The 43,825-nt window shown below is 57.8% G+C and carries 46 protein-coding genes and 1 rRNA gene (1 of these 47 cut by a window edge); 45 read left to right on the top strand and 2 right to left on the bottom strand.

All coding sequences use genetic code 11. From position 1 onward, the window contains the following. From selD to KJB29_RS07220, 31 genes are all read left to right on the top strand, one after another. A protein-coding gene (selD, locus tag KJB29_RS07070) for a selenide, water dikinase SelD (RefSeq protein WP_215733980.1) crosses the window boundary here: on the top strand, positions 1–380 show its final stretch. 652 nt of this gene lie to the left of the window's left edge; the window shows 380 of its 1,032 coding nt (coding positions 653–1,032); its start codon lies beyond the left edge, outside the window; it ends in the stop codon at positions 378–380. Then, positions 367–1,635, top strand: coding sequence for an ASKHA domain-containing protein (locus tag KJB29_RS07075; protein WP_425514112.1), 1,269 nt, complete (start codon positions 367–369; stop codon positions 1,633–1,635). Before selD ends, KJB29_RS07075 begins: the two co-directional genes overlap by 14 nt. Before the next feature lie 33 nt (positions 1,636–1,668). Further along, positions 1,669–3,234 (top strand): bifunctional phosphoribosylaminoimidazolecarboxamide formyltransferase/IMP cyclohydrolase, encoded by a 1,566-nt coding sequence (purH, locus tag KJB29_RS07080; RefSeq protein WP_215733982.1) that lies wholly within the window; start codon positions 1,669–1,671, stop codon positions 3,232–3,234. Positions 3,235–3,270: 36 nt separating this feature from the next. Beyond that, complete coding sequence (gene purD, locus KJB29_RS07085; RefSeq protein ID WP_215733983.1) at positions 3,271–4,542, top strand: phosphoribosylamine--glycine ligase; 1,272 nt, start codon at positions 3,271–3,273, stop codon at positions 4,540–4,542. A 40-nt stretch (positions 4,543–4,582) separates the two neighbouring features. Next, positions 4,583–5,092 carry a 5-(carboxyamino)imidazole ribonucleotide mutase gene (gene purE, locus KJB29_RS07090; protein WP_215733984.1) on the top strand — a complete coding sequence of 170 codons (510 nt, stop codon included), beginning with the start codon at positions 4,583–4,585 and terminating at the stop codon, positions 5,090–5,092. 140 nt (positions 5,093–5,232) lie between these two features. Further along, complete coding sequence (locus KJB29_RS07095; protein ID WP_004512838.1) at positions 5,233–5,505, top strand: cytochrome c7; 273 nt, start codon at positions 5,233–5,235, stop codon at positions 5,503–5,505. Positions 5,506–5,703: 198 nt separating this feature from the next. After that, positions 5,704–7,062, top strand: a complete 1,359-nt coding sequence (gene resB / locus KJB29_RS07100) for a cytochrome c biogenesis protein ResB (protein ID WP_215733985.1) — start codon at positions 5,704–5,706, stop codon at positions 7,060–7,062. A 19-nt stretch (positions 7,063–7,081) separates the two neighbouring features. After that, positions 7,082–7,936 carry a c-type cytochrome biogenesis protein CcsB gene (ccsB, locus tag KJB29_RS07105; protein ID WP_215733986.1) on the top strand — a complete coding sequence of 285 codons (855 nt, stop codon included), beginning with the start codon at positions 7,082–7,084 and terminating at the stop codon, positions 7,934–7,936. Between the two features lie 177 nt (positions 7,937–8,113). Further along, the gene (locus KJB29_RS07110) at positions 8,114–9,124 is read left to right on the top strand and encodes a cytochrome c3 family protein (RefSeq protein ID WP_215733987.1); all 1,011 of its coding nucleotides are present in this window, start codon (positions 8,114–8,116) and stop codon (positions 9,122–9,124) included. Positions 9,125–9,135: 11 nt separating this feature from the next. Beyond that, entirely contained in the window at positions 9,136–10,128 is a 993-nt protein-coding gene (locus KJB29_RS07115; RefSeq protein WP_215733988.1) for a cytochrome c3 family protein, read from the top strand. A 78-nt stretch (positions 10,129–10,206) separates the two neighbouring features. Then, complete coding sequence (locus tag KJB29_RS07120; RefSeq protein ID WP_215733989.1) at positions 10,207–11,298, top strand: 6-bladed beta-propeller; 1,092 nt, start codon at positions 10,207–10,209, stop codon at positions 11,296–11,298. Positions 11,299–11,773: 475 nt separating this feature from the next. Continuing rightward, a complete protein-coding gene (locus KJB29_RS07125) occupies positions 11,774–12,499 on the top strand; it encodes a cytochrome c3 family protein (protein ID WP_215733990.1) in 726 nt (241 codons plus the stop codon). 129 nt (positions 12,500–12,628) lie between these two features. Continuing rightward, positions 12,629–14,821, top strand: a complete 2,193-nt coding sequence (locus KJB29_RS07130; RefSeq protein WP_215733991.1) for a hypothetical protein — start codon at positions 12,629–12,631, stop codon at positions 14,819–14,821. An 80-nt stretch (positions 14,822–14,901) separates the two neighbouring features. After that, entirely contained in the window at positions 14,902–15,915 is a 1,014-nt protein-coding gene (locus KJB29_RS07135) for a glycosyltransferase family 2 protein (RefSeq protein ID WP_215733992.1), read from the top strand. Beyond that, on the top strand, positions 15,912–17,417 hold the full coding sequence (locus KJB29_RS07140) for a tetratricopeptide repeat protein (protein ID WP_215733993.1): 1,506 nt from the start codon (positions 15,912–15,914) through the stop codon (positions 17,415–17,417). The genes KJB29_RS07135 and KJB29_RS07140 overlap by 4 nt, the downstream gene beginning before the upstream one ends. Before the next feature lie 8 nt (positions 17,418–17,425). Then, entirely contained in the window at positions 17,426–18,415 is a 990-nt protein-coding gene (locus KJB29_RS07145; protein ID WP_215733994.1) for a glycosyltransferase family 2 protein, read from the top strand. Between the two features lie 15 nt (positions 18,416–18,430). Next, positions 18,431–18,796 carry a four helix bundle protein gene (locus KJB29_RS07150; RefSeq protein ID WP_215733995.1) on the top strand — a complete coding sequence of 122 codons (366 nt, stop codon included), beginning with the start codon at positions 18,431–18,433 and terminating at the stop codon, positions 18,794–18,796. Next, positions 18,789–20,018 carry a glycosyltransferase family 4 protein gene (locus KJB29_RS07155; protein ID WP_004512826.1) on the top strand — a complete coding sequence of 410 codons (1,230 nt, stop codon included), beginning with the start codon at positions 18,789–18,791 and terminating at the stop codon, positions 20,016–20,018. Before KJB29_RS07150 ends, KJB29_RS07155 begins: the two co-directional genes overlap by 8 nt. A 65-nt stretch (positions 20,019–20,083) precedes the next feature. Then, positions 20,084–20,692: a winged helix-turn-helix transcriptional regulator gene (locus KJB29_RS07160; RefSeq protein ID WP_215733996.1), complete on the top strand. Its 609-nt coding sequence runs from the start codon at positions 20,084–20,086 to the stop codon at positions 20,690–20,692. Continuing rightward, positions 20,655–22,178, top strand: a complete 1,524-nt coding sequence (locus KJB29_RS07165; protein WP_215733997.1) for an oligosaccharide flippase family protein — start codon at positions 20,655–20,657, stop codon at positions 22,176–22,178. The genes KJB29_RS07160 and KJB29_RS07165 overlap by 38 nt, the downstream gene beginning before the upstream one ends. Further along, positions 22,172–22,885: a class I SAM-dependent methyltransferase gene (locus KJB29_RS07170; RefSeq protein WP_215733998.1), complete on the top strand. Its 714-nt coding sequence runs from the start codon at positions 22,172–22,174 to the stop codon at positions 22,883–22,885. The genes KJB29_RS07165 and KJB29_RS07170 overlap by 7 nt, the downstream gene beginning before the upstream one ends. Next, positions 22,875–23,675: a class I SAM-dependent methyltransferase gene (locus KJB29_RS07175; RefSeq protein ID WP_215733999.1), complete on the top strand. Its 801-nt coding sequence runs from the start codon at positions 22,875–22,877 to the stop codon at positions 23,673–23,675. The genes KJB29_RS07170 and KJB29_RS07175 overlap by 11 nt, the downstream gene beginning before the upstream one ends. Then, complete coding sequence (locus tag KJB29_RS07180) at positions 23,672–24,535, top strand: glycosyltransferase family 2 protein (protein WP_215734000.1); 864 nt, start codon at positions 23,672–23,674, stop codon at positions 24,533–24,535. Before KJB29_RS07175 ends, KJB29_RS07180 begins: the two co-directional genes overlap by 4 nt. Continuing rightward, entirely contained in the window at positions 24,532–25,428 is an 897-nt protein-coding gene (locus KJB29_RS07185; protein WP_215734001.1) for a glycosyltransferase family 2 protein, read from the top strand. The genes KJB29_RS07180 and KJB29_RS07185 overlap by 4 nt, the downstream gene beginning before the upstream one ends. Positions 25,429–25,502: 74 nt before the next feature. Beyond that, positions 25,503–26,174 (top strand): class I SAM-dependent methyltransferase, encoded by a 672-nt coding sequence (locus KJB29_RS07190; protein ID WP_215734002.1) that lies wholly within the window; start codon positions 25,503–25,505, stop codon positions 26,172–26,174. Positions 26,175–26,188: 14 nt separating this feature from the next. After that, positions 26,189–27,301 (top strand): glycosyltransferase family 9 protein, encoded by a 1,113-nt coding sequence (locus KJB29_RS07195; RefSeq protein ID WP_215734003.1) that lies wholly within the window; start codon positions 26,189–26,191, stop codon positions 27,299–27,301. After that, positions 27,298–28,473, top strand: a complete 1,176-nt coding sequence (locus KJB29_RS07200) for a glycosyltransferase (protein WP_215734004.1) — start codon at positions 27,298–27,300, stop codon at positions 28,471–28,473. Before KJB29_RS07195 ends, KJB29_RS07200 begins: the two co-directional genes overlap by 4 nt. After that, entirely contained in the window at positions 28,470–29,456 is a 987-nt protein-coding gene (locus tag KJB29_RS07205; protein WP_215734005.1) for a glycosyltransferase family 2 protein, read from the top strand. The genes KJB29_RS07200 and KJB29_RS07205 overlap by 4 nt, the downstream gene beginning before the upstream one ends. A 73-nt stretch (positions 29,457–29,529) precedes the next feature. Beyond that, positions 29,530–30,657, top strand: a complete 1,128-nt coding sequence (locus tag KJB29_RS07210; RefSeq protein WP_246560657.1) for a glycosyltransferase family 4 protein — start codon at positions 29,530–29,532, stop codon at positions 30,655–30,657. A gap of 60 nt (positions 30,658–30,717) precedes the next feature. Beyond that, the gene (locus KJB29_RS07215; RefSeq protein WP_215734007.1) at positions 30,718–33,177 is read left to right on the top strand and encodes a YfhO family protein; all 2,460 of its coding nucleotides are present in this window, start codon (positions 30,718–30,720) and stop codon (positions 33,175–33,177) included. Beyond that, positions 33,167–33,934, top strand: coding sequence for a tRNA1(Val) (adenine(37)-N6)-methyltransferase (locus KJB29_RS07220; RefSeq protein ID WP_215734008.1), 768 nt, complete (start codon positions 33,167–33,169; stop codon positions 33,932–33,934). The genes KJB29_RS07215 and KJB29_RS07220 overlap by 11 nt, the downstream gene beginning before the upstream one ends. A gap of 5 nt (positions 33,935–33,939) precedes the next feature. Here KJB29_RS07220 and KJB29_RS07225 read toward each other — a convergent pair whose 3' ends face one another. Next, entirely contained in the window at positions 33,940–34,428 is a 489-nt protein-coding gene (locus tag KJB29_RS07225; RefSeq protein ID WP_215734009.1) for a DciA family protein, read from the bottom strand. After that, positions 34,421–34,678, bottom strand: a complete 258-nt coding sequence (locus KJB29_RS07230) for a hypothetical protein (protein ID WP_215734010.1) — start codon at positions 34,676–34,678, stop codon at positions 34,421–34,423. The genes KJB29_RS07225 and KJB29_RS07230 overlap by 8 nt, the downstream gene beginning before the upstream one ends. Positions 34,679–34,795: 117 nt before the next feature. Here KJB29_RS07230 and KJB29_RS07235 point away from each other — a divergent pair, with 117 nt between their 5' ends. The 14 genes from KJB29_RS07235 to KJB29_RS07300 form a co-directional block, all read left to right on the top strand. Further along, positions 34,796–35,050, top strand: a complete 255-nt coding sequence (locus KJB29_RS07235; protein WP_215734031.1) for a putative Se/S carrier protein — start codon at positions 34,796–34,798, stop codon at positions 35,048–35,050. 154 nt (positions 35,051–35,204) lie between these two features. Further along, entirely contained in the window at positions 35,205–36,563 is a 1,359-nt protein-coding gene (gene ffh / locus KJB29_RS07240; RefSeq protein WP_215734011.1) for a signal recognition particle protein, read from the top strand. A 103-nt stretch (positions 36,564–36,666) separates the two neighbouring features. Next, positions 36,667–36,933: a 30S ribosomal protein S16 gene (gene rpsP, locus KJB29_RS07245; protein ID WP_004514602.1), complete on the top strand. Its 267-nt coding sequence runs from the start codon at positions 36,667–36,669 to the stop codon at positions 36,931–36,933. 65 nt (positions 36,934–36,998) lie between these two features. Next, positions 36,999–37,229, top strand: a complete 231-nt coding sequence (locus KJB29_RS07250; protein ID WP_004514601.1) for a KH domain-containing protein — start codon at positions 36,999–37,001, stop codon at positions 37,227–37,229. After that, positions 37,229–37,750, top strand: coding sequence for a ribosome maturation factor RimM (rimM, locus tag KJB29_RS07255; RefSeq protein WP_215734012.1), 522 nt, complete (start codon positions 37,229–37,231; stop codon positions 37,748–37,750). Before KJB29_RS07250 ends, rimM begins: the two co-directional genes overlap by 1 nt. Then, the gene (trmD, locus tag KJB29_RS07260; RefSeq protein WP_215734013.1) at positions 37,747–38,484 is read left to right on the top strand and encodes a tRNA (guanosine(37)-N1)-methyltransferase TrmD; all 738 of its coding nucleotides are present in this window, start codon (positions 37,747–37,749) and stop codon (positions 38,482–38,484) included. Before rimM ends, trmD begins: the two co-directional genes overlap by 4 nt. Next, positions 38,481–39,062, top strand: a complete 582-nt coding sequence (locus KJB29_RS07265; RefSeq protein WP_215734014.1) for an RNA methyltransferase — start codon at positions 38,481–38,483, stop codon at positions 39,060–39,062. The genes trmD and KJB29_RS07265 overlap by 4 nt, the downstream gene beginning before the upstream one ends. A gap of 64 nt (positions 39,063–39,126) precedes the next feature. After that, positions 39,127–39,483, top strand: a complete 357-nt coding sequence (rplS, locus tag KJB29_RS07270) for a 50S ribosomal protein L19 (protein ID WP_004514597.1) — start codon at positions 39,127–39,129, stop codon at positions 39,481–39,483. A 46-nt stretch (positions 39,484–39,529) separates the two neighbouring features. Beyond that, positions 39,530–40,171: a ribonuclease HII gene (locus KJB29_RS07275; protein ID WP_215734015.1), complete on the top strand. Its 642-nt coding sequence runs from the start codon at positions 39,530–39,532 to the stop codon at positions 40,169–40,171. Then, positions 40,158–40,526, top strand: a complete 369-nt coding sequence (locus KJB29_RS07280) for a YraN family protein (protein WP_215734016.1) — start codon at positions 40,158–40,160, stop codon at positions 40,524–40,526. The genes KJB29_RS07275 and KJB29_RS07280 overlap by 14 nt, the downstream gene beginning before the upstream one ends. A gap of 68 nt (positions 40,527–40,594) precedes the next feature. Then, positions 40,595–41,446: a nitrilase-related carbon-nitrogen hydrolase gene (locus tag KJB29_RS07285; RefSeq protein ID WP_215734017.1), complete on the top strand. Its 852-nt coding sequence runs from the start codon at positions 40,595–40,597 to the stop codon at positions 41,444–41,446. After that, positions 41,446–42,261 carry an NAD+ synthase gene (locus KJB29_RS07290; protein WP_215734018.1) on the top strand — a complete coding sequence of 272 codons (816 nt, stop codon included), beginning with the start codon at positions 41,446–41,448 and terminating at the stop codon, positions 42,259–42,261. The genes KJB29_RS07285 and KJB29_RS07290 overlap by 1 nt, the downstream gene beginning before the upstream one ends. After that, positions 42,258–43,106 carry a 16S rRNA (cytidine(1402)-2'-O)-methyltransferase gene (gene rsmI / locus KJB29_RS07295; RefSeq protein ID WP_215734019.1) on the top strand — a complete coding sequence of 283 codons (849 nt, stop codon included), beginning with the start codon at positions 42,258–42,260 and terminating at the stop codon, positions 43,104–43,106. Before KJB29_RS07290 ends, rsmI begins: the two co-directional genes overlap by 4 nt. A 322-nt stretch (positions 43,107–43,428) precedes the next feature. Further along, positions 43,429–43,825 (top strand): 16S ribosomal RNA (locus KJB29_RS07300); the annotation flags it as partial.

Consider the following 43,825-nt stretch of genomic DNA (forward strand, 5'->3'; position numbering starts at 1 on the left):
CTTCCGCCTGCACCGATGTCACCGGTTTCGGCCTTCTGGGGCACGCCTGCGAGATGGCCCGGGGAGCCGGCATGACCCTCGAAATTGCCCTTGACGCCGTTCCCGTCATGGGAGGGATCATGGATCTGGTGGCCGACGGCCTCGTTCCGGCCGGCTGCTACCGCAACCGTGATCACTATACCCCCTTAGTCTCCGTTTCCGCCGGAGCGGGAGACCGGCTCATCCCCCTCTTCGACCCCCAGACCTCCGGGGGGCTCCTCATCACCCTTTCGCCGAAATCCGCCGACTCCTTCCTCTCCATGGCCCGGGACCGGGGGTTCTTTGCCGTCGCCGTGGGTGGGGTTCTCCCTCCCCGGGAGCATGCCGTTGTCATCGACTGATCGGCTTGCCATTGCCGTTGACCTTGGCACCACGACCCTGGCTGCCTCCCTTCTCGATACGGCCACCGGCGAGCGGTTGGCCGTTGCCGGCAGCCTGAACCCCCAGCGTGAATTCGGTGGCGATGTCATTGCGCGCCTCGATGCTGCCTGCCGTTCCGAAGAGGCCCGACACCGGATGGCGGAGTTGGTCCGCGGGGCGATTGGCCGCCTGGCGGGGGAGCTTCTGGAGAGCGTCGGGAGATCTCCGGAGCACCTCGTCACTATGGCGGTGGCCGGCAATCCCGCCATGGAGCATCTTCTGCTGGACCTTCCGGTTGATGCCCTCGCGTTCCCCCCGTACCGTCCCCTCTTCACCGCCGGCAAAACCGTTCCCGCTGCCGGGCTCGGCTGGGACCTTCCGGCGGAAGTTTTCCTCTTTCCCCTCCCCGGCGGCTTTGTCGGCGGCGATACCGTGGCGTTCCTCCATGGTGTCCCCGGTCCCCCGTCCCCGGTCCCCGGTCCCCGCCTCTACCTCGATCTGGGAACCAACGGCGAGATGGCCCTGGCGGCCGGCGGAAAGCTCCTTGCCACCTCAGCCGCTGCTGGGCCCGCCTTCGAGGGGGGGAACTTGGCATGCGGCATGGCGGCGCTTCCCGGCGCCATCAGCGGGGTGGCTCTTGAAGGGGATCGCCTCTTTCTCACCACCGTCGGGGGGAAGCCGGCCTCGGGCATCTGCGGTTCAGGTGTCATCGCAACGATTGCACTCCTTCTGGAGCAGGGGATCATCGACACAACGGGGCGACTCCTGCCGCCGGAGGAGATCCCGTCGAGCATCGGCAACCGGGTTACGACCATGGGGGATGAGCGGGCCTTCGTGCTCCATCGGGACGCCACGAGGGCGGTCTGGATCTCCCAGGAGGACATCCGCCAGGTCCAACTGGCCAAGGGGGCGATCCGGGCCGGGATGGAGGTCCTCTTCGACCGGGCGGACATCGGGAGCGGGGGGGTGGCGAGCGTGGTTCTGACCGGTTCCTTCGGCGCCGTTCTCGACCCGCATAGCCTAAAAAGCCTTGGAGTCTTCACGGAAAACATGGTACAAACGACGAGTTTCGTCCGGGAAGGGGCGCTTCGCGGCGTTGAGCACGCGCTCCTTACCTCCGGGGGGCTTGCGGCGGTTGACCATCTTGCCGGAACGATCCGCGTCATACCACTTTCCGGCACCCCCGCCTTCGAGAAGCACTTTCTGCAGCATATCAACTTCCCGCATACAATCTGACAAACCCAATCTATTCTTTTCAAGGAGTGACCCATGGCAAAGATTACCCGTGCGCTTATCAGCCTTTCCGACAAGACCGGCATCGTAGAGTTCGCCAAGGAACTGGCCGGCTACGACGTCGAGATCCTCTCCACCGGCGGCACCGCAAAGCTCCTGCGGGATGCCGGCTTGGCGGTGAAGGACGTGTCCGAGCATACCGGCTTCCCCGAGATGCTCGACGGTAGGGTGAAGACCCTCCACCCGAAGGTCCATGGGGGACTCCTGGGGATGCGGTCCAATCCGGAGCACGTGGCTACCATGAAGGAACATGGCATCCTCCCCATCGACATGGTGGTGGTGAACCTCTACCCCTTCGAGGCCACTGTGGCCAACCCCGCTTGCACCCTTGAGGACGCCATCGAGAACATCGACATAGGCGGCCCCACCATGCTCCGCTCCGCGGCCAAGAACAACGCCGACGTGACGGTCATCGTGGATCCGGCTGACTACCGGACGGTCCTTGACGAGATGCGGGCATCGGGCGGCTCCGTTGCCAAGGAAACCAACTTCCGCCTGGCGGTGAAGGTCTACCAGCACACCGCCGCCTACGACGGCGCCATCTCCAACTGGCTCGGTGCCCGGACCGGCGAGGGGGTCGCCGCCTATTCCGACACCATTACCCTCCAGTTCAAGAAGGCCCAGGAGATGCGCTACGGCGAAAACCCCCACCAGTCGGCCGCCTTCTACGTGGAGCGACAGGTGCAGGAGGCGTCGGTGGCCACGGCCCGCCAGCTCCAGGGGAAGGAGCTCTCCTATAACAACATCGGCGACACCGACGCGGCCCTGGAGTGCGTGAAACAGTTCAGCGAAGGGCCCGCCTGCGTCATCGTCAAGCACGCGAACCCCTGCGGCGTGGCCATCGGAAAAAACCTCCTGGAGGCCTACGACCGGGCCTACGCCACCGACCCCGAATCGGCCTTCGGCGGCATCATCGCCTTCAACGGCGAGCTGGATGCCGAGACGGCCAAGGCCATCTGCGACCGCCAGTTCGTGGAGGTGATCATCGCCCCGGCGGTTTCCCAAGCGGCCGTGGAGGTGGTGGCGGCCAAGAAGAACGTCCGGCTCCTGGAGTGCGGCATATGGCCGGCCCAGCCGGCGCAGCGCCTCGATTTCAAGCGGGTGAACGGCGGACTCCTGGTTCAGGACACGGATCTCTCCCTCTCGGCCGAGCTGAAGGTGGTGTCGAAGCGCCAGCCCACGGCGCAGGAGATGATCGACCTCCAGTTCGCCTGGCGGGTGGCCAAGTTCGTGAAGTCCAACGCCATCGTCTACGGCAAGGACGGCATGACCATCGGCGTGGGGGCCGGCCAGATGAGCCGGGTCAACTCGGCCCGTATCGCCGCCATCAAGGCGGAGCACGCGGGGCTCCAGGTGCAGGGGGCGGTCATGGCCTCCGATGCCTTCTTCCCCTTCCGCGACGGCATCGACAATGCCGCCGCCGTGGGGATCACGGCGGTCATCCAGCCCGGGGGAAGCATGCGCGACGCCGAGGTGATCGCCGCCGCCGACGAGCACGGCATGGCCATGGTATTCACGGGGATGAGACATTTCAGGCACTAAGACGAATATTACGAAAATCCACCACGGAGATTTTTTATGAAAGTACTCGTTGTCGGCGGCGGCGGGCGGGAGCACGCCCTTGTCTGGAAGATTGCCCAGTCCCCCCTGGTTGAAAAGGTCTACTGTGCCCCGGGTAACCCCGGCATCGGTGCCCTTGCCGAGAATGTCCCCCTGGCGGTGGACGACCTCCCCGGCCTCCTGGCCTTTGCCAAGGGAAAGGAAATCGGCCTTACGGTGGTGGGGCCGGAGTTGCCGCTCTCCCTCGGCATTGTCGATCTCTTTGAGGAGCATGGCCTTCTGGTCTTTGGCGCCCGGAGGAACGCGGCCATCATCGAGGCGAGCAAGGCGTTCTCCAAGGATCTCATGAAAAAGTACGGCGTCCCCACGGCCGCCTATGACGTCTTCACCGAGGTGGACCCGGCTGTCGCCTTCATCGACAAGGTCGGGGTTCCCATCGTCATCAAGGCCGACGGCCTGGCCGCAGGCAAGGGGGTCATCATCGCCCAGAGCCGCGACGAGGCAGTGGCAACGGTGAACGATATGCTCTCCGGCAACGCCTTCGGCTCGGCCGGCTCCCGGGTGGTGATCGAGGAGTTCCTCGTGGGAGAGGAGGCGTCGTTCCTCGCCTTCACCGACGGGAAGACTATCATTCCCCTGGCCAGCGCCCAGGACCACAAGGCGGTCTTCGACGGCGACCAGGGACCCAACACCGGGGGGATGGGGGCCTATTCCCCCGCGCCGGTGGTTACCCAAGCCATCCACGACTTCGCCATGGCCGAGGTGATGCGCCGGACCGTGGACGGTATGGCCGCTGAGGGGCGCCCCTACCGGGGGGTCCTCTATGCGGGGCTTATGATCAACGGCAGCGACGTGAAGGTTCTGGAGTTCAACGCCCGTTTCGGCGACCCCGAGTGCCAGCCGCTTCTCATGCGGATGAAGTCGGACATCGTGCCGGTGCTCCTCGGCGTGGCCAGGGGGGACCTGTCTGGGGTTGCCATCGAGTGGCACGACAAGGCGGCCGTCTGCGTTGTCATGGCAGCCGGGGGATATCCCGCCGACTACCGGAAGGGGGACGAGATCCGCGGGCTCGACGAGGCTGCCGCCATCGATGACCTCTACGTCTTCCACGCCGGCACTGCTGCCGGGGACGGGAAGATTGTCACTGCCGGAGGGCGGGTGTTGGGGGTTACCGGCCTCGGCGCCACCGTGAGGGACGCCATCGATCGGGCCTACCAGGGGGTCGGGAAGATCTGCTGGGAAGGGGTCCATTTCAGGAAGGATATCGGGGCAAAGGCGCTGAAGCGGTAACCGGCGCACGGAATCGAGACTGCATACACAAGGGGTACGTATGGGTAATCCACAGGTTCTTATTGTCATGGGGAGCGATTCGGACCTCTCTATCATGGAGGAGGCCGCGAAGGTTCTCGACGAGTTCGGTGTGGCGTGGGAGATGCGCGTCGCCTCGGCCCACCGTTCGCCGAAGAAGGCTGCGGCACTGGCTGCAGGCGCTGCGGGAAGGGGGGTCAAGGCGATCATCGCTGGTGCCGGCATGGCTGCCCACCTGGCAGGGGTCATCGCCGCCGATACCGTTCTGCCGGTGATCGCCGTGCCGATCCCCGGCGGAGCCCTTAACGGCGTTGATGCCCTCTACGCCATGGTCCAGATGCCGGGCGGAATTCCCGTGGCCACCATGGCCATCGGCAAGGCTGGGGCCAAAAACGCAGGACTTCTTGCGGTACAGATCATTGCCCTCAGCGACCCGGCGCTCACCGCGGAGCTTATTGCCCACAAGCAGGCCATGGCTGATGAGGTGGAGGCGAAAGACAGCGCTCTCCAGGAGCGATTGCACAGATCCTAACCTGTTGTGTTGATTGTGTGTAATTCAATCGGAATGAACAACTTTTTGACTTGCAGGGTTACTCTTGACAAACAAAATTGCTCGGGTATAAGTTTCTGACGGTTTTTTACCAAACGCTTCAAGCAAAAGGGGGTACAACAATGAAAAGAATCATCGCATCTCTTGCCCTGTCCGTCTTCTGCGCCGGCCTTGCCTTCGCCGCTGACGAGCTTACCTTCAAGGCAAAGAACGGTGACGTCAAGTTCCCGCACAAAAAGCACCAGCAAGTGGTGGGCAACTGCAAGAAGTGCCACGAGAAGGGCCCGGGCAAGATCGAGGGCTTTGGCAAGGATTGGGCTCACAAGACTTGCAAAGGCTGCCACGAAGAAATGAAGAAGGGCCCGACCAAGTGCGGCGATTGCCACAAGAAGTAATGGTGTAGCAATCCGACAGAGCATGCGGTAGTGGAAGAGGGGATAACAGGCGCCTGTTATCCCCTCTTCTGTTTATTGACTGGTTTTGTATGAGAAAAAATTAAATATTTGTTTTTTGACGCGAACTTTGCTTATAATGAGTCCCGTCCGCGAGGACATTTTTTTTGACTAAATCCATAGGAACCTGGGAGCGTTACGTTGACAACCAGCAATCGCGGCTTTTTGGAAACCCTCTGGGATTTCTTCTGCTCTCTCAAGCTTGCCATATCCCTTCTTATCCTGTTGGCAGCCACATCGATCATCGGCACGATCATCCCCCAAGGGCCTCCCCCCCCCGAGTATCTTCAGACGATCAGCGAGGGGAAACACAAGTTCTACCAGGCACTCGGCTTTTTCGACATGTACCACTCCTGGTGGTTCATCCTCCTTCTCTATCTCTTTACGGTCAATATTGTTGCCTGTTCCATCAAGCGTCTGCCGCGGGTCTGGAAGGCCATTTCCGAGCCTACCCTGGTCATGGATGACAAATTTGAAAAAACACTGAGCCTGACCCACGACTTCAAGATGAATGGCGATGCAGCATCGCTTCGGGACAAGATGGTAGCCTTCCTCAAGGGTGAATTTGCCGCACCGGTGGTGACCGAGCGGGACGGAGAGTACCACCTCTTCGCCCAAAAGACTCCCTACAGCCGGCTTGGGGTCTATGTGGTCCACCTGAGCATTATCGTCATCTTTATTGGTGCCCTCATCGGCTCATTCTTCGGGTACAAGGCCTACGTCGAAATCGCCGAGGGTACCAGCACGTCGGTCGTTCACAACCGTGCGGACATGAAGCCGATTGATCTCGGCTTCACCGTCCGGTGCGATAAATTCACGGTTTCATACTACGATACCGGCGCTCCGAAGGAGTTCAAGAGCCTCCTGACCGTCATCGACGGCGGCAAGGTGGTGTTCGACAAGCGGCCGGTCATCGTCAACGATCCGCTTACCTACAAGGGGATTACCTTCTACCAGGCGAGCTACAGGCCGGCCGAGGGGGCGGGGCTCTACTTCTTCACGGTACGTGAACGCAAAGGTGGCGCGCCGGCAAAGATTTCGATCCAGCAGGGTGAGCGGAAAGTCCTTTCCGACGGCTCAACCATGCAGGTTCTCGAAGTTGCCCAGGAGGTGAGCAAGTTCATTCCCCAGTTCCAGGGACCGGCCGCGAGAATCGAAGTGACCCCCAAGGGAGGCGGCGCCCCCCAGGTCTTCATTGTCTTTCAAAATTACCCCGAGTTCGATGCCCAACGTGGCGGCGATCTGATCTTCAGTTATGACGGCTCCGAAGAAAAGATGTTTACCGGGCTCCAGGTGGCCAAAGATCCTGGGGTGTGGGTCGTCTGGGCCGGTTGTTTCCTCATGGTTGCCGGCTGCTGCATGGCGTTCTTCATGTCCCACAGGCGTATCTGGATTCGGGTGCGCAAGGGGGAGGTCACCCTTGGCGGCAGCGCTAACAAGAACCAACCGGGCTTCCAGCTTGCTTTTGACGCGCTGGTCGACAAACTGAAACAACAGTAACAGGGCGGAGGACCATTCAATGACCAGTTCCATGCTGTTCAATATCGCAACTTTTTCCTACCTGGTATCAATGCTCGCCTTCTTCACATTTCTGGCGGTGAAGAGCAAGCACGTGGGACTTGCCGGAAGCCTTGCGGCATACTTTGGCTTCATCGTCCACTCCGCCGCGATTCTATTTCGCTGGAAGGAGTCCTATGACATCGGGATGGGCCATGCCCCCCTCTCGAACCTCTACGAGTCGGTCGTCTTTTTCGCCTGGACCATCATCCTTATCTTCGGAATTATTGATCTCAAGTACAAATACCGGGTCGTGGGCGCCTTCGTGGTTCCCTTCGCGCTCCTCGGGATGGCCTGGGCCCAGTTGGGGATGGACAGCGGCATCCAGCCGCTGGTGCCGGCGCTGCAGAGCAACTGGCTCCTCTACCACGTCATCACCTGCTTCCTGGGGTATGCCGCTTTCGCGGTGGCCTGCGGCATCTCCATCATGTACCTGATCAAGGCGGGCAAGGATGAGTCGGCGGGGAGCACCCAGTCCGGCGGAATAATCGCCATGTTTCCCTCCATCAAGATTCTCGATGACCTTAACTATAAGGCGATCATCATCGGCTTTCCGCTCCTTACGCTCGGCATCATAACCGGCGCCGCCTGGGCCAACTACGCCTGGGGTACCTACTGGAGCTGGGACCCGAAGGAAACCTGGTCCCTCATCGTCTGGTTCATCTACGCTGCCTTCCTCCATGCCCGCTTCACCCGCGGGTGGGTCGGCAAGAAGGCGGCCATCCTTTCCATTGTCGGATTTGCCGCAACAATTTTCTGCTATCTCGGGGTTAACCTTTTCCTTTCCGGGCTCCACAGCTACGGTGGAGGAGGGTAGCCTTCTCAAAGGGAATCACCTCTCCATGCCCGGCCTGCGATATTTCACAGGCCGGGTTTTTTGTGTCGCGCCTCGGGACGGCAGCCATTTTGCATTAAGAGCTACGGCGGGGTGTGGCCCACGTAAACTCCAATGGCACATCCCCTAAATTACTCCCCGGAGCCAAGCATTCGTCCCATGACAGCATCCTCCCTCTTTCTTTCCGTGAGCGCGGCCGCATTCTGGCTGCTGTTGACGGGCGGCGTTGCTGCTGCCACTTCTCTGCCCGGAGTGCCTGACGGCTGCGGTACCCGCTGCCATAAGAGCAAGGTGCGGGAGGCTTTTGTGCATGGCCCCGTGGGGTCCGACGACTGTATCTCCTGCCATAACCCCACCGGCCTGGAGCATCCGAAACAGCGCGGGGCGTTTCGGCTTGTTGCCGAGGGGGCGAAGCTGTGCTCCGTCTGCCACGAAGGAAAGGCGGACAAGAAGGTGGTTCACCCGCCTGTAGCCAAGGGGGCATGTCTCGATTGCCACGATGTGCACCAGTCCCCCTACCGGATGCAGCTCAAGGCGGACGGGGCAGCACTTTGCTTCGGCTGCCATGATGCGGAAAAATTCAAGGCATCGCATCGGCATGCGCCGGTGGCTGAGGGCTCATGCCTCGGGTGCCACGATCCTCATCAGTCCGATAATCGTGCGCTCCTCAAGGGGAGTGGCGCCGGGCTCTGTTTTATCTGCCATGACAAAAAAATGGCGGAGGGGGTGTCAATTCATGGTCCGGTAGCCGAAGGCGGGTGTACCGACTGCCACGCCCCTCACGGTTCGCCCTTTTACAAGATTCTGAAAAACGCTTTTCCCGAACAGTTCTACCTCCCCTATGCCCAGGAAAACTTCGCCCTCTGCTTCGACTGTCACACAAAGGATCTTGCCCAGGACAAGCGCACCGATACCATCACCGGATTCCGTAACGGCGATCGCAACCTGCACAATCTTCACATCAACAAGCCCGACAAAGGACGTTCGTGCAAGACCTGCCACGATCCCCATGCGGCATTGCAGCCGCGGCTCATCAAGGAGAGGATTCCCGGTTTCGGCACGTGGGAGATTCCCATCCGTTATACGAAAACCGACACCGGGGGCACCTGTGTGGCAGGGTGTCACAAGCCCAAGTCATACGACCGGCTTCGGGCAGTGAGAAATCCCTAGATGGAGGAACCATGTCCCGGAGAGGGATAACAGGAGTCGTGACAGCGGTGTTTCTCGGGTGGGCAGCCGTGGCGTTCGGGGGGGTCTCCTTTATCTATCCCGCGCCGAATGCCTGGGTCGAGCACTCCGATCATCTGATTCTCAAGCTGAACAGTACCGAGGTCACCGGCGTCCGGATCGGGGTGAACGGGCTTGTCAGCGATCTCCTCGTGGTCGGCTCGCCGGAGTATCGGCGGACTTTCCAGGATTTCCTTATTGTGCAGCCGGTGTGGGACCGTGGCCGCAACGAAGTGACGGTGGAAACCTTTATCGGCAACAACCGCGCGGAAACGGCCCAGGCCTCGGTTTACTTCGCTCCTGGCGCCAAAGCGTCCGATATTCCCCCGGAATTCAAGGCGAATTCGTTTCACCAGCCGGATTTGGAGGCCCGGTGCGTCGGATGTCACGACATGGCCCCCTCATCCGACAAGTCCTTGAGTACCCTGGCCAAGGAAAACCCCTGCATCGGCTGCCACCGGAAAATGCTCGACGTGAAATTCGTCCATGGCCCCGCCGGCACTTACTCCTGCGGTTATTGCCACAAGGAAAAGGCGACGCCCAAGTACGTGGTGACCAAGCGGGAGGCGGCCCTGTGCAACGAGTGCCACGGCGACAAGGCCGCCGAGTTCGCCAAGCGGAAGTATATCCACGGCCCCATTGCCGGCGGGATGTGCGAGGTCTGCCACGATTCCCATGGCAGCGCCAATTATGGGCAGCTCAAGGCTCCCATCAACGAGCTCTGCCTGTCGTGCCACGAGTCCATCAAGAAGACTCCCCACGTGGTGCGCACCACCACCGGCGCGGGGCATCCGGTGAGCGGTGCCAAGGATCCGTCGGCCCCCAAGACCGGCCGGGAGATGTCGTGCATCTCATGCCACAACCCCCATGCGGGCGATGCGCGGTATTTCTTCGTCAATAACTCCGAGGACCGGTTGCTGCTCTGCCAGATGTGTCATAATAAGTGAGGCCGGGACTGGGGATTGGGGACCAGGGACCGGGAAAGCCAGTACTACTCAGTAAATCTCATGGAGTGAGGGGAAAATATGAAAACAATACGAATCATCGGTAGATTTGTTGTGCTGGCGGCCATGGCGGCGCTCTTTGCCGGGTGTGCCGGGCAGCAGGTGAAGAGTGAGCAGCGCTTTTTCTGGCCGCCTCTGCCCGAGCGGCCCCGGATCGAGTGGCTGAATGCCTACAGCAGTCAGAACGATTTTCCGAAGAGTGCCACTGAGAAGTTCTTGACGACTATTATTGGTGAAGAAGAAGGGATATCACTCTCAAAGCCGATCACCGTCCGTTCCGATGGCCGGGGCAAGGTCTACGTGGGTGACCCTGGGGCGCCGGGAGTCTATGTGTTCGATTTTGTAAACAATATCATGCGACCCTTTGGCAAGGCCGAGGCCGAGGCACGCATTGAGCAGCCGGTCGGAATTGCCATCGACGAAAACGGACGTATTTATGTCTCCGACACGAAGAAGGCTGCCATCATGGTGTTCCATCAGGATGAAACCCCGGCAGCGCTTATCAATTTGAAGGGAACGGTCGAAAAGATAGGGGACATTGCCTATGACCGGGTCGGGAAACACCTCCTGGCGTTGGACGTGCGCGGGCATAAGGTGCTGGTGTTGTCCCTGAGAGGAGAGCTTCTTTCAAGCTTCGGCTCCCGCGGCACCAAGGCCGGGGAATTCAACTTCCCCAGCGCGCTGGCCGTTAACAACAAAGGCGAGATCATCGTGGCGGATGCCATGAATGCGCGCATCGAGATCTTTTCCGGCGATGGCAAATTTCTCAGGATGTTCGGCCAGCGGGGGGATTCGCCCGGGACCCTGCAACTGATCAAGGGGGTTGCGGTTGATTCCGACGACAACATCTACGTAACCGACGGCAAGGGGCATAAGTTCGAGATCTTCAGCACCACGGGCGATTATCTGCTGACGGTTGGGGGGGCCTTCTCGGCGCTTACCACCGGCAAGACCGCGCCCGGCGGATTTGTCATACCCCAGGGGATCGACATCGACAAGGACAACATGATTTATGTGGTTGATCAACTCAACCGCCGCTTTCAGGTATTCCGCTATATTTCCGATTCCTATCTGAAGGCGAATCCCATCCCCGGCTACACCCCTTCTCCCTGATGGCGGAAGCGGCCCTCCACCAGGTTTCTCTGGATGGAGGGCCGCATCGTGCCGCTCAAATCTCTCTTCTCCACCTTTCCAGCCTGCCGGATCCTGTGTCTCCATTCCATACCTGCTGTCGTCTTTCGCCAAACTTCCACGTCTCGGTGTCCGCCTCATCTCCGTAAATTTTACGCGAAATAGCTGAACAGGGGCCATCTGATTGACTGTTTCGGGGGAAGGTTTTGTCCGCAATCGTGGGGCGGTCAAGAAAAGGGTAAGTGCGGGAATCCCGGGCGTGGGGCTCGCAGATGGTGTATTTCAGACACTGGATGCGGTCGCCGGGGTGCGAAGGGTTCTTGTTGGAGCTTGTCGACGTTTCAGTGCTGAGGTTGGCATTGTTGTTGCTGTGGTTGTGGTAACACAAGAGATCCGTCGGGATACGGACAGCAGAGGATAGTGCTCGACAACCCACAATAACGAGGAGGAAGGAACAATGAAACGAAGGATTCTTATGGCAATGGCAGCGCTCGCACTGATGGGGATGGCTTCGTCCTCGGGTGCGGCACCCTCTGGATCGGTAAAAGGGATTAAGGGATCACCGCATGACCTGAGTTTTACCACTCCCGGTGCGAACCAGACCGACCAGGTCTGCGTCTTCTGCCATACCCCCCACAATGCGGTCCAGGCGGTCCCCCTGTGGAACCGTAACGCGTCGACAAACACCGCCGGCAGCTTCCAACTCTACACCTCATCCCAGACCTTTGACATGAAGCCGAATCCCTCCCGTAACGGATTCACCTCCGACAGTATCTCCCTCTTCTGCATGAGCTGCCATGACGGCAGCGCACTTGGCGGCAGCATGATCGGCGCCGAGCCGGCGGGGGTTACCAATGCTGCGCTTATACCGAATTTCGGTGCATCTCCGACTGCTGCGACGGGCATAGGTGCCAAAAGCACAAACTTCAGTACCGACCTGACCAAGTCGCATCCGGTCAACTTCGTGTACGATTCGACCAAGGACGCCGGTATCGTTGCCAACGCCACGCTACTTGCCGGTAAAAAATTCCCCCTGTTTAAGGCACTCGGCGTGGCCAATAACCTGGAGTGCGCCTCGTGCCATGCGGTCCATGGGCAGACAAACACTACCTATAACTATCCCAAGTTCCTCCGTTCCACCATGGCAGGGAGCGCCCTCTGCCTCGGGTGCCATATCAAGTAGGTTGTGACGAGCCGATGGAGAAGGCAAGCCCGTCTCCATCGGTTCTGTCAAACGGTCGTTTCCGGCCCGGCGTCCCCTCAGTGCCGGGCCGTTTTCCCCCTTGTCCCCGTTTCGGTGCCTGGTAGAGTCATGATTCGTCGCTCGCTCCTCATAACGTTTCTGCTGATGTCTGCGGTGCTGCTGCAGGCGTCCCGCGCGTCGGCGCGGCTGCGGGGCGATATCGAGCTGAACTATGTCTCCTACGAGGCGCAGGAAAAGGGGACGACGGTAACCGACGCCCATACCTTCAGCCAGCGCTATTCAGTGCTGTACGAAAAGAGCGGCGAACTGTACAGCGACCGCTTCGGTTTTTACAACGGCGCCCTCGGCTACGAGTGGGCCTCCTTCGATTCACGGGTCTACACCGCGGCGGACAGCGCCACGTGGAAACCTTCGACGAGCGCCGGCAAGATCCTGTTCAACGGTGAACTGGTGCTGGATCCGGCCGAGCTTCCCCTGAAGCTCAAGGTTTACTCCCGCGACATGACCACCTCGACGTTCACCATGGATTCTCTGCTGACCGAGGGGAGGAGTGGGCGGATTTTCGAGCCGAACATCATTACCTCACTGAACGGCACCGGGACCAACACCCTCACCGGGGCAACGATGGTATTGGGTGTCAAAAACGGCCTCACCAACGGCTATAACGCCATTTTTCGTCACATCCCCATGGTGCTCCTGGATTATCGGGATGAGCGGCACGAGGATTCGAGAAGCATCACGCCGGTCGACACCCGGTTGCGCAAGCTTGCCTTTGTCAGCCTCAACAAGCGCGACAACTGGTTCCACTACCGGACCACCCGCTTCGATGACTACATCAACCCGGGCCAGAGCTACCAGGAGAGCCAGGTGCAGTTGGGGACCGTGGACCACACGCTCCAGCGCCGCTGGATCGACCTCACCAACTGGCTCAAGATCTCCACTGATTTCCAGTACACCAAGCGGTCTGCCAGTCATAACGATGCCTATGACGTGAACTTTTTTGCCATGGCCCAGCGCAAGAACTGGGACGCCAGGAGTTTTCTCTCCTTCTCCCGGGAGCGCGAGGGCAACGAGATCCGTCTGGAGAGAAACATCCCCCTCTACCTGTCGGGGGCGTTCGGCATGGATTCCAGCTGGAATGCGTCGGTTACCCGGCGCGACCGCGAGGTAAAGCAGAACCGCCTGACAACGACGATCGACAACAACACCAGTGCCATGTTCCGGCTGGAGAGCTTCAAACGGTCTCCCTTTACCCTTTCCCAACGGTATACGGTCGAGGATGCCGAATCCAACGGGACAAAGACCCTGGGACTGGAAGCCCTGCTGGAGACCATGAGCACAAGACGCTTTTCCGACCAATTTACCGTGGGGGGGGGCTACAATATCCGCTATCTCGGTTCCGAGAGGGAGGGAGCGTCCAGCTATCTCTTCCAGAACGCCAGGGGAAGGCTCGGTTACCGGGTAAACCCGCAACTGACCTTGAACCTCGATGAATCCGTGACCGCGGTGCGGGGCAACAGCGCGGCACTGGCTGACAGCTACTCAATCACTACCCAGACCAACTTCGGCAACTCAAACGATGTGTTCCGCCGTGAGGAGCAGCCCAATGACTATTACCGCTCCGTCACCACTGCCGGCCTCTCCTGGCTCCCGCTTTCGCGGTTAACCGTCTCCCTGACTGCCACCGAAGATGTTCTCGTGAGTTCACAGGCCACTACGGACTACCTGACCACGGTGAACAACCGGGTTGACTACACCCTTGACAACCTGCGCTTGAACATGGAAAATCGCGTCTCTCTGCGCAGCAATGCCGATGGCCGCTCAACCGATCTGCAGCACACCGGCAGTGCCCAGTATACGCCGAACCGCTCCCTTGACGCCCTGGTGCGCTATATGATTTACAAACGGGACGAAAAGGGAAACAACTCCACCTATGTGGATCTGATGCAGAGGCTTACCTATTCGTTTTATCAGTTGGGCGGCCAGCAGCGTAAACTTCTGGAGCTGACCGAAGAGTTCACCATATCCCAGAGCGACACGATTTCGTCAACGTCAACGACCACGGGGAGGAAGCGCTTCCTGCTCGGCGCCCGGTATTATCCGCTCCGAAACCTGTACCTTGGCGGCAATGTCGCTTATTCGCTCTTGCTGCCAAGAAACGCCCCTGAATTCATCTACAACGGTTATGTGGGGCTCAATTTCCGCAAGTTTCAGTTCAATATCGACTACAGTTACGGAAAACGCAAGGATGATGAACGGGTCGAGAAGCGCCTGATGGCCTCCATGAAAAAGTCGTTCTAACCGGCTGCCGGACAGACCATTTCGCATCAAACGTCATGACCGGGATCTCCCGGTTTTTGTGTTTTTCAAGGCATTCAAGGATGAATGATAATCAGCCGGTTTCGATCATAATTCCCGTCCGCCCGGGGGGCGAGGTTCGGGCCATGGAGCGGCTCCGCACGGTTAACTACCCGGCCGGGAGCATTGAGGTGCTCGTCGCCGAAGGGTGTTCGCCGAGCCGCCAGCGGAACCGGGCAGCTGCCATGGCCAAGGGGAAGCTGGTATATTTCCTCGATGACGACTCGCTGGTTGATCCCGCCTTTTTGCAGCGTGCGGCCGAGCGCTTCGTTGAGCCGCGTGTGGCGGCAGTGGGGGGACCGTCCCTTACTCCGGCAACCGACACCTTCTTCCAGCGGGCTGTGGGGCTCGTTATTTCCTCTCCCTTCGGTGGCGGCGGGGCGCGCAACCGCTACCGCCGGACCGGCGCCGCACGTCCCTCAAGCGAGCGGGAGCTGATCCTCTGCAATCTGGCCTTCCGCCGGGAACTCTTCCTTGCCTTTGGAGGGCTCGATGAACGCCTCTACCCGAACGAAGAAAACGAGCTTATGGATCGCCTCCTGACCGATGGATGGCTCTTGGTCCACGACCCGGACCTGGCGATTTATCGGAGCCAGCGGCCAAGCTTTCGGGCTTTTATGCGCCAGTTTTTCGGCTACGGGACCGGGCGGGGAGAGCAGACGCGCATTGCCGGCCTCCGCCACGGGATCGATTTCGCGCCGGCGTTTTTTCTCGCCTATCTTCTGCTGCTCCCCTGGGCACCGACGCTGTTGTGGTTTATCCCCTTGATCTGTTACGGCGCGTTACTTATTGCAGCTGCCGTTGCCGCAGCATGGCAGGGAAGGGCTCCGGCTGCAATCCCTTTGCTGTTTATACTCTTTCCAACCCTCCATCTGTCGTACGGGGCGGGGTTGCTTAAGGGGGTGCTCCGACCCCGTTTCGCACAGTCTCAGACAGAGCCGCCGGCGGTGGCGGTGCGGGTGATTAAGGAGTTGGGGATGCCGTGGGCTGCCGCCGGCGTTGCGCGCGCCGACAATGACGGACGGTTGACGCCGTGACCGGGTGTTTGACAGGGATCAGGAAGAGAACGGTCCTGCTGTTCTTCCTTGCGACGACCGTGGTGGTGTACGGGAATACCTTTCTCAACGACTGGACCTATGACGATGTGCCGGTCATTGTGCAAAACCCCGACGCCCATTCCCTTAAAGGCTTTGTTGAGAATAGCCGCCCCGGTCGTCCCCTGCGGGAACTGACCTATATCCCGGAGTATCACCTGTTCGGTGAAAAGCCGGCGGGGTACCGGGTTCAGCAGCTCGCCTGGCACGGGATGAACGGTTTTCTTCTGGTGCTGGTCTTTGGACTGCTCGGGGTCGAACTCCCGTACGCCCTGTTGGGTGCTCTTTTCTTCCTCGTACACCCCCTCCAGTCCGAATCGGTTGCGAATCTTTCGCACCGCAAGGAACTCCTGGCGCTCTTCTTCTCCTTGGTCTCGCTCTTCGGGTATCTGAAGGCTGCCGCTTTGGCCGGTGGACGGCGGGTGGCGTTTATGGCCGTTGCCGTTGCAGGCTATGTCGTTGCGCTCCTTGCCAACGAGACGGCGATTACCCTTCCCCTGCTCGTCATTCTCGTGGAGCGTTACGGGATGCCACGGGAACGGCGAATTCTCCTCCGTCGTCCCCTGCTTCTTGCCGTGGCCGGAGCCATGGCCGCGGCGTATCTGCTGTACACGTTCCGAGGGTTCATCCGGCCCGAGCAGCTCTTGACCGTTTACTCCAAGAACAGTTTCATGGCTTCCCGAAGCTACCTTCCCCTTTTTATGGGGTCGATGACAGCATTCGGGTTCTATCTCTGGAAGATCGTCCTCCCCGTGGGGCTTGCCCCTGAATACACGTTCCGCCTGGCAGAGAGTTTCCTGCAACCGTGGGCGCTTCTTTCCGGCACACTCCTTGTCGTGCTGGTGACCGTGATGGTGCGGGCGGCCCGCCGCCTTCCCCTCCTGTCGCTGGGGATCGGCTGGTTTTTCGTGTTCTGGCTGCCGGTGTCAAACCTCTTGCCGGTTGCCTATTTGGCTGCCGACAGGTATATGTATCTCTGCCTTCCCGGTGTCGGCCTCGCCCTAGCCGTGCTGCTCCAGAGACTAAGAAGCCCGAAGGTTGAGGTAGGCTTTTGTGCCGTTTTGCTCGTCCTCGCCGTTCTCACCGCCATTCAGAACGGATACTGGCGCACCGAGCATACCCTCTGGCGCCATGCTGTCGCGGTGAATCCAGATTCGACCTGGGTTCAGGAGACGGTTGCCCTGAGCTATCTCCTGACGGACGAAACCGACAAGGCCGTTGCCCATGCACGGGAGGCAATACGGCTGAACCGCCTCAATACCCGAGCGTATCTGACGCTGGCAAAGGCGGAGGAACGTCGGGGCAATCTGGCTGAGGCGGTGAAAAACTACGAATTCTTTGCTGCGTACGGCGGCATGGAATACCCTAGCGAGGCCGCGGATGTTCAGGCATCTCTTCCGGTCCTGCGTGAGCGGCTTGCCTTGCAGAAGAAGAATCTCCAGTGAGGTCCTTGGTGAAACTGAGTATCGTTATACCGATTTACAACGAAGAAGAGAACATTCCCCCTCTTCATGGACGGGTTACCGAAGCACTGGCCGGGACGGGCATCGACTATGAGCTGATCCTGGTGGACGACGGTTCCAGCGACGGTTCCTTTGAATGTCTGCGGGATATCGCCAACAGTGATTCGCGGGTGAAGGTGGTCCGCTTCCGCCGGAACTTCGGCCAGACCGCGGCCATGGCTGCCGGATTCGATGCCGCCAGCGGAGAGGTTATTGTGCCCATGGATGGCGACCTCCAGAACGATCCCGCCGACATCCCGATGCTTCTGGCGAAGATCGCCGAGGGGTACGACGTGGTCTCCGGATGGCGCAAAGACCGCCAGGACACCTTCATCAACCGCCGCCTCCCCTCCGTCATCGCCAACGGCCTCATCTCGCGCATGACCGGGGTCCATCTCCATGACTACGGCTGCACCCTCAAGGCCTACCGACGTGAGGTTCTCGACGGCGTGAACCTCTACGGCGAAATGCACCGCTTCGTGCCGGCCCTGGCATCCCAGGTGGGAGCACGGGTGACGGAGTTGCCGGTGCGGCACCACCCCCGGCTCCACGGTACGAGCAAGTATGGCATCTCCCGCACCATGCGGGTGGTCCTCGACCTCATGACGGTGAAATTTCTCCTCGCCTACTCCACCAAGCCGATCCAGCTCTTCGGCAAGTGGGGGATTTATACCTTGTTTGCGGGCTTTCTCAGCGGGGGAGCAACCCTCTATTTCAAGTTTTTCGAGCATATCAACATGAATCGCAACCCTCTCCTCATCCTCACCGCGTTCCTGCTCTTTATGGGGGTGCAGTTCATCGTTCTCGGCCTTCTCGGCGAGCTTAACGCCCGCACCTATTACGAAGCGCAGGGGAAACCGATTTACGTGATTCGCGAGCGAATCAACGTAGGGGACCGGGGACCGGGGACCGGGGACCGGGAAAATCGCAAAGACTTATGACCGTCAGGAGGATTTGTGCGGGATCATAAGGAGTTGGATGTTTGGAAAACGGGTGTTGAGCTGGTGACGTCGGTTTATGTTGCGACTCAGTCGTTTCCGAAAGAACAACTGTATGGTTTGACAAACCAGTTGCGGCGGGCGGCAGTCTCAATACCGTCGAATATTGCGGAAGGGGCCGCGAGGCAGACGAACAGGGAGTTTGTGCAGTTTCTCTATATCGCTCTTGGTTCGGTTGCCGAAGTTGAAACTCAGTTGATCATCGCTGATAAGTTAAACTACATTGCGGACGTTACGTCTGTTCTCAACCGCATAGCGTCACTCCGCAAAATGCTCCACGGCCTGATTCGCCACTACCGGACCAAGGAGACACAAGGTGACTAGTTTTTCCCCGGTCCCCGGTCCCCGGTCCCCGGTCCCGAGGACGCTCCGCGTCCTGATGGTGGCTCCAACCCCTTTCTTCGCCGACCGGGGGTGCCACGTCAGGATTTACGAGGAGGCCCGGGCGCTCATGGCCTGCGGGCACGAGGTTCGGATCGCCACCTATCACCTGGGGCGCGACATGCCCGGCATTGCCACGGACCGCACCGTGCGCATCCCCTGGTACCGGAAACTGTCTGCCGGTCCCTCCTGGCACAAGCCCTACCTGGACATCCTTCTCTTCGTTACCGCCCTGCGAGCCGCCCGGCGAATGCGCCCCGATCTGATCCACGCCCACCTCCACGAGGGGGCCTTCCTTGGCGTTTTCCTGAAGAGACTCGTCGGTGTTCCCCTCCTTTTCGACTGCCAGGGGAGCCTCACGGGAGAGCTGGCCGACCACGGCTTTGCGCGGCAAGGGTCGCTTCTCTGCCGCTTCTTCGCCCGGCTTGAGGGATGGATCAACCGCAACGCCGATGCCATCATCACCAGCTCCGGCGCCGGCCGGGACGATCTCGTCGGTAAGTGGGGCGTCCCGGCCCGCAAGGTGACGGCCTTCATGGATGGGGTGGATACGGCGGTGTTTCGCCCCTATCCCAGGGACGAGGTTCGCCGCAAGCTCGGCATCGCGTCTCACGCGCCGCTGGTGGTCTTTCTGGGGGTCCTGAACCGCTACCAGGGGATCGATCTCCTCCTTTCTGCCATGGTTATCCTCAAGGCCAAAGGGAGCCCGGTCCGCTTTCTGGTCATGGGGTTTCCTGAAGGGGGCTATCGCGAAAAGGCCCGAGAGTTGGGCGTTGACGACATGGTGACCTTCCCCGGACGTATCGACTATGCCAAGGCGCCGCTCTACCTCTCGGCAGGGGATTTGGCCGTGTCGCCGAAGGTTTCCCTCACCGAGGCCAACGGCAAGCTCTTCAACTATATGGCCTGCGGGCTGCCCACGGTGGTGTTCGACACCCCCATCAACCGGGAGATCCTCGGTGATGCCGGGGTGTATGCACGGTTTGGCGATGCCGTTGATCTGGCGGCGAGGATTGACTCTCTGGCTGGCGATGTCGAGGAACGGGCTCGACTCAGTCAATTGGGTCGCGAGCACGCTGAAAACAATCACTCGTGGCACGCCAGGGGGATGGAGCTGTCCGAGGTCTACCGGCATCTTGTGATCCTGCTCGCTGCACGTCGATGATGACGGTGTTCATAGTTTGAACATTCCTGTTGCTATTTCCCTTTGATTTCAGTAGTGTTCATTGTATGAACGATAAGACCGATAAGGCGTTAGATTCCTACCGTTCCTTTCTCCTCCTCTCGGAAATCGCCGGCGAGGAGCCCCTTTCCCAGCGGGAACTCTCCCGCCGGGCCGGCATTGCCGTCGGACTAGTGAACTCCTACCTAAAAAACCTCGTGGCCAAGGGGTACGTCCGCGTCAAGAACTTCCCCCGCAACCGCTACGCTTACCTTCTTACCCCCACGGGGATCGCCGAAAAGAGCCGACTTGCCTACCAGCATCTCAGTTATTTTACCAATCTCTACACCGTTGCTCGGCAGGACTATCTGGCGTTGTTTCAGTCTCTCAAGGCAGAGGGGGTGACGGAGGTTGTGTTCTGCGGGGTTGACGAGGTGGCGGAGATTGCGTACCTCTCACTGCGGGAAGCGGGGTTGGAGTTGGTCGCGGTTTTGGATGATCAAGGCCATGGGAATAGTTTTTTTGGGGTCAGGGTCATGCCCTTGATTGTATGGGAGCAGCGGGGCAACGAGCCGATAGTTGTTACGTCACTGAAGCGCGGGGATGAACTGATTGAGGGACTAAAAAAGGTCGGTGTTAATGATCGGCGGTTCATTGTCGCTCCACGTGGGTGTTGAGGTGACCGACCGCACGACTGACAATCAGCAGCAGGAGTTTCAAGAACTGAAGAAAAAATCGCTTTCAGGGATGACGGCGCTCTTTATCCGCCAGGTCTTGGTGAAGCTGATTTTTTTCGGGGGCAACATCGTCCTTGCCCGGCTCCTGGCGCCGCAGGTCTTTGGAATCTACGCTATCGTCAACTTCGTCGTCACCTTTTTCTCTACCTTTGGCGATGTGGGGATAGGTGCGGCTCTGATCCAGAAGAAAGGAGAGTTGAGTCGGGAAGAGCTCTCCACTACCTTCTGGCTGCAGCAGATGCTGGTCTGGAGTGTGGTGGCGGTGGCGGTGCTGGCGGCGCCGTTGGCGCTGAAGGTCTATCCGACGCTTCCGCCGGTGGGGGTGTGGCTCATTCGGGCTATGGCGCTCAGTTTCTTCTTTTCTTCGCTGAAAACAATCCCGGCAATCCTGATGGAACGGGAGATCGACTTCAACCGGATTGCCTGGGTTGATGTTACCGAGAACCTGGCATTCCAAGGCGTAGCCATCACTGGCGCCTTCCTTGGCTGGGAGGCGTGGAGCTTCGTGGCGGCGGCGGTGACGCGAGGGCTTCTTGGCGCGCTGCTGATCTACTCCCTGTCGTCGTGGCGGCCGAGCCTGCACTACCGGTTCGAGTCGGTGAAGGGGTTGGTGCGGTTCGGCCTGCCGTACCAGGGGAACCAGATTCTCAGCTTCATCAAGGATGCTGTGACGCCATTGTTTGTCGGGGCGTATGCCGGGGCGGCGGCGGTGGGATATCTCAACTGGGCGAGGAACTTTGCTTTCGTCCCTCTAGTTATCTCAGAAACCTTTGGCCGTGTGGCCTTCCCGGCGTTTTCCCAACTCCAAGACGATCGGGAGCTTTTGGGGCACACCATCGAGAACTCGATCCGCATGATGACCTTTGTCATGCTCCCTGTCACCGGGATTTTTATCGCGCTTGGGCCGGAGATAACGCACTATTTTTATACGGACAAATGGTTTCCCGCGATCAACGCGTTCTATCTCTTTTCGTGGGCGCCACTGATGATGGGTGTCACCCTGCCGATGTTCAGCGGGATATTGAGCATCGGGAAATCAAAAATTATCCTAGCAATGAGCTTGGCGCTTATCGGGATTGAGTGGGGAATTGGCGCCCCGCTGGTGACACGAATCGGGTTCACCGGAGTCGCTGTTACCCAGCCAATCTCCTACATAATCTTTACAGTGGTTTACAAGTATGTGCTTCGCCGTCAGCGGGTCAGGGTCAACGTCGTCAGGAACGCGTACCTTAACCTACTTATTGCTGCCTTGATGGCTGCAATTGTTTGGTATGCGAAGGGGGGGCTTGTTACATCTCTGCCGGCGCTGGTGGCCTTTGCTGGGATGGGACTTGTCGTGTATCTCTTGTTATCGTTCATGTTAAATCGGGGGACACTAAAGGAGTCCCTCCGTTACTTTCGCAAACTGAGAGAGCCAACATGCTAAACGCACTCAAAAACAGGCTCCGCGTCTGGTACGACCCGGAGATGAAGGCGATTGCCAGGATCATCCGGGAGATGAACTCTAAGGGTGGAGACGACCCTGTGGTAACCGAGTGCAACAAAGTGTTTGTTGATCGGCTTAGGGTTTTCCCGATCGCACTTAAAATGGATTTTTGGGAACACCATTTTGAGCTAGAAGGGTTCAGTGATTTTCCTGAAATTGGTGGGGATATTTTAGACTTTGGGTGTGGGTCTGGGCATCTGGACGTTTATCTTGCGCGGAGAGGTTTTACTGTGACTGGCGTGGATCTAAGCCCTGTCGGGATTGCCATCGCTTCCTTTATAAGAGAGAATGAGGCTGCTGATGTCAAAAAGCGACTTTTGTTTTTCGTTGCCGATGTCACTGCGGACCTTCCGCCTCGGCAATTTGATGCCGCATGGTCTGCGCATGTTTTTGAGCATATAAAGAATCCTGGTCCTGTCTTGGCTGGACTAAAAAATTGGATAAAGCCTGGGGGATCGCTTCTTATTTCTGTCCCATTTGGTCGCGCTTACGATGATCCAGGACATGTAAACCATTTTTATAGCGAAGCTGATTTGCAGCATTATCTTGGTGGCCATATCTCTGTTGAGCGCATAAAAATTTATAGAGATCATCAAGTTATTCGTGCCTTATGTAAAAATGATGGAGATGGGAAGAATGATAGATAATTGTTTGTATTGCGGTTCCGCAACGCTCTTGTCAATCATCCACCTTGCTAACGGTAAAAATGCGGTGACGTGCGGTAAGTGTGGGCTTACAAGGACTATCCCTGTGCCATCTGCAGAATACTCGGAAGTTGCCGAGTATTTTGAGAACTATCTCTTGAAAGAGAAGTTGTTTCGGGCGTTTTCCCGCAAACTTCTCGATTTCGTACTATCGGTTGTCCAGAATGGAAGGCTGCTTGAGGTCGGTTGTAGTGTCGGTTTTTTTTTAGAGGAAGCCAAGCGCGCTGGTTTTTCTGTCAATGGTGTTGAATTGAACGAAAAGGCTGCGACTTTGTCCAAGGGAAAAGACTTTGATGTACGGAACTGTATGCTGCGTGAAGCAGGCTTTCCTTCACACGAGTTTGATGTCGTCGTGATGAGTCATGTGTTGGAGCATATTCAGGATCTTCGCGAGTTCCTCGCTGATATCAAGGTACTGCTGAGACCAGGCGGGAAGGTCATCGTTTCACAACCTACCCCAGACGGGATTGTCCCGAAGATGCAAAAAAAGAAATGGTATGGGTGGGTTCCGAATGAGCATGTCTGGCATTTTACTCCCAAAACATTGTCTTTAGTGTTTGCGGAAAATGGGTTTGATGTCGTAAAGGTGGAAAGAAATTCAATGTACTACTCTCTTTGGCCATCGTCCCCCCGCGCGGTTCTCGTTGCACTGGTTGCGCGGACTGCTGCTGTACTTGGTTTGGGTGATCAGTTCTACTTAGCCGCGACTGTGTCTGAAAAGGATAGTCTATGACTACGATATCAGCAGTATTGATTGTTAGGAATGAAGAGTTGAATATCCGTTCATGCCTACAGACGTTATGTTGGTGCGACGAGATCGTAGTGGTAGACATGGAGAGTGAGGATCGCACTGTAGCATTGGCTAGGCAGTTTACAAATAAAATATACTCGCATGAAAAAGTCATGGCATTCGATATTGCACGTGACTTCGCAGTCAAACAAGCTACCTGTGATTGGATTTTTATGATTGACGCAGATGAGCTTGTCACGAATACATTGAAATCTGCAGTTGTTTCTGTTGTCGATGAAAATGATTATGATGTGGTTTACTTTCCGAGAATTAATTTCATCTTTGGTAAATGGATTCAGAATGCTGGTTGGTGGCCTGATTATCAGGCAAGGCTTTTTAGGAACGGGGCTATGTCCTTTTCTGGACGAGTTCATAACTTTATCGAAATTGCTCACGGGTCTCGAATAAAATATCTTGATTTAGCAGAAGATAATGCAATTATACATTTTAATTACGAACACTCTCATCAATTTATCTCCAAGCTTAATCATTATACTTCAATTGAGGCACGTGATCTTAAGGCGGCAGGACATAGATTTTCAAAGAAGGTTTTTTTTGTAGAGGTGTTACGGGAGTTTTATAATAGGTATTTTAAGACCAAGGGTTATCGTGAGGGAATGCATGGTCTGTTCCTCGGCCTTTTGATGATGTTTTACCGAATTTCGGTTTTTATCAAACTGTGGGAATGCCATGAGCATGAGAAGAGAAGTGTCAGCGAGATGTATAATGCGATGAAGCAGGAGATTACGGCGCAGCATCTAACAGGTTCAACAAAGGATGAGAACCCACCGGTCGCAAGATGAGATTGTCTGCAACAATTGCTATCATCCTTCTCAACTGGAACGGCTGGCGCGACACCGTCGACTGCGTCGAGTCCTGCCGGAAGCTGGATTATCCGAATTTCCGGATTCTCATCGTTGATAACGGCTCCACTGACGGTTCAGAAGCAATTCTGCGGGAGCGCTTCCCCGACGTGGAACTGATCCAGACTGGTGCCAACCTCGGCTTCGCCGGGGGAAACAACGCTGGCATACGGCACGCTCTTGTCCGTGGCGCCGACTACGTCTGGCTCTTGAACAACGACACTGTGGTGGAGCCCGGCGCCCTCGGGGCGTTGGTCCGGGTTGCGGAGAGCGACCCGCGGGTCGGGATGGTGGGGAGCAAAATCGTCTACTTCGACGACCCGTGGCTGCTCTGGTTCGCCGGGGCGGTGATCGACCCAGAGAGACCACACCGGCCGTTTCACCGGGGGCTGTACGAGCGGGACACCGGCCAGTACGACCGTGTGGCCGAGACCGGCTACGTCACCGGATGCAGCCTCTTGGCCCGGCGGGAGATGATGGCGGAGGTGGGAATGCTGGACGATGACCTCTTCCTCTACTTCGAGGACGCAGACTGGAGCGCTCGGGCTGCCCGGGCTGGCTGGAAGCTCCTCTATGTGCCGGACTCGGTGGTCCGGCATAAGGAGTCGGTCAGTTCCGGCGGTGCTGCCTCGCCGCGGTTAGTCTACTACACGGCGCGCAACCGGCTCTACTTTGTGCGTCGCAACTTCCCGGCGAAACTAGCGGCGGCCCTCTGCTACGACCTCTTCGAACACGTCCTAGTGAACGTGAAGAAGGGTCGATTTCCCCTAGCGGTAGCGGGGTGCAGAGGAATCAGGGATTTCCTTGCCGGAAAGATTGGCCAGATGCCCTAACTGGTGTCAGTTGCGCCTCCTCTAGGAGGACATTCTTTCATGTATATTAATCAGCAACCGGAATTGGAGGAGTTATGTGGCGGGATTGGCTGTCTCTCCAGGGATTGAGGGTTGCAATCAAGGACCCTAAGTACAAGGTCCTCCACGGCCGTTTTGCCAAGTCCGGTTTTGACCTCCTTGATGTCGGCTGCGGGAACCATTCTGCTGGTTTGACGAAAAGGTTATTCCCGAAAGTTAGGTACAGTGGAGTTGACAGAGACGTCTACAACAATAGTGACGAAGACTTCAAGTCTATGGAACGGTATTACCGGATCGATCTCATGGACGGCGACCTACGAGAAATTCCGGACCGGGGATTTGATGCCGTCTGGGTGAACCATGTGATCGAGCATATTCCGAACGGGATAGAAGTTGTTGTAGCGCTTACCGGAAAGCTCAGAGAAAAGGGACTTATTTACATTGAATTTCCTTCGGTTCGATCACTGTCTCTTCCCAGTTGGGAAGGGACCCTCAACTTCTGTGACGACGAATCGCACGTTCGGGTCTACGATGTGAAAGAGATTTCAAACGCCTTGCTGATGTCGGGGTGTAGGATCGTAAGGGCGGGTCAACGGCAGGACAAGATCCTTATTGTGTGCAATTTTGTCAGATGGATATTCTTGAAAATAACAGGGAGAAAAGTGCCAGCCTCTATGTTATGGGACTTCTTCGGCTTTGCCGACTATGTCCTTGCAGTGAAAAATTGAATTAGGATACCGACATGACGCAGAGAAACGTACGCACCGACTGCATCCATCTTGATGGCTATAAGCCGTGCCCTCCCCACAAGAGGAGCGGCGTCGTATGCGATTACTGTGCCGAGTACCGTCCGTCCCACTTCCGGATCCTCATCCTGAAGGTGGGGGCTGCCGGTGAGGTGATCCGGAACACCCCGATCCTTCACCGGCTGCGAGCCCTCTACCCCGGTGCCGAGATCATCTGGATGACCGACTACCCTGATTTCATTCCCCGTTCCTTAGTCCAGAAGGTGCTGAAGTACGACTGGAAGAACGCCCTGCTGGTTCAGGAGCAGGAGTACGACCTGCTCCTGAGTCTCGACAAGGACACCCAGGTCTGCGCCGTGGCGAATCGGGTCCGGGCGGCGGTGAAGAAGGGGTTCCTCCTGGACCCGCTGGGGAAGATCGTCCCCGCCGACGACGATGCCCGCCGCAAGTGGCTGACCGGGATCTTCGACGACCTGATGAAGGAGAACACCCGGCACTATGTGGAGGAGACCTTCGAGATCTGCGGTTGGGAGTGGGCGGGGGAGCGCTACATCCTGGAGAACGTCCCCCGGGTCCCACTTTCGTTCCCCCGGACGGAGGGGCGGCCGCTGATTGGCCTCAACACTGGCGCCGGCAGCATCTGGCCGACCCGCATCTGGCCCGAGGATAGTTGGCGGGATCTGGCAGCGGCGTTGCAGACGCGGGGGTACGACGTCCTTCTTCTCGGCGGCCCCGATGAACACGAAAAGAATCTGCGGCTTGCGCGGGAGAGTGGAGCCCGCTACGAAGGGCTGAAGAACTTCCTGGAGTTCTCGGGGTTGGTCGGCTGCTGTGACCTGGTGGTAACCGCCGTCACCATGGCGCTCCACATCGCCATCGCCCTGGAGCGCCGGATCGTGCTGCTGAACAACATCTTTAACGCTTCCGAGTTTTATCTCTACGGGCTCGGCTCCATTGTGCAACCGGAGCTCGACTGTCTCGCCTGCTACAAGCGCGCCTTCGACGGGGGCTGCCCGGTGGAGGACTGCATGGAGCTGATCAGCGTGGCGGATGTGGCGGCGGCGGTGGAAACAAACCTATCCGCACAGGAGCCGGTTTCAAGCCCATGATGCAGGCAAGACCAAAAATCCTGGCGCTTTACCCGCGGTTGCCGTCGATGGCGAGGGCGGCTGGTGAGAAGACGGCATTCAAGTTCGTTGAGACCCTCCATGGCCTGGGCCACCGAATCGTCCTGCTCTCATTCGCTTTCAACGGCTACGACGAGAAAGACTACCAGGCACTGGAGCCGTTGTGTGAGAAGATTGTGCTGCACCCCTTCGGCTCCGGAGAGAAACTTGCCAACGTTCTGCGGGGGTGGCACCTGTCGCCGACCCTTGCCGCCCGACGCAGCCCCGGCTTCGGCCGGCTTATCGACGAACATATCGCGGGGTGCGACCTCGTCCACATAGAGTTCACGGAGCTCCTCCCCTGGGCCTGCCATATCAAGAGACGGTATCCGGAGAAGCGGGTCAGCTACGTCGCCCACGACATCGTCTTCCAGAAGAAGTACCGGGAGGCACGCAGGCACCTCTTCTTGAACCCTTGGCGCGACCTGGACCTGGCAATGACCTGGTGGAGCGAGAATCGTTTCCTTGCCTGCGCCGATCGGGTAATCGTGCAGAATCGCAAGGATGCGGCGCTGATCCCTCGTCATCGGGAGCGGGTGCGCGTGGTGGTCCCATACGCGCAGACGGCGGCCTCGGAGGATTCTAGCGTTCCCCCGCCGATCTCCGGACGCTATCTGATCTTCTATGGTGCGATGGACCGTCCTGAGAATTATCTCGCGGCTATCTCTTTTCTCCGCATCTGCTGGCCGGAGTTGCGACGGGAGTTCCCGGACTTGGAGTTCTGCGTGCTTGGCGCACGCCCCCATGACCGGCTCCGTGAATTTGATGGCCGTGACGGGGTAACGGTGACCGGCTTTGTGGAGGATCCGAACGCCTACCTTTCCGGCGCATTCCTTACGGTTGCCCCGATCACCCTCGGCGCCGGAATCAAGGTGAAGGTGCTGGAGTCGCTTCTGAGCGGTTCCCCGGTGGTCGCTTTCCCAGCGGGGGCTGAGGGGATCGACGTTGGGCCGCGGGAAGGGTTGACCGTGGTGGAGGGGTATCGGGAGATGACTGCAGAGATCCGGCGTGCACTGCATGGCGCGTTGCCGGACCGGGGGGAGATCCGTGCCGCTGCGCGGCGTGCCTTCGACTGGGGGATCACCGAGAGCTTCCTCCGGGAGGACTACCGGTGACGGGACTCAAGCCTCGCGTTTCGGTCATCGTGCTGACATGGAACGGGAAGAGGTATCTCCCCGGCTGCCTTGGGGCGCTGGCGGTACAGACTTTTCGGGATTTTGAGGTGATACTGGTCGATAACGGTTCCGAGGACGGATCGGGACAGTATGTTCGGGAGGCGTTCCCGTGGGTCCGACTGGTTGAGCTTCCCGAAAATCTCGGCTTCGCGGAGGGAAATAATCGAGGACTGGCGACCGCGCAGGGAAAATTGATTGTGACGCTCAACAACGATACGCTGGCGGAGCCGGATTTCCTGGCTGAGCTCGTTGGCGCAGCGGAGCGGTATCCCGATGCTGGAATGATCGCGGCCCTGCTGGTGAACTTTTACGATCCCGCTCGAATCGATGCTGCCGGAATCGCCCCGGGGTTCGATGGGCTCGGCTACTGCCTCGGGCACGGCGAACCGGTGGGAGCTCCGTGGGATACATCGAGGGAGGTATTCGGCCCTTCTGCGGGGGCGGCGCTGTATCGACGGGAAATGATCGATGAGATTGGCTTTTTCGATGCGGCATTCTTTGCCTACGCGGAGGATTTCGATCTCGCCTGGCGCGGACGGCGTGCCGGCTGGCCCTGCATGACGGCCCCGCAAGCCGTTGTCCGCCATGTCCATTCGGCCACGAGCGGTACGGAAAGTCCGTTCACCATCTACCATATTCATCGCAACAAGTGGTACGTGCTCCTGAAGGATTGGCCGACGCGCCTTCTGCTGAGGCACCTCCCACGGATTCTGGTGGCAGATCTGGCTGCATTATTCGTGGCATTGCTGAAAGGGCGGGGCGGTGCTGCCTTGCGAGCCAGATGGGGAGTGCTTGCTGCGCTCCCATGGCTTCTGGTTAAACGCCGAGAACAGGATGGGACGGGCGCCCCCCTGTCCGTGGAGCGGTTGTTTGCCCGCGGCCTTTCGCTTGCGGCACTGAAGCGGAAGCTGGGGATGAGCTAGCCGCTGCCGGTTCTTCGTCGTTTTCGATGGAGCGGGATCGGCCAATTATTATAGATTGGGGATGATCGTAGCAATGGCACAGATTGATGCCGCAGGGGAAAAGCGCGTCCTGTACCTCGTGGACAAGTCGGGATTCGGTGGTGTCCAGACGATTGCGTACACTCTGATGCGCCATGGTGTTGACGAACGGATCGGGATGGATTTCTTTTTCTTGAGAAACATCAATGATCGGTTCGGCATGGAAGACATCCGTGGACCCAATGTGTTCTATTCACGTGCGACGCATCGGTACAGTCTGCGTCCGTTCGTTGAGATCCTTCGTTTCATCAGGGAGAAAAACGTTTCGATTCTCCATCTCAATGGCAACAAATCCATTATCCTCGGCCTCGTGATAAAGAAGCTTTTTCATCCGACGATTAAAATAATTGCCCATGAGCATGGCGGGGTATTTGACTACTCCCGCTGGTATGCCGCGTTTCTGAAGTCTTTCCGCAACTCCTTCGATCTCTTTATCACGATTTCGAATTACCGAAAGCACTTCCTTGTCGAGCGGTGCCTGGTTGCTCCTTCAGCCATCAGGGTAATCGATAATTTTGTCGATCCGGCGCGCCTTGCCACCGCCAGCGCGAGCGCTTGCGGCCACACTGACCGCTGCGGCTCAGGGGGAGACAAACCCTTTGTCATCGGGTATGTTGGCGGACTCAGCAGAATCAAGGGGTGTGATGTGCTGGTCCGGGCACTTCCCCCGTTGCGGGAGCGTCTCGGCAATTTCAGGGTGATGATAGCGGGCGACGGACCGGCCCGGGCGGAACTCGAGGAGCTCGTTGCGGCTCTCGGACTGGGGGATATCGTTTCATTCCTTGGATTTGTGGATCCACCGGGCATCGCATATGCCCAGTTTGATATGATGGTGATCCCTTCGCGTTCCGAGGAGGGGCCGATTTGTCTGTATGAAGCGTGGATGATGGGGCTCCCGGTCGTGGCCAGCAATGCCCCGGTGCTCAACGAACGCATCCGGGACGGGGAAACGGGCATTCTGTTTCAATCGGATGAGCCGTGCGATCTGGCAGAGAAGATCTATTCGGTTTACCGTAATCCGGATGTCGCCGCGCATATCAGGGCGGGGGGCTCTTGTGAGGCCGCGCGCCATACGGTGGAGCGCTATCGGGGAGATTTGCGGGACGTCTACCTCTCACTTTGAGATGCATCACTCGAGTGTGCGTTTGCCCGTTCTCGATGAATGAAGACAATCGGAGGCTGCATGGAAAGCAATAAACGGCCGCTCCTTGAGCAAAACTGGTTCTGGATAACCGCGATGGTGGTCATCCTCATCGGAGTTTTCAGCCCGATGCTGTTTACCGGCAAGATTATCCGTGCATCTGACGTCATCACCCAGCTTTTCTGGAATGTCAAGGCGGTCAAGGATCAGTCGCTGCTGGACTATATCCGGTCATTTCCGGAGATCTTTCACGCCGGTTGGGATCCGTTGAGTGACGGCGGACGCACCCTGGAGGGAGGGTGGAACGCGATCAACCTGCTGGTCCACCGCTACCTCATCCAGCACTTTTTCCCTTTCCCCGCGAGCATTGCCTGGTTGGCGGTCCTTGCCATGTGCTGGGGAGCGGCCGGAACCTTCCTCTACTGCCGGCTGATCGGGACCGGCCCCTTCGGTGCCTTCGTTGCCGGTCTCCTCTACGTGCTGTGTACGGAGAATGCTTCCCTTATCAATGCTGGTCATATCCAGAAGCTTGAAGCGATCTGCTGGTTTCCGTGGGTGTTCCTCTTCCTGGAAAAAGCCCTCCGGAACGGCCGTCTTTTTCATTATGCGCTGGCGGCCCTCATGCTTGCCATTCAGTTCTTCCACATGCACTGGCAGATATCCTTCTACAGTTGCCTCGCCGTGGGAGTGTACTGGTGCTGGCATGTGGGGGCGAGGTTCCTTGCGGAGCGGGGAGGCTACGCAAAGCCGTTTTGCAGGGATGTGAGCCTGGTGGTGGCCATGGTAGTTCTCTTTTTCAGTACCATCGCCATGTCTTTCGCTCCCTTGGTGAGCTGGTCACAACAGTCCGAGCGGGGGGATTCTGTAGCCGGCACCGTCGCAGGATCCGGTAAGGACAAGGGTATCGGTTATGAAGAAGGGATGAGCTGGTCCATGCCCCCCGAGGAGGTTCTCACCTTCGTCGTCCCGGGACTGCTCGGCTTCTCTCGCCAGGAGGGGGGGGATGTTCCCTCGCCGGGGCAGGTTTACTACTGGGGAAGGATGCGTTTTACCCAAACCGGCGACTATCTCGGTCTTCTCCCCTGGTTCATGCTTCCGCTGCCACTCATCTTCCGGCGGGACCGTTATACCTGGTTTTTCACTCTCTTCATGGCGGTAACGCTCGTAATGGCTCTGGGTAAATACACCTTCGTCTACCGTTTCATGTTTGACTATCTTCCCGCCTTTTCCAAGTTTAGGGTGCCGAAGATGATACTCTTTCTCTTTGCCTTCGGCGCAGCGGTTCTGACTGGCCGCGGGATTGATCTGCTGGAAAAGGAGGCTGCGGCGCGGGAAAAGCTTAGGTGGTGGCTTGCCGGTGCGGCTCTTTCCGTGGCTGCCGTAGGCGCGCTCTGGCTTATCCTTCGGGGGAGTGCGGCCTGGCTTTCGGAAAATGCGGCGGAATACATTGCCGCCCCTACCCGCTATCAGCAGAATGGGGGGGGACTTGCCCCGCAGCGCTACGACTTCATGCTCCGTGAAACGGCCATTGCGTTCGGTGTCGCCTCTCTCTATCTGGCAGTTCTTCTCGCCTGGTTCAGAAGATGGCTGCCAGCACGGGTAGTCTTCTTGTCCCTAGCGGTTCTCCTTGTCGCGGATCTCTGGCGGGTGAACCAGCATTTTTTTGTGCTCACGACGTCGCCTCAGTCTGACAGAAAGGCGGCCCAGAACGACATCGTTCGCTTTTTGGAGCCGCGCATTGACCATTACCGGATGCAGCCGCTCTCTGATGAGAATGCCCACTATTATGCGGATTACGGCTTTGCCAACCTGTCAGCCTACGTCACCATCAGCGAGAGACGTTACAAGGAGTTTCTTGAGGGCTTTAATCTGATGAGCGGGATGCCGGATATCATGAATCTGAGGTACGTGATAATGCCGGCCGCCGATTATGAAGCCCAGAAGGGGATGATGGCAGGCAAGTATGTGCCGGTATTTGCCTCGTCCAACGGTTCGGTGGTGCTGGAGAACAGGACGGTCCTTCCGAAGGCATGGCTCGTCCCTTCGGTGGCGGAAGTAGTTGATCCGCAGCAGCGGATCAGTATCATGAGTTCTGACCCTACCTTTAGCCCCGCTATCGTCGCTCTCACGGAAAGCCGGCCGCCGCTTCCCCTTGCTCCCTTTGGCCAGTCGGCAGCAGCAGGAACCACCAAGGTTAAGGTCTATACCCCCAATCGGATTGTGGTGGAGGCCGCAGCGTCGTCGAATGCCCTCCTCGTCCTCGGAGAGAAATACTATCGCTGGTGGTATGCGTGGGTGGATGGCAAACCCGAGGAGATTTACCCTGTGGACCATGTCCTGCGGGGTGTTTATCTGCTTCCCGGAATCCATACGGTGGAATTCCGCTTCGATCCGCTCCCCTTTAAAGTCGGCAAGTATCTTACGCTTGCCTCTCTTGCGCTGTTTGCCGTCATGCTGGGACGTGAATGGCGGTTGCGTAACCGGGTGAAGAGTGAAGGCTGACGAAACCATAGACGAACTGCAGACCTACGACCTGCGGATTGCTCAAGAGCGTCATGGATACCGGTTTTCCCTCGACCCGCTGCTCCTCTGCGCTTTTGCCGCCCCGCGAACTGGGGCACGGGTCATTGATCTGGGAACCGGCAGCGCCGTCATCCCACTCGTCCTCGCCCGTCGGACCGTGCAAGCCACTTTTGTGGGGGTGGAACTCCAGGAAGGACTGGCCACATTGGCAGAGCGCAACGTGGCGTTGAACGGGCTCGTCGACCGGATATCCATTCTCTGTGATGATGTACTCGGGTTGCGCAAGCGTTTTCCCGTTTCCTCCTTTGACGTGGTCGTTTCCAACCCCCCCTACCGCAAGCGCGGAACGGGGAAGGTGAGCCCCAAGGTGGGACGCGATGATGCTCGCCATGAGTCATCGGCAACCCTCGCTGACTTCCTTGCTGCTGCCAAGTACCTGGTGAATCCCACCGGTCGCATCTGTTTCATCTATCACCCGTCGCGGCTTCCGGAGCTTTTCTCGGAGGCGCATGCCCAGAAACTTGCACCCATGAGACTGCGTCTTGTACACGGGACCTCAGACGCTGAGGCGCGAATGGCCCTTATCGAGTTTCGCAAGGGACGCAGGGCGGATTTGAAGGTGCTTCCACCCCTGATTGTCAGGGGAGATGGGCTGGGCTACACCCCCGAGGTCGCTGAGATTCTGGGTAGTGACAGGCAAGGAGATTGCCGGCAGTCAGTAAAAGCGTCGGGATAGGGACGTTACGCTTCGTCCGGTGGCGACGATGCGAGGTGTCGTGCCATGAGGCGGGAGATGATGGCGCGGAGTTCAGGGTCTTCGATGGATTCGGTCTCTTCCCGAACAAATTCTTTCTCGACGGTGGTCAGTTCTCGAACAGGGGGGCGCTGCTCGGAAGAGGGGGCGGGAGGGGGCTCGGTCCTCCCTGCCTTCAAGTAAATTTCCGTGACTACCGGTCCGCAGAGAAGAGTGTTCAGTTTATCCATTATTCCCTGCTTCAGGAAGTTCAGTTGCTGCATCCAGGGGGCGTTTGCCACCGCTACGGTCAGTGTCCCCCCACGAAATCCCACGGGGCGTGCAACGGAAGCGATCCGCTCACCCACTGCCTCATCCCAGAGAAGCCAAATCCGGCCCTCTTTGAGGCGCCGCTCCGCGGGCTTGCCGCGCAGGGCCTCCGTCAGCAGGTCGGCGACGGGGCGTGGGCGCGTCATGCGGGAGCGGGCATTACCCATTGCGCTGGCGCCGTCGGTGGATCATGCCGCCGATAATCTGGCCGACCATGGCTCCTCCGAGGGTAAGGGGGATAAATTTCCAGCTGAAGCCGGATTTAACGCGGAGATAGATGATGAAGGGGATGGAGATGTGGACGTAGAAATACCAGCCGAAGGTGAACTTCTCGTACCCTTGCCGAAGAAAGCCGCAGGGAATGTTGATGATGAGTGCGAGCAGTATTAGCCCGAAAACTATTACATAGGGATGCATCGATTTACCTCTTCGCGGCATGGTACGTGATGAGTTCTCATTTTGTCAATCTGCTTGAGCTGTTGCAAAGGCACCACCGGCGTGTATCATTGCTGCGGGTAATGAAAAGGATTAATGATGATTCGAGATGGCGATTGTGTTGCGATTTTTCATTCGATACACCGGGTCATGAGGGCTGAGAAAGTGCTCAAGGGGCAGGGGTTCCCGATCCTTCTTATTCCGGCTCCCCGCGCCCTCCATGCAGACTGTGGCCTGGCCATCCGCTACGCCTCAGCGGACCGGGATGCGGTGGAAGAGGTTCTGGCGGCGGAGGGGTTGCTGCCGGAAGAGATCCATGTGAAGCAGGGTGAGCAGTACCTCAAGATCGGCTAGCGTTTCGGGTAGAGCTGCAGGTCGCTATCCCCTTGTGGCAAAAATGTTTTTGCTTGACACTGGCTTGTGGCCTCATCTATAGTTAACCTCTTTCTCAATGGATACGTGCGCCCTGTGTAGCGCTTTCCGCCGCTTGTACGGCATTGTGGGATAGATGTTAGAAAACCTTTCCGACAAACTTGACCTCCTCTTTAAAAAGCTCCGCGGCCAAGGGGTGATGACCGAGGAGAACATCAAGGAGGCGCTCCGTGAGGTGCGGCTTGTCCTCCTTGAGGCAGACGTCAATTTCAAGGTTGTCAGGGATTTCGTCGAGAAGGTCCGCGAGCGGGCTGTCGGCACCCAGGTTCTCCAGAGTCTCTCGCCGGGGCAGCAGGTCATCAAGATTGTGCAGGAAGAGCTCGTGGCCCTCATGGGGGGCGGCGAGGACAACAGTCTCGATCTTGCCGCGAAGCCCCCGGTCGCCCTCATGATGGTCGGTCTCCAAGGCTCCGGCAAGACCACCACCTGCGGCAAGCTGGCGCGGCTCCTCAAGGGGCAGCGGCGTCGCCCGCTTCTCGTGCCCGCTGACGTCTACCGTCCTGCCGCCATTGAGCAGCTCAGGATCCTTGGTCGTCAGCTTTCGGTGGAAACGTTTGATTCGCGGGCCGACCAGGACCCGGTTGATATCTGCCGCGAGGCGCTCCGTTACGCCACGCTCAACGGCTTCGATACGGTGATTCTCGATACTGCCGGTCGTCTCCAGATCGACGAGTATCTCATGAACGAGCTCGTCCGTATCAAGGAGGCGGCGCAGCCCCGGGAGATTCTCTTTGTGGCCGACGCCATGACCGGCCAGGAGGCGGTTAACGTCGCCACCGGCTTCAACGAGAGGCTCGACATCACCGGCGTGGTTCTTACCAAGCTGGACGGCGATGCCAAGGGGGGCGCGGCCCTCTCCATTCGTGCGGTCACCGGCAAGCCGGTGAAGCTCGTGGGGCTCGGCGAAAAGCTCGATGCCTTGGAGGTCTTCTACCCGGATCGCCTCGTTTCCCGCATTCTTGGCATGGGTGATATTCTCACCCTGGTCGAGAAGGCCCAGGCCACGTTCGATGCTACGGAAACGGAGCGGCTTCAACAGAAGCTCAAGAAGAGCCAGTTCGATCTGGAGGATTTCAGGAGCCAGCTCCAGCAGATCAAGAAGATGGGGTCCCTTGAATCGATTCTCGGCATGATTCCCGGCGTGGGCAAGGCCATGAAGCAGATGCAGGGAGCCCAGCCGTCGGAGAAGGAGCTCAAGCGGATCGAGGCGATTATCGATTCCATGACTCCCGGCGAGCGGGCGAACCATCAGATCATCAACGGCAGCCGTCGTCTGAGGATCGCCAAAGGGAGCGGCACAACGGTCCAGGAGGTCAATCAGCTCCTGAAGCGATTCACCGAGGCACAAAAGGTGATGAAGCAGCTTCAGAAGATGGGCCCCAAGGGGCTGATGCGGGGGATGAAAGGGATGGGAAAGGGAATGTTCCCCTTCTGAGAGGATGCAGCAGGCAACACTCGATTCGTCACCAATGTGACGTACAACATACACACGAAAACTCTCGCCGGTCAGCGGCCGGGAGAACACCAGGAGGAAGAAGATGGCTATCAAGATGCGTTTGGCTCGTGCAGGGGCGAAGAAGAAGCCCTTTTATCAAATTGTTATTGCTGACGTGCGCAGCCGCCGTGACGGGCGGTTCATCGAGAATGTCGGGACCTACGACCCGAACCAGAATCCTGCCGCCGTGAAATTCGAAGAGGGCAAGGCCCTTGAATGGCTCGGAAAGGGAGCCCAGCCCACCGATACCGTCAAGCAGATGCTCAAGACGGCCGGTCTCTGGGAGAAATTCACGACCAAGCCTGCATAATTAACACGTTGTAACGCTGCTTCGTTCCCGGTCCGCCGGTCATTCCCATTGCAGAGGTTACCGACATGAAAGAGCTTGTAGAGACCATCGCAAAGGCGCTTGTGGACGACCCCTCCCAGGTGAGAACCACCGAGGAGATGGAAGAGGATACAATGGTCATCAAGCTGACCGTGGCCAAAGAGGACATGGGACGAATCATCGGCAAAGAGGGGCGGACAGCAAAGGCAATCCGGACCCTGCTCAACGCGGTGTCCACCAAGGACAACAAGAAAGCCGTGCTGAAGATCGTCGAATAATGCTGGGCAGTACCGATCTCGTGTTGCTCGGCAAGGTCGTCGCAACACACGGCATCAGGGGGCAGCTGTCAGTCGTCCCCTTTTCGGGCGAGTTCAGTACCATTCTTTCGTTGCAGACAGTTTACCTCAGTGGGCCGGACAACTGTAAGGAAAGCTTTGAAGTGGACCGCGCGGCTGTCCATCGCAATCGGGTTCTCCTGACACTGAAGGGATTCGCGAACATAAACGAAGTTCTCCACCTGGTCGGGCGTGAGTTGTTCGCTCGACGGGACCAGTTTCCTCCCCTTGACGAGGGAGAGTTCTACTGGTGTGACCTCATTGGCCTTTCGGTAACGACAAGTGAAGGGTTGCCCCTTGGCCGTATCGAGGAGATTATTGCCACGGGAAGTAACGACGTCTATGTGGTCAGGGACGGGGAGAGGGAATATCTGATTCCGGCCCTTGAAGACATAGTTGTCGGTGTTGATTTGGATAAGGGAATCATGACCGTCAGCCCCACAGAGGGGCTGCTTGATCTATGAAATTCGATATTTTGACCCTTTTCCCTGCCATGTTCGAGGGACCGCTTACCGAAAGCATCATCCGGCGGGCAGTCGAGAAAGGGCTCCTTGATATCCGGTTGCACCAGATCCGTGACTTTGCCACTGATCGGCACAAGGTTGTCGACGATGCACCCTATGGTGGTGGTGACGGGATGGTCATGAAGGTTGAGCCGATTGCCGCCTGTCTGGAAGCGGTCAAGGTCGAGCGCCCAAAGGCGCGGGTCCTACTCACCAGCCCTCGGGGCCGTCTCTTCGATAATGCGGCGGCCCGTGAGCTGGCCCAAGAACAGGAAGTCATCATTATCTGCGGACGGTATGAGGGGATCGACGAGCGGGTGCGCGAGTTTTTCGTGGAGGATGAGTTTTCTATCGGCGATTTTGTCCTCACTGGCGGAGAGCTGGCAGCCATGGTCATGATCGACGCCACCGTGCGGTTTGTCCCCGGAGTACTCGGCTCGCCCGGGTCGGCCGAAACTGACACGTTCTCCGACGGCCTGCTTGAGTACCCTCACTATACGCGTCCTGCCGAATTTCGCGGCCATTCGGTCCCGGCTGTGCTGTTGTCCGGCAATCATGCAGAAGTGGCGCGTTGGCGACGTCGTAAGGCCTTGGAGGAAACGATCCGTTCGAGACCGGATTTGCTCGAAAAGGCAGTGCTGGATAGTGACGACCGGCGCTACCTGCTAGAACTCGAAGAGGGAGCCTCGAAGTGAGCGGGGCGACTCTTCCCAATGCCAATGTGAGTGTCGCGCTCCTCCACCATCCGGTTTATGACAAAAATCGGCAGGTGGTCTCCACGGCGGTAACGAATCTCGACATTCACGATATCGCGCGGTCAGCGAGAACCTTCGGGCTGCTCAGCTACTACATCGTGACGCCAGTTCCCGGACAACAGGAACTTGCAGGCCGAATCGTCCGGCATTGGCAGGAGGGATGGGGTGCCACATATAATCCCAAGCGGAAGGCTGCGCTTGAGCTCATAAAGATCGCCGCGACCCTAAATGATGCACTGGAGGATATGCAAGAGCGCTTCGGACGGCCAGTTCGGCTCGTGACGACCGGAGCACGACTCCATCCCCGAAGCGTCACATTCAGCGACCTACAGCACCTCATTACCGAGCGGGATCAGCCCTATCTGCTCCTTTTCGGTACCGGTTGGGGGCTTGTCGAAGAGGTGTTTGAAAAGGCAGACCTGGTTCTCGAGCCGATCCAAGGGGCTGGAGATTACAACCATCTCTCGGTGAGGTCTGCGGCAGCAATCATCATGGATAGACTGTTCGGAGCGCGTTGAGCGTCTCCGTTCGTAATATACGAAACCAGTACGCGTTTGCGCACATAAAGGGAGGAAGAAGCAGATGAACACTATCGACATGCTTGAACTTGAACAGATGAAGAAAAACATCCCCCCGTTTAAACCGGGAGATACCGTCAAGGTCCACGTCAAGATCGTGGAGGGCGACAAGAGCCGGATCCAGGCCTTCCAGGGTGTGGTAATTGCTCGTCAGAACGGCGGCATCCGCGAGTCGTTCACGGTCCGTAAAATCTCCAATGGCATCGGCGTTGAGAGGGTCTTCCCGCTCCATTCGCCGTCACTTGATGCCATTGAGGTGATCACCCGTGGCCATGTCCGCCGCGCCAAGCTCTACTACCTCCGCAAGCTCCGCGGCAAGGCCGCGCGGATTCGCGAGAAGAAGTACGTGGCTGCCCACTAACGAAATTGCCCCGCCTGGCGGGGCTTTTTCATTTCAGGAGAGATCGGTGCGTCTACCGTTGTTTGACGACATTGGTGAGAGATCCCTCTGGACATTTGAAAACCTTGTCAGCCGAAATGGTTTCCACGCGGTAGCGGGGGTTGACGAGGCCGGACGCGGTCCCTTGGCCGGCCCTGTCGTGGCGGCTGCAGTCATTCTTCCGCAAGGGGCAGAGTTGCCGGGGATCGACGACTCAAAGAAGCTTTCTGCACCAAAGCGCGAACACCTCTTCGGCCTGATATCCGGTTGTGCCCTGGCCGTAGGTGTCGGAGTGGCTGACCACGCCTGCATTGATCGCATCAACATACTTCAGGCCACTCTCCGCGCCATGGCGGAAGCTGTCGGACAACTGGCCGTTCCTCCTGATTACCTCCTCATAGATGGAATTTCAACGATTCCCCTTAACCTCCCTCAGAAAACCATCAAAAAAGGGGACAGCGCCAGCATTTCCATCGCATCCGCCTCGATCGTTGCCAAGGTTACCCGGGACCGGATGATGATGGAATATGATCAACAGTTCCCCGGTTACGGATTCGCCGAGCACAAGGGCTATGGCTGTGCCTCTCACCTTGCTGCGATTGCGGAACTGGGTCCATGCCCCATCCACCGGAAAACCTTCAGGGGGGTGAAAGAGCATGTCGCTCCATAACAAGTCCCTGGGCAGCAAGGGGGAATCCCTGGCGGTGACATATCTGGAACGTCATCGTTACAAAATCCTGGAGAGAAACTTTCGTTGCCGCGGCGGCGAGATAGATATTGTGGCTCGCGATGGCAAAACCATTGTCTTCGTGGAGGTTAAGACGAGGACAAGCGGTCACTATGGACCGCCGCAACTTGCAGTCACCTCCTTCAAGCAGCGGCAGATATCCAAGGCGGCGCTTACCTGGCTTGCTAAGCAGCGGCAGCTTGATGCCTGCGCTCGCTTCGACGTCATATCGATTACGCTTTCGGCCCAGATGCCACAAATCGAGCATATTCCCAATGCCTTCGAATTGGCGTATTAGCCCGGAAATACTGTTGAAAACGGCAGTTCGCTATGCTACCTTTGACCGAAAAATCGGGGGCTTATACCGTGGATTTCATTGTCGCACTGGCGCAGACAAAGCCGAAGCTTGGCTGTCTTGCTGAAAACTGCACCCTTGTCGAGTCCGCCATTGAGCGTGCTGTCGCCGATAAGGCTGATCTGATCGTATTTCCTGAGCTTGCTCTAACCGGCTATTTTCTCAAGGATCTGGTGCCGGATGTGGCGTTGCGTCTCGATGCCCCGGAGATCGCCCGTATCCGCGAACTTTCCCGTCATGTCGCGATCGTCGTCGGCTTTGTGGAGGTCTCCGACGATTATCGCTTCTTCAATTCCGCGATCTATGTGGAGGGCGGCGAAATCCGACACATCCATCGCAAGGTCTACCTCCCCACCTATGGCCTCTTTGACGAGCTGCGGTATCTTGCCCGCGGTGAACGGTTCCGTGCCTTCGATACCCGTTTCGGTCGGATGGGGATGCTCATCTGCGAAGACATGTGGCATCTCTCCGCTCCCTATGTCCTTGCCATGGATGGGGCTACAACCCTTGTCTGTCTTTCCAGCAGCCCGGGTCGGGGGATTAGCGAGGACGAAAGCCTGGGGTCAACCGCTGCCTGGCAGAAACTCACCTCCACGACGGCAATGTTTTTCAACAGCCGCGTATTTTACTGCAACAGGGTTGGCTACGAAGACGGCGTCAACTTCTGGGGGGGGTCCGAAGTGATTGCTCCCTCCGGCAGTGTTGTTTCCCGTGCCCGGTTGTTCGACGAAGATCTGCTTGTCACCCGTGTCGATGGAGGAGAGTTGCGGCGCGAGCGGATTTTTTCCCCAATGATGCGCGACGAGAGCCTCTCTATTACCATGAAGGAGTTGCGGCGTATTGAGAAGGGGAGGGACTGTTGATGGGTGACGTTAATGTCAAGTTGTTGCGCCGGATACTGGTCGGTTTTATCCGTGAGGAAGTCACCAAGGTAGGAATACGCAAAGCGGTTCTCGGCCTCTCCGGAGGGATCGACTCCGCTCTCGTTGCGTATCTCGCTGCCGAGGCCCTCGGCCCTGAAAATGTTCATGCCTGCATCATGCCGTATAGAACCAGTAATCCTGAAAGCGAGGCCCACGCAAGGCTCGCCGCGGAGCATCTCGGCATTCACTATCAGGTAATCGACATTACGCCGATGATAGATGCCTATTTTTCACGCTTCCCCGATGCCGATAGCATGCGTCGCGGAAACAAGATGGCCCGCGAACGGATGACAATCCTCTACGACCACTCGGCGGCACTTCCTGCCCTTGTCCTCGGAACAAGCAACAAGACGGAGCTCTTGCTTGGCTATGGGACCCTGTATGGAGACATGGCCAGCGCCCTGAATCCCATCGGTGACATTTACAAAACGCAGGTCTGGCAGCTTTCCGAAGAGATGGGAGTTCCCCGCGACATCATTGAAAAACAGCCTTCCGCTGATTTGTGGGCCGGCCAAACCGACGAGCAGGAACTGGGATTCACCTACCGTGAGGTTGATAAGCTCCTCTATTCCATGGTTGACCAGCGGATGTCCCGGGAAGAACTGGGGAAGAACGGCTTTGCCCCTGATTTCATTGCCACTGTCTCGGCCAGGATACAGAACTCCCACTTCAAACGACGCCTCCCCATCATCGCCAAGGTATCCAACCGGACCATTGATCGGGACTTCCGCTATTCCCGCGACTGGGGTAAATGAAAACTCCGGGCCCCCTCTATATTGTCGCCACCCCTATTGGAAATCTCGAGGACATCACTTTTCGGGCTGTGCGCATTCTGAAAGAGGTTGATCTCATTGCCGCCGAGGACACACGGCACACCCGCAAGCTTCTTACCCACTTCGGCATCAGTAAGCCGCTTACCTCATATTTCGATCACAACAAGCATCTCAAGGGGGATGTTATCCTAGCCCGACTGCGCGATGGCGCCTCGGTTGCCCTCGTGTCCGATGCAGGCACCCCCTGTGTCGCCGATCCTGGCTATCAGCTCGTGTGCGATGCCATCGCCGAAGGCATTGTTGTCGTACCCATTCCCGGGGTGTCTGCCGCTGTTGCAGCTCTGTCGACAGCAGGGCTTCCGACAGACTCCTTTACGTTCATAGGATTTCTGCCGAGCAAGCAGGGAAAACGGCACCAACAGCTTTCCTCGCTTAAGGATGAGCCCCGCGTGCTCATATTTTATGAAGCGCCAAACCGGCTCATGACGACGCTGAAGGATATGCGCGATCTGTGGGGGGAGCGCAAGATTGTTGTAGCCCGGGAGTTGACTAAGGTTTACGAGGAATTTGTTCGAGGAGATACGTCTGCCGTGATTGCCCAGTTTGCTGACCGGCAAATAAAAGGCGAAGTTGTTATTCTGGTTACGCCTGCCGAGGATTCGACACAAGAAGGCGCAAGTGCGGAATCTCTGGATGAAGACCTCCGGCGTTATCTCTTTGTAGAGAGGTTGTCGCTTAAAGACGCTGTGAAGCGAGCGAGTGTCAAGTTGGGACTCGCTCGGAGCCTGGTATATTCGGAAGCCTTGAGAATCAATAGTGGATCCTGACGGTGGCTGCGGTCGCAAAGCCGATAGTGAGAAGAGTTATTTGACAATGTGGGAATTTAAGTAAAAACTAACAAAAATATGTCTTGACCGTAAGGGGTGGGGGTGGTATAAACGCGTTTCCTTTTGACGGGGCGGGATTGATTGGGAAGAAAAAACGCTTCGTTGAAAAAAAGTGGTTGACAGCAGAAAAGAGATTGTGTAGATTGCAAAGTCTGCCACGGACGAAACGGCAGCTTGGTCTTTGAAAACTAAATAGCAGAGAAACACGTAAAGCGGGTTCTACAAACTTTGAGAATCGCAAGATTCAACGAATAGTCAGTTCAAACTGGAGAGTTTGATCCTGGCTCAGAACGAACGCTGGCGGCGTGCCTAACACATGCAAGTCGAACGTGAAGGGGGCTTCGGTCCCTGGAAAGTGGCGCACGGGTGAGTAACGCGTGGATAATCTGCCCAGTGATCTGGGATAACATCTCGAAAGGGGTGCTAATACCGGATAAGCCCACGGAGTCCTTGGATTCTGCGGGAAAAGGGGGGGACCTTCGGGCCTTTTGTCACTGGATGAGTCCGCGTACCATTAGCTAGTTGGTGGGGTAATGGCCCACCAAGGCTACGATGGTTAGCTGGTCTGAGAGGATGATCAGCCACACTGGAACTGAGACACGGTCCAGACTCCTACGGGAGGCAGCAGTGGGGAATTTTGCGCAATGGGCGAAAGCCTG

This window comes from Geobacter grbiciae (genome assembly GCF_018531165.1).
GTDB lineage: Bacteria > Desulfobacterota > Desulfuromonadia > Geobacterales > Geobacteraceae > Geobacter > Geobacter metallireducens.

What these genes read in the sequence shown, in the direction of transcription:
- purH (WP_215733982.1), top strand. Translation starts at nt 1,669, where the DNA reads ATGGCAAAGATTACCCGTGCGCTTATCAGCCTTTCCGACAAGACCGGC.
- purD (WP_215733983.1), top strand. Translation starts at nt 3,271, where the DNA reads ATGAAAGTACTCGTTGTCGGCGGCGGCGGGCGGGAGCACGCCCTTGTC.
- purE (WP_215733984.1), top strand. Translation starts at nt 4,583, where the DNA reads ATGGGTAATCCACAGGTTCTTATTGTCATGGGGAGCGATTCGGACCTC.
- KJB29_RS07095 (WP_004512838.1), top strand. Translation starts at nt 5,233, where the DNA reads ATGAAAAGAATCATCGCATCTCTTGCCCTGTCCGTCTTCTGCGCCGGC.
- ccsB (WP_215733986.1), top strand. Translation starts at nt 7,082, where the DNA reads ATGACCAGTTCCATGCTGTTCAATATCGCAACTTTTTCCTACCTGGTA.
- KJB29_RS07110 (WP_215733987.1), top strand. Translation starts at nt 8,114, where the DNA reads ATGACAGCATCCTCCCTCTTTCTTTCCGTGAGCGCGGCCGCATTCTGG.
- KJB29_RS07115 (WP_215733988.1), top strand. Translation starts at nt 9,136, where the DNA reads ATGTCCCGGAGAGGGATAACAGGAGTCGTGACAGCGGTGTTTCTCGGG.
- KJB29_RS07120 (WP_215733989.1), top strand. Translation starts at nt 10,207, where the DNA reads ATGAAAACAATACGAATCATCGGTAGATTTGTTGTGCTGGCGGCCATG.
- KJB29_RS07125 (WP_215733990.1), top strand. Translation starts at nt 11,774, where the DNA reads ATGAAACGAAGGATTCTTATGGCAATGGCAGCGCTCGCACTGATGGGG.
- KJB29_RS07130 (WP_215733991.1), top strand. Translation starts at nt 12,629, where the DNA reads ATGATTCGTCGCTCGCTCCTCATAACGTTTCTGCTGATGTCTGCGGTG.
- KJB29_RS07135 (WP_215733992.1), top strand. Translation starts at nt 14,902, where the DNA reads ATGAATGATAATCAGCCGGTTTCGATCATAATTCCCGTCCGCCCGGGG.
- KJB29_RS07160 (WP_215733996.1), top strand. Translation starts at nt 20,084, where the DNA reads ATGAACGATAAGACCGATAAGGCGTTAGATTCCTACCGTTCCTTTCTC.
- KJB29_RS07165 (WP_215733997.1), top strand. Translation starts at nt 20,655, where the DNA reads ATGATCGGCGGTTCATTGTCGCTCCACGTGGGTGTTGAGGTGACCGAC.
- KJB29_RS07170 (WP_215733998.1), top strand. Translation starts at nt 22,172, where the DNA reads ATGCTAAACGCACTCAAAAACAGGCTCCGCGTCTGGTACGACCCGGAG.
- KJB29_RS07175 (WP_215733999.1), top strand. Translation starts at nt 22,875, where the DNA reads ATGATAGATAATTGTTTGTATTGCGGTTCCGCAACGCTCTTGTCAATC.
- KJB29_RS07180 (WP_215734000.1), top strand. Translation starts at nt 23,672, where the DNA reads ATGACTACGATATCAGCAGTATTGATTGTTAGGAATGAAGAGTTGAAT.
- KJB29_RS07185 (WP_215734001.1), top strand. Translation starts at nt 24,532, where the DNA reads ATGAGATTGTCTGCAACAATTGCTATCATCCTTCTCAACTGGAACGGC.
- KJB29_RS07190 (WP_215734002.1), top strand. Translation starts at nt 25,503, where the DNA reads ATGTGGCGGGATTGGCTGTCTCTCCAGGGATTGAGGGTTGCAATCAAG.
- KJB29_RS07195 (WP_215734003.1), top strand. Translation starts at nt 26,189, where the DNA reads ATGACGCAGAGAAACGTACGCACCGACTGCATCCATCTTGATGGCTAT.
- KJB29_RS07200 (WP_215734004.1), top strand. Translation starts at nt 27,298, where the DNA reads ATGATGCAGGCAAGACCAAAAATCCTGGCGCTTTACCCGCGGTTGCCG.
- KJB29_RS07210 (WP_246560657.1), top strand. Translation starts at nt 29,530, where the DNA reads ATGGCACAGATTGATGCCGCAGGGGAAAAGCGCGTCCTGTACCTCGTG.
- KJB29_RS07215 (WP_215734007.1), top strand. Translation starts at nt 30,718, where the DNA reads ATGGAAAGCAATAAACGGCCGCTCCTTGAGCAAAACTGGTTCTGGATA.
- KJB29_RS07225 (WP_215734009.1), bottom strand. Translation starts at nt 34,428, where the DNA reads ATGGGTAATGCCCGCTCCCGCATGACGCGCCCACGCCCCGTCGCCGAC.
- KJB29_RS07230 (WP_215734010.1), bottom strand. Translation starts at nt 34,678, where the DNA reads ATGCATCCCTATGTAATAGTTTTCGGGCTAATACTGCTCGCACTCATC.
- KJB29_RS07235 (WP_215734031.1), top strand. Translation starts at nt 34,796, where the DNA reads ATGATTCGAGATGGCGATTGTGTTGCGATTTTTCATTCGATACACCGG.
- ffh (WP_215734011.1), top strand. Translation starts at nt 35,205, where the DNA reads ATGTTAGAAAACCTTTCCGACAAACTTGACCTCCTCTTTAAAAAGCTC.
- rpsP (WP_004514602.1), top strand. Translation starts at nt 36,667, where the DNA reads ATGGCTATCAAGATGCGTTTGGCTCGTGCAGGGGCGAAGAAGAAGCCC.
- KJB29_RS07250 (WP_004514601.1), top strand. Translation starts at nt 36,999, where the DNA reads ATGAAAGAGCTTGTAGAGACCATCGCAAAGGCGCTTGTGGACGACCCC.
- rimM (WP_215734012.1), top strand. Translation starts at nt 37,229, where the DNA reads ATGCTGGGCAGTACCGATCTCGTGTTGCTCGGCAAGGTCGTCGCAACA.
- trmD (WP_215734013.1), top strand. Translation starts at nt 37,747, where the DNA reads ATGAAATTCGATATTTTGACCCTTTTCCCTGCCATGTTCGAGGGACCG.
- rplS (WP_004514597.1), top strand. Translation starts at nt 39,127, where the DNA reads ATGAACACTATCGACATGCTTGAACTTGAACAGATGAAGAAAAACATC.
- KJB29_RS07280 (WP_215734016.1), top strand. Translation starts at nt 40,158, where the DNA reads ATGTCGCTCCATAACAAGTCCCTGGGCAGCAAGGGGGAATCCCTGGCG.
- KJB29_RS07290 (WP_215734018.1), top strand. Translation starts at nt 41,446, where the DNA reads ATGGGTGACGTTAATGTCAAGTTGTTGCGCCGGATACTGGTCGGTTTT.
- rsmI (WP_215734019.1), top strand. Translation starts at nt 42,258, where the DNA reads ATGAAAACTCCGGGCCCCCTCTATATTGTCGCCACCCCTATTGGAAAT.